Origin of the sequence: Eoetvoesiella sp. (assembly GCF_035555955.1) — a bacterium.
Lineage (GTDB): Bacteria > Pseudomonadota > Gammaproteobacteria > Burkholderiales > Burkholderiaceae_B > Eoetvoesia.
In genome coordinates, this window is sequence record NZ_DATMGA010000027.1 from 57,672 (window position 1) to 114,318 (window position 56,647).

The 56,647-nt window shown below is 62.3% G+C and carries 53 protein-coding genes (2 of these 53 only partly in view); 31 read left to right on the plus strand and 22 right to left on the minus strand.

Translation table 11 applies throughout. The features are described from left to right. The 3 genes from VNT00_RS07720 to VNT00_RS07730 form a co-directional block, all read left to right on the plus strand. Positions 1–92 carry the 3' end of a VOC family protein gene (locus VNT00_RS07720; RefSeq protein WP_325586130.1) on the plus strand. Its footprint begins 460 nt before the window's first position, so 92 of the gene's 552 nt are visible here — the last part of the coding sequence; its start codon lies beyond the left edge, outside the window; the stop codon is at positions 90–92. 156 nt (positions 93–248) lie between these two features. After that, positions 249–1,898, plus strand: coding sequence for a bifunctional 3-(3-hydroxy-phenyl)propionate/3-hydroxycinnamic acid hydroxylase (locus tag VNT00_RS07725; protein WP_325586132.1), 1,650 nt, complete (start codon positions 249–251; stop codon positions 1,896–1,898). 60 nt (positions 1,899–1,958) lie between these two features. Further along, positions 1,959–2,660, plus strand: coding sequence for a GntR family transcriptional regulator (locus VNT00_RS07730; RefSeq protein WP_325586134.1), 702 nt, complete (start codon positions 1,959–1,961; stop codon positions 2,658–2,660). Positions 2,661–2,750: 90 nt separating this feature from the next. Here VNT00_RS07730 and VNT00_RS07735 read toward each other — a convergent pair whose 3' ends face one another. Both VNT00_RS07735 and VNT00_RS07740 read right to left on the minus strand, forming a co-directional pair. Beyond that, positions 2,751–3,059, minus strand: coding sequence for a high-potential iron-sulfur protein (locus VNT00_RS07735; protein WP_325586136.1), 309 nt, complete (start codon positions 3,057–3,059; stop codon positions 2,751–2,753). Positions 3,060–3,291: 232 nt separating this feature from the next. Beyond that, positions 3,292–4,293 carry an ABC transporter substrate-binding protein gene (locus VNT00_RS07740; RefSeq protein WP_325586138.1) on the minus strand — a complete coding sequence of 334 codons (1,002 nt, stop codon included), beginning with the start codon at positions 4,291–4,293 and terminating at the stop codon, positions 3,292–3,294. Positions 4,294–4,538: 245 nt separating this feature from the next. Here VNT00_RS07740 and VNT00_RS07745 point away from each other — a divergent pair, with 245 nt between their 5' ends. From VNT00_RS07745 to VNT00_RS07760, 4 genes are all read left to right on the plus strand, one after another. Further along, complete coding sequence (locus tag VNT00_RS07745) at positions 4,539–5,264, plus strand: TetR/AcrR family transcriptional regulator (RefSeq protein ID WP_325586140.1); 726 nt, start codon at positions 4,539–4,541, stop codon at positions 5,262–5,264. A 99-nt stretch (positions 5,265–5,363) separates the two neighbouring features. Further along, a complete protein-coding gene (locus VNT00_RS07750; protein ID WP_325586142.1) occupies positions 5,364–6,368 on the plus strand; it encodes an aromatic ring-hydroxylating dioxygenase subunit alpha in 1,005 nt (334 codons plus the stop codon). A 115-nt stretch (positions 6,369–6,483) separates the two neighbouring features. Beyond that, positions 6,484–7,647, plus strand: a complete 1,164-nt coding sequence (locus VNT00_RS07755) for an FAD-dependent oxidoreductase (RefSeq protein WP_325586144.1) — start codon at positions 6,484–6,486, stop codon at positions 7,645–7,647. A 149-nt stretch (positions 7,648–7,796) separates the two neighbouring features. Beyond that, on the plus strand, positions 7,797–8,492 hold the full coding sequence (locus VNT00_RS07760) for a GntR family transcriptional regulator (protein WP_325586146.1): 696 nt from the start codon (positions 7,797–7,799) through the stop codon (positions 8,490–8,492). 54 nt (positions 8,493–8,546) lie between these two features. Here the strand turns inward: VNT00_RS07760 and VNT00_RS07765 are convergent, their stop codons facing one another. From VNT00_RS07765 to VNT00_RS07800, 8 genes are all read right to left on the minus strand, one after another. Next, positions 8,547–10,406, minus strand: coding sequence for an ABC transporter ATP-binding protein (locus VNT00_RS07765; RefSeq protein ID WP_325586147.1), 1,860 nt, complete (start codon positions 10,404–10,406; stop codon positions 8,547–8,549). Further along, on the minus strand, positions 10,403–11,311 hold the full coding sequence (locus VNT00_RS07770) for an ABC transporter permease (RefSeq protein WP_325586148.1): 909 nt from the start codon (positions 11,309–11,311) through the stop codon (positions 10,403–10,405). Before VNT00_RS07770 ends, VNT00_RS07765 begins: the two co-directional genes overlap by 4 nt. Further along, positions 11,311–12,327: an ABC transporter permease gene (locus tag VNT00_RS07775; RefSeq protein ID WP_325586150.1), complete on the minus strand. Its 1,017-nt coding sequence runs from the start codon at positions 12,325–12,327 to the stop codon at positions 11,311–11,313. Before VNT00_RS07775 ends, VNT00_RS07770 begins: the two co-directional genes overlap by 1 nt. Before the next feature lie 78 nt (positions 12,328–12,405). Next, positions 12,406–13,956: an ABC transporter substrate-binding protein gene (locus VNT00_RS07780; protein ID WP_325586152.1), complete on the minus strand. Its 1,551-nt coding sequence runs from the start codon at positions 13,954–13,956 to the stop codon at positions 12,406–12,408. A 256-nt stretch (positions 13,957–14,212) separates the two neighbouring features. Further along, positions 14,213–15,307 carry an LLM class flavin-dependent oxidoreductase gene (locus tag VNT00_RS07785; RefSeq protein WP_325586154.1) on the minus strand — a complete coding sequence of 365 codons (1,095 nt, stop codon included), beginning with the start codon at positions 15,305–15,307 and terminating at the stop codon, positions 14,213–14,215. A gap of 76 nt (positions 15,308–15,383) precedes the next feature. Then, the gene (locus VNT00_RS07790; RefSeq protein ID WP_325586156.1) at positions 15,384–16,040 is read right to left on the minus strand and encodes an EthD family reductase; all 657 of its coding nucleotides are present in this window, start codon (positions 16,038–16,040) and stop codon (positions 15,384–15,386) included. A 348-nt stretch (positions 16,041–16,388) separates the two neighbouring features. After that, positions 16,389–17,804 (minus strand): FAD-binding oxidoreductase, encoded by a 1,416-nt coding sequence (locus VNT00_RS07795; RefSeq protein ID WP_325586158.1) that lies wholly within the window; start codon positions 17,802–17,804, stop codon positions 16,389–16,391. 14 nt (positions 17,805–17,818) lie between these two features. Next, on the minus strand, positions 17,819–18,556 hold the full coding sequence (locus VNT00_RS07800) for an HpcH/HpaI aldolase family protein (RefSeq protein WP_325586160.1): 738 nt from the start codon (positions 18,554–18,556) through the stop codon (positions 17,819–17,821). 331 nt (positions 18,557–18,887) lie between these two features. Between VNT00_RS07800 and VNT00_RS07805 the strand changes: the two genes are divergently transcribed. Genes VNT00_RS07805 through VNT00_RS07815 form a run of 3 tightly spaced genes read left to right on the plus strand, consistent with a single transcriptional unit; the run spans position 18,888 to position 21,465 of the window. Next, positions 18,888–19,640, plus strand: coding sequence for a GntR family transcriptional regulator (locus VNT00_RS07805; protein WP_325586162.1), 753 nt, complete (start codon positions 18,888–18,890; stop codon positions 19,638–19,640). Next, complete coding sequence (locus VNT00_RS07810) at positions 19,637–20,680, plus strand: ketopantoate reductase family protein (RefSeq protein ID WP_325586164.1); 1,044 nt, start codon at positions 19,637–19,639, stop codon at positions 20,678–20,680. The genes VNT00_RS07805 and VNT00_RS07810 overlap by 4 nt, the downstream gene beginning before the upstream one ends. Beyond that, positions 20,677–21,465, plus strand: a complete 789-nt coding sequence (locus VNT00_RS07815) for a class II aldolase/adducin family protein (RefSeq protein WP_325586166.1) — start codon at positions 20,677–20,679, stop codon at positions 21,463–21,465. The genes VNT00_RS07810 and VNT00_RS07815 overlap by 4 nt, the downstream gene beginning before the upstream one ends. Positions 21,466–21,547: 82 nt before the next feature. Here VNT00_RS07815 and VNT00_RS07820 read toward each other — a convergent pair whose 3' ends face one another. The 4 genes from VNT00_RS07820 to VNT00_RS07835 are packed head-to-tail and all read right to left on the minus strand — an operon-like array spanning position 21,548 to position 26,192. Next, positions 21,548–22,270, minus strand: coding sequence for an ABC transporter ATP-binding protein (locus tag VNT00_RS07820; RefSeq protein ID WP_325586168.1), 723 nt, complete (start codon positions 22,268–22,270; stop codon positions 21,548–21,550). Further along, on the minus strand, positions 22,263–24,110 hold the full coding sequence (locus tag VNT00_RS07825) for a branched-chain amino acid ABC transporter ATP-binding protein/permease (RefSeq protein ID WP_325586170.1): 1,848 nt from the start codon (positions 24,108–24,110) through the stop codon (positions 22,263–22,265). The genes VNT00_RS07820 and VNT00_RS07825 overlap by 8 nt, the downstream gene beginning before the upstream one ends. Beyond that, a complete protein-coding gene (locus VNT00_RS07830) occupies positions 24,107–24,970 on the minus strand; it encodes a branched-chain amino acid ABC transporter permease (protein WP_325586172.1) in 864 nt (287 codons plus the stop codon). The genes VNT00_RS07825 and VNT00_RS07830 overlap by 4 nt, the downstream gene beginning before the upstream one ends. A gap of 13 nt (positions 24,971–24,983) precedes the next feature. Further along, positions 24,984–26,192, minus strand: a complete 1,209-nt coding sequence (locus VNT00_RS07835; RefSeq protein WP_325586174.1) for an amino acid ABC transporter substrate-binding protein — start codon at positions 26,190–26,192, stop codon at positions 24,984–24,986. 499 nt (positions 26,193–26,691) lie between these two features. Between VNT00_RS07835 and VNT00_RS07840 the strand changes: the two genes are divergently transcribed. From VNT00_RS07840 to gfa, 4 genes are all read left to right on the plus strand, one after another. Then, complete coding sequence (locus tag VNT00_RS07840; RefSeq protein WP_325586176.1) at positions 26,692–27,270, plus strand: P-loop nucleotide/nucleoside kinase family protein; 579 nt, start codon at positions 26,692–26,694, stop codon at positions 27,268–27,270. A gap of 41 nt (positions 27,271–27,311) precedes the next feature. Then, positions 27,312–27,587 carry a metal/formaldehyde-sensitive transcriptional repressor gene (locus VNT00_RS07845; RefSeq protein WP_325586178.1) on the plus strand — a complete coding sequence of 92 codons (276 nt, stop codon included), beginning with the start codon at positions 27,312–27,314 and terminating at the stop codon, positions 27,585–27,587. Positions 27,588–27,675: 88 nt separating this feature from the next. Further along, positions 27,676–28,785 (plus strand): S-(hydroxymethyl)glutathione dehydrogenase/class III alcohol dehydrogenase, encoded by a 1,110-nt coding sequence (locus VNT00_RS07850; RefSeq protein ID WP_325586180.1) that lies wholly within the window; start codon positions 27,676–27,678, stop codon positions 28,783–28,785. A 79-nt stretch (positions 28,786–28,864) separates the two neighbouring features. Next, entirely contained in the window at positions 28,865–29,440 is a 576-nt protein-coding gene (gene gfa / locus VNT00_RS07855; RefSeq protein WP_325586182.1) for an S-(hydroxymethyl)glutathione synthase, read from the plus strand. A 98-nt stretch (positions 29,441–29,538) separates the two neighbouring features. Here the strand turns inward: gfa and VNT00_RS07860 are convergent, their stop codons facing one another. Beyond that, the gene (locus tag VNT00_RS07860; protein ID WP_325586184.1) at positions 29,539–30,714 is read right to left on the minus strand and encodes an ABC transporter substrate-binding protein; all 1,176 of its coding nucleotides are present in this window, start codon (positions 30,712–30,714) and stop codon (positions 29,539–29,541) included. 319 nt (positions 30,715–31,033) lie between these two features. Further along, complete coding sequence (locus VNT00_RS07865; protein ID WP_325586186.1) at positions 31,034–31,948, minus strand: IclR family transcriptional regulator domain-containing protein; 915 nt, start codon at positions 31,946–31,948, stop codon at positions 31,034–31,036. A gap of 47 nt (positions 31,949–31,995) precedes the next feature. On the opposite strand from VNT00_RS07865, the gene VNT00_RS07870 reads away from it, so the two are divergent. Genes VNT00_RS07870 through VNT00_RS07880 form a run of 3 tightly spaced genes read left to right on the plus strand, consistent with a single transcriptional unit; the run spans position 31,996 to position 34,734 of the window. After that, the gene (locus VNT00_RS07870) at positions 31,996–33,252 is read left to right on the plus strand and encodes an aromatic ring-hydroxylating dioxygenase subunit alpha (RefSeq protein WP_325586188.1); all 1,257 of its coding nucleotides are present in this window, start codon (positions 31,996–31,998) and stop codon (positions 33,250–33,252) included. A gap of 1 nt (position 33,253) precedes the next feature. Next, entirely contained in the window at positions 33,254–33,724 is a 471-nt protein-coding gene (locus VNT00_RS07875) for an aromatic-ring-hydroxylating dioxygenase subunit beta (RefSeq protein WP_325586190.1), read from the plus strand. A gap of 35 nt (positions 33,725–33,759) precedes the next feature. Continuing rightward, a complete protein-coding gene (locus VNT00_RS07880; RefSeq protein WP_325586192.1) occupies positions 33,760–34,734 on the plus strand; it encodes a PdxA family dehydrogenase in 975 nt (324 codons plus the stop codon). A gap of 8 nt (positions 34,735–34,742) precedes the next feature. On the opposite strand, the gene VNT00_RS07885 is transcribed toward VNT00_RS07880, so the two are convergent. Both VNT00_RS07885 and VNT00_RS07890 read right to left on the minus strand, forming a co-directional pair. After that, on the minus strand, positions 34,743–36,305 hold the full coding sequence (locus VNT00_RS07885) for a DHA2 family efflux MFS transporter permease subunit (protein ID WP_414650907.1): 1,563 nt from the start codon (positions 36,303–36,305) through the stop codon (positions 34,743–34,745). A 123-nt stretch (positions 36,306–36,428) separates the two neighbouring features. Next, a complete protein-coding gene (locus tag VNT00_RS07890; protein ID WP_325586193.1) occupies positions 36,429–36,941 on the minus strand; it encodes a MarR family transcriptional regulator in 513 nt (170 codons plus the stop codon). A 178-nt stretch (positions 36,942–37,119) separates the two neighbouring features. Between VNT00_RS07890 and VNT00_RS07895 the strand changes: the two genes are divergently transcribed. The 8 genes from VNT00_RS07895 to VNT00_RS07930 all read left to right on the plus strand — a co-directional run bounded on the left by VNT00_RS07895 (position 37,120) and on the right by VNT00_RS07930 (position 45,298). Next, positions 37,120–38,124 carry an acyltransferase gene (locus tag VNT00_RS07895; RefSeq protein ID WP_325586195.1) on the plus strand — a complete coding sequence of 335 codons (1,005 nt, stop codon included), beginning with the start codon at positions 37,120–37,122 and terminating at the stop codon, positions 38,122–38,124. A 69-nt stretch (positions 38,125–38,193) separates the two neighbouring features. Next, positions 38,194–38,550 (plus strand): SpoIIAA family protein, encoded by a 357-nt coding sequence (locus VNT00_RS07900; RefSeq protein WP_325586197.1) that lies wholly within the window; start codon positions 38,194–38,196, stop codon positions 38,548–38,550. A 164-nt stretch (positions 38,551–38,714) separates the two neighbouring features. Beyond that, the gene (locus VNT00_RS07905; RefSeq protein ID WP_325586199.1) at positions 38,715–39,665 is read left to right on the plus strand and encodes a LysR family transcriptional regulator; all 951 of its coding nucleotides are present in this window, start codon (positions 38,715–38,717) and stop codon (positions 39,663–39,665) included. A 127-nt stretch (positions 39,666–39,792) separates the two neighbouring features. Further along, entirely contained in the window at positions 39,793–40,845 is a 1,053-nt protein-coding gene (locus VNT00_RS07910) for a CDP-6-deoxy-delta-3,4-glucoseen reductase (protein WP_325586201.1), read from the plus strand. A gap of 2 nt (positions 40,846–40,847) precedes the next feature. Beyond that, positions 40,848–41,345 (plus strand): VOC family protein, encoded by a 498-nt coding sequence (locus VNT00_RS07915; RefSeq protein ID WP_325586203.1) that lies wholly within the window; start codon positions 40,848–40,850, stop codon positions 41,343–41,345. 13 nt (positions 41,346–41,358) lie between these two features. After that, complete coding sequence (locus VNT00_RS07920; protein ID WP_325586205.1) at positions 41,359–42,324, plus strand: fumarylacetoacetate hydrolase family protein; 966 nt, start codon at positions 41,359–41,361, stop codon at positions 42,322–42,324. Between the two features lie 32 nt (positions 42,325–42,356). Beyond that, positions 42,357–43,640 (plus strand): MFS transporter, encoded by a 1,284-nt coding sequence (locus tag VNT00_RS07925; protein ID WP_325586207.1) that lies wholly within the window; start codon positions 42,357–42,359, stop codon positions 43,638–43,640. Between the two features lie 38 nt (positions 43,641–43,678). Beyond that, positions 43,679–45,298, plus strand: a complete 1,620-nt coding sequence (locus VNT00_RS07930; protein ID WP_325586209.1) for a CocE/NonD family hydrolase — start codon at positions 43,679–43,681, stop codon at positions 45,296–45,298. Between the two features lie 55 nt (positions 45,299–45,353). Here VNT00_RS07930 and VNT00_RS07935 read toward each other — a convergent pair whose 3' ends face one another. Then, positions 45,354–46,358: an aldo/keto reductase gene (locus tag VNT00_RS07935; protein WP_325586211.1), complete on the minus strand. Its 1,005-nt coding sequence runs from the start codon at positions 46,356–46,358 to the stop codon at positions 45,354–45,356. A gap of 292 nt (positions 46,359–46,650) precedes the next feature. Here VNT00_RS07935 and VNT00_RS07940 point away from each other — a divergent pair, with 292 nt between their 5' ends. Together VNT00_RS07940 and VNT00_RS07945 are read left to right on the plus strand one after the other, a co-directional pair. Then, a complete protein-coding gene (locus VNT00_RS07940; RefSeq protein WP_325586213.1) occupies positions 46,651–47,820 on the plus strand; it encodes an ABC transporter substrate-binding protein in 1,170 nt (389 codons plus the stop codon). Next, the gene (locus VNT00_RS07945; protein ID WP_325586215.1) at positions 47,817–48,698 is read left to right on the plus strand and encodes an alpha/beta hydrolase; all 882 of its coding nucleotides are present in this window, start codon (positions 47,817–47,819) and stop codon (positions 48,696–48,698) included. Before VNT00_RS07940 ends, VNT00_RS07945 begins: the two co-directional genes overlap by 4 nt. Before the next feature lie 46 nt (positions 48,699–48,744). Here VNT00_RS07945 and VNT00_RS07950 read toward each other — a convergent pair whose 3' ends face one another. After that, a complete protein-coding gene (locus tag VNT00_RS07950) occupies positions 48,745–50,466 on the minus strand; it encodes a tannase/feruloyl esterase family alpha/beta hydrolase (protein WP_325586217.1) in 1,722 nt (573 codons plus the stop codon). A 356-nt stretch (positions 50,467–50,822) separates the two neighbouring features. Next, a complete protein-coding gene (locus VNT00_RS07955) occupies positions 50,823–51,602 on the minus strand; it encodes an AraC family transcriptional regulator (protein WP_325586219.1) in 780 nt (259 codons plus the stop codon). A gap of 126 nt (positions 51,603–51,728) precedes the next feature. On the opposite strand from VNT00_RS07955, the gene VNT00_RS07960 reads away from it, so the two are divergent. Both VNT00_RS07960 and VNT00_RS07965 read left to right on the plus strand, forming a co-directional pair. Beyond that, positions 51,729–52,955, plus strand: coding sequence for an MFS transporter (locus tag VNT00_RS07960; protein WP_325586221.1), 1,227 nt, complete (start codon positions 51,729–51,731; stop codon positions 52,953–52,955). Positions 52,956–53,015: 60 nt separating this feature from the next. Then, positions 53,016–54,329, plus strand: a complete 1,314-nt coding sequence (locus VNT00_RS07965; protein ID WP_325586223.1) for a malonyl-CoA decarboxylase domain-containing protein — start codon at positions 53,016–53,018, stop codon at positions 54,327–54,329. Positions 54,330–54,331: 2 nt separating this feature from the next. Here VNT00_RS07965 and VNT00_RS07970 read toward each other — a convergent pair whose 3' ends face one another. Further along, positions 54,332–54,931 (minus strand): NUDIX hydrolase, encoded by a 600-nt coding sequence (locus VNT00_RS07970; RefSeq protein WP_325586225.1) that lies wholly within the window; start codon positions 54,929–54,931, stop codon positions 54,332–54,334. A gap of 230 nt (positions 54,932–55,161) precedes the next feature. Between VNT00_RS07970 and VNT00_RS07975 the strand changes: the two genes are divergently transcribed. Together VNT00_RS07975 and VNT00_RS07980 are read left to right on the plus strand one after the other, a co-directional pair. Continuing rightward, positions 55,162–56,397: a helix-turn-helix domain-containing protein gene (locus tag VNT00_RS07975; protein ID WP_325586227.1), complete on the plus strand. Its 1,236-nt coding sequence runs from the start codon at positions 55,162–55,164 to the stop codon at positions 56,395–56,397. A 90-nt stretch (positions 56,398–56,487) separates the two neighbouring features. Then, positions 56,488–56,647, plus strand: the 5' portion of a protein-coding gene (locus tag VNT00_RS07980) for a Vgb family protein (protein WP_325586229.1). Its footprint extends 473 nt past the window's final position; only the first 160 of its 633 coding nucleotides appear in the window; its start codon is at positions 56,488–56,490; its stop codon lies off the right edge, out of view.

A 56,647-nucleotide genomic window follows, 5' to 3' on the forward strand; every position in this document is an offset into this window, starting at 1 on the left:
CCAAGGCCATGTGCCAGCGCCGCCCCGACTTCATGACTCGCGACGAATGGATGCGGGCCACCCGCGAACGCATCGAGCGCCTGCGCGCCTGAACGCACACAAGACGTAAGACGTCGGTGCGCACACATCTGGCGGGCATTGGCAGCCGGAACTGCCGGCACGGCCGCCATTGAGCATTCAACAAGCGGGGCTTGGGCTGGAACCGCCAATGGAAGGGGTTGCCCTCCCAGACTTTGGGACGAATTTTTATGGATTTCGATCTGGTCATTGTAGGCTTGGGGCCCGTGGGCGCCGTCGCCGCCAACCTGGCGGGCCAGCGCGGCCTGAAGGTCCTGGCGCTGGACAAGCAAACGGAAATCTACGACAAGCCACGCGCGTTCGGCCTGGATCACGAAATCATGCGGATCCTGGGCAATATCGGCGTGGCCGGCGACATTGCCCGGCACGTCATGCCTTATCGAACCAGCGAATACCACACAAGCGGCTCGCGCGTGCTCAAGCGCATCGTGGCGGCCAGCCCGCCGTTGCCGCTGGGCTGGGAAGCCAACTATGTATTCTCCCAGCCCGCCCTGGAAGCCGCGCTGCGCAAGAAAGCGCTGTCGCTGCCCAGCGTGCGGATCGAGCTTGGCACGCAAGCCGTCGCCACCAGCCCCATCCCGGACGGCCAGCAGCTCACGCTGCGCAATGCCCAGGGCGCCGAGCGCCGCGTCTCCGCCCGCTACGTCCTGGCCTGCGATGGTGGGTCCAGCACCCTGCGTTCAATGCTGGGCCTCGACATGGAAGACCTGCTGTTCGACGAACCTTGGCTGGTGGTCGACATCATGGTCGAGCCGCATGCGCTGGATAGCCTGCCCCAGACCAACATCCAGTATTGCGAAACGGCCAGGCCATGCACCTACATCGTCGGGCCGGGCCGCCACAGGCGCTGGGAATTCATGATCAACGAAGGCGAAGCACCCGAAGCCCTGGCCCAGCCCGGCGCCGTCGAAAAGCTGCTGGCCCGCTGGCTCGCGCCGCAGGACTACCGATTCTGGCGCTCCGCCGCCTACCGTTTCCACGCGCTGGTACTGCGGCAATGGCGCCGCGACCAGGTTTTCTTCCTGGGCGATGCCGCCCACATGACGCCGCCCTTCATGGCCCAGGGCATGTGCCAGGGCGTGCGCGACGCCGCCAATCTTGTGTGGAAGCTGGATATGCTCATCAAGGGCCTTGCCGCCCCCGAACTGCTCGATTCCTACCAGGAAGAACGGCTGCCCCACGTGCGCCACACCACGCTGGTCACCAAAGAACTGGGCCGGGTCATCTGCGAACGCGACCCCGCCAAGGCCGCCGAGCGCGACGAACGCATGCTGGCCGATATGAAGGCGCACCCCGAGCCCACCGTACGGCAATCCCTGATTCCCGGGCTTTCGGGCGGCTTCATCGCCGCGCCGGACCTGGCTTGCGCCCAAGGCGAGTTGTTCCCGCAACCCTTCGTCCATGACGCCCAGGGCAAAGCGGGCTTGCTGGACGAATTCACCGGCGCCTCGTTCCGCCTGGCCGTCGCCCACGACATCGATCTTTCCGCGCTGCGACCCGCCGTCGAGGACTGGCGGCAGGCTACCTCGCTGCCGCTGGCCCTGGTAAGACTCGTCAATGGCATGCAGTCCGAATCGCCGTGCGAAGCCTGCGATTTCCAGGAAAGAGACGGCGTATTGCAGCGCTGGATGGCCGGCCACGGCTGCAGGATCGCGCTGGTGCGGCCCGACCATTATGTATTCGGCGCCTGCGTCGCCAGCGAACAGGCCGTGGCGCTGCTGGACGATTTGCGGCATAGACTGGCGTCGGGCTCGTCGCACCCGCAGCCTGGCGAACCCACGGCGCAGGCGCGGAAACAAGCCGAAATTCCGCCCGAATAATTTGCAGTAAGTCACGTTTTACGCATAAAATCGCTTCATCTTCCCTTCAGGACTTCAGCGATGGATAACTTCCTGGCCGAACCGGCGTCAGGTGCGCCCTTGATCGAAGTCGCCCTCACCCGCATGAAACGCGCCATTATCTGCGGCGAACTCGAACCGGGCGCCAAGCTCAAGGTGGAAACCCTGTCCAAATCCTACGGACTCAGCAGCTCGCCCATACGCGAAGCGCTGAACCGGCTGGCCCAGGACGGCATCGTCACGGCCAGCGACAACAAAGGCTTCCGGGTCGCTCCCATCTCCGTCGAAGACTTCCAGGAGATTTCGCGCCTGCGCATCCTGCTTGAATGCGAAGCGCTGTCCGACGCCATGACCTATGGCGACGACACCTGGGAAGGCGACATACTGGCGTCCTTCCATCGGCTCAGCGCCGCCGAAAAACGCCTTGAAACCGGTCCCGTGGCGCTGGACGACGATTGGTCCAGCCGGCACAAGGCCTTCCATTTTGCCTTGTTCTCGGCCTGTCCTTCACCCTTGCTGCTGGGCTTCATCAATTCGCTGTTCGACCGGGCCGAACGCTACCGCCGGTTCTCCGCGCAGCACCGGCAGGTTGCCCGCAATAAAAACAACGAACATCAACTGCTGATGAAGGCCGTGCTAAGCGGCGACAAGGCCAAGGCCACGGCCATGCTGCGCCAGCATATCGAGCAGACCCAGGGCAATGTTCGCCAGGCGCTCGAACGCCAGGCCGCAACCCTGCAGTAGCCGGCTCCGGCGCCCGGCCTCTCGGCCGCCGCGGGCTCCGGCCCGCAAGCCTGCCGGTTCACGCCGATCGTCCAGGCCGGCCGCAAGGCCCTAGGCCTTCTTCACATAGCCGTTGCACCAGCCATGTATCGAGACCTCTTTGCCCGCGAACAGCGGACAGGGGCCCCAATCGGCCGTACCGCCCTGGTAGAACTGGCAATTGCCGCAGTGCTCGCCCGCCGCGTATTTTGTGTATTTGGCCTTGTCGACCGTCGTGGCATCGTGGGTATAGCCCAGTGCCTTGGCCGCGGGATCGTTCTCATCGAGCTTGGCCGCTTGCGCAAAGCCCTGCCGCGCAAGAGCAAGCGAAGAAGCAGCGCCCAGGCTGGTTAACAAGAACGTGCGTCGAGACGATTTCATGATGACTCCTTAACGTAATGCCGGCTTCACGCCGGACAAACCAGGACTGCCCAATGCAGTCCTCGATATGGCGGTCGAAGCCAGGTACACGTAAGGAAAATAGCGCAGATGGCGCCAACCGTCGTTTTCAGGGGCAGCTTTGCCCTGCCGGAGACTGCCGCCCCGGCCAGGCTAGGACCCGCCTAGAAAAACATGGTACTGCACATTGCGGCATAAAGCAGGCCGGCACAGCCTATTGCACGAACTCGTTGGTGAATACGTCGCTGGCCTTGAGCTTGTTGCGGATGATGTTGTTATGCAGGTAGAAGTCCTGCAGGGCGTTGACCCTGTCGGCGTTGAATTCGCCCAGCACCTTCTGGCCCGGATACACGTTTTTCGCGTAGTACTCCATGACCTGCTTGACGAGCGCTTCGCGCCCTTTGTAGGAGGGCACCGCCTTGATATATTCGGCCGCGGCTTCGTCGGGGTTTGCCTGCACCTGGGCCAGCGACTTGAGCGTGGCGCTCACGAATTTGCGGATCACCTCGGGGTGGCTCTTGATGTAGTCGTCGGAAGCCATGATGGCCTGCGCCATGCCGGGGAAGAAGTCGCCGGTGGATTCCCACTTGAGCTTGGCGCCAGCCTCTTCGGCAAAGGCCCCCATTTCAGGCGCACCCACCAGGCCGTCGGCCTTGCCCAGCGCGACCTGCTGCCAGATGCCGGTGGGGCCGGCGGCCTGGACATGCACGTCGTTCTGAGTAAGGCCGCCCTTGGCCAGAATGGCCAGCGTGGCATAGAAGGATGTGTCCTGGTACGCCATGACGGTAAGCGTTTTGCCCTTCAGGTCGGCAGGTTTGTCGATATGGCGGTCTTCGCGGGTCATGAGCTGGTGCAGGGCATGGCCGCCAAGCAGCGCGACGCCTTTGACGGGGATGCCGTTCTGGCGAAGGATGATGGGGGTATCGCCCAAGGCGCCGCCCAACTGCCCATTGCCCGCGCCCAGTTGCTTGCCCACGTCGGCGCCGCCCTTGACGGTTACGAACCTAACCGAAAGCCCTTCCTTTTCGTACAGATGCTTGCTTTGCGCCAGCATGAAGGGCGCGAATGCAATGGCCTGCGCCGGCGCTGGCAGCAGATACGTAATTTCGGTAAGCGGCTTGTCCTGCGCATTGGCCGCGCCTGCCGGCAACGCCATGGCCAGGCCCAGCGCCGCGGCGCCCGCCCCCTTTTGAACTGCCTTGATTGCGTCGAACATGAAAGTCTTCCTCTCGATAGTTATAGAAAAATGCCGACCGCCTGCCACAGGAAAACCCGGGACAGTCGGGTGTGCATCCATACCGGGTGAACTCTCACCCATAATTCACTTGAAAGCGAATTATAAATGTATAAAATCGTAAAGGTCTATCAGTAGTAATCAGTAGTAGCTCCAGCGCGCCGCGCAAACGGCATGCCGGCCTGGCCACCCCCGGATCCTGCCCCACACAAGCTTATGAACGCATCATGAACGCCACCGCCAAGAAAACCAGGCCGCGAGCCAAGGGCCGCCCTGATGCCGTGGATGGTGTCGGCCGGGAAGCCCTGCTGCAAGCCACCATAGAAGAACTTCGCAGCACCTCGCCCGAAGCCCTGACGCTTGCCGGAGTTGCAGCGCGCGCCGGCGTGCATCCCGCCCTTATTCGCTATTATTTCGGCGACAAGAACGGCCTTCTGCAAAACGCGGTGCAGGTGCTGGTGGAACAAGGCCAGGAGGCGGCCCGCTCCAAGATAGAAAGCAACGCCCCTCTGGCCGAAAAACTGACTGACAGGCTAAGCAGCATGATCGCCCTCATCCAGGCCAATCCGCACTTCCACCGCCTGGTTCTGGACAAGGTCTATGGCCAGACGGGCGTGGCCGCCAAAGAGCAACTGCTAAGCCGTATCACCAGCCGGGGCATGCGGCTTACCATCGCCATGCTGCACGACAGTTCCGGCGCGCCCGCGCGCCCCGTGGATCCGCGCTTCCTGCACGTCGCCATCATCGGCCTGACCGAATTCTTCGTGCCCGCCAAGCCCCTGCTGCAGGAGCTGTTCGGGGCGGATGCCGACATGGAAGACCTGAAGGCCCGCTACATACATTTTCTCAGCGACCTGCTTCTGCACGGCCTGCTCGAAACCCCTGCCCCCGCTCCCACCGCACGCAAGCCCGCGGCACGCAAGGAAAAACGCGGCGAGCCTCCGCAAGACTGATCCTGCGCGTCGCCATGCATTGACATCCGGCTCTCGAATCGGCAATAATTCATTCTATCGTGAATTAATTTTAGCCATCCGGCCGGGACACTGAACATCATGCTGAAGAACTATTGGTATGCCGCCTGTACCAGCGAAATGCTGGCTGCCCAGCCGCTGGGGCGCATCATCTGCAACGAGCCGGTCGTCATATTCCGGCAACAAGATGGAACGGCCTCGATCCTGCGCAATGTGTGTCCGCACCGGCAGGCGCCGCTTTCCATGGGAAGCGTGCACGGCGGCGTGCTGCGCTGCGCCTACCACGGCATGGAGTTCGACGCGGGCGGGCATTGCGTGCATATTCCTTCGCAAGACGTCATTCCCCCCAAAGCCCACATCAAGAGCTATCCCACATGCGAACGCTACGGCTTCGTATGGATATGGCCCGGCGATCCCGAGCTGGCTCTGGATGCCGAACCGCCCGCCATGCCGTGGCGCGAAGACAAAGGCTGGAACACCGAAATCATCCAGTATTTCCACGTCAAGGGCTCTCATCTGCTCATGAACGACAACCTGCTGGATCTTTCGCATGTGGCGTTCCTGCATGCCAACTCCATCGGCTTCGACTCCAAGCGCCTGGACAACGACCCGCTGGAGGTCACAGTGCAGGACAACTACGTCAGCACGCGGCGCGTGTTCAAGAACACCATCCAGGCGCCCGCCCACAAAGCCTGGCGCGAACTGGCCGAGCCCATCGACCGCACGCAGCTGGCCGAATGGCACCCGCCATGCACCATCAACATCCTGGCTCGCAACGAAAACGCCCACGACCAGGTGGACTTGCGCGCCGACCACCTCATCACCCCCGAAACCGGCACCACACACCACTATTACGTGGCCATGTCGCGCAATTTCCGCATCGACGACGCAGAGCTTACAAGCAAGCTGGACGCCGATGCGCGCCGCGTCCATAACGAAGACCTGGAAATCGCCGAAGCGCAGCAAAACATGAAACAATGGACCAACGGCGCGCCCGACATGGCCCTGAAGGCCGACAAGGCCGTCAACGCTTCGCACCGCATCCTGGAGCGCCTTGAAAAAGCCGAGGCGCAGCGCACCGCCTGATACCCGCCCGCCAGGCCGCCTTTCCAGCGCTTACCGGAAAAACGGCCCGGCCGAGGCAAAAGCCGCTCCGCCGCAACGCCCGCAAGCCATCGACCACCAACGCCAAACAGCCACCATGTCTCAAATCCGTTCCGTCCTGATCGTCGGCGCCGGCATCGCCGGATGCTCCACCGCCATAACCCTGGCCAACCTGGGCATCAACGTAACCCTGATCGAAAAACAGGAAGAATGGCGCTTCCAGAGTTCGGGCATCTTCGTCTACAGCAACGGCCTGGCGGCCCTGCGCGACGTGGGCGTGCTGGAGCAGATACTGGAGTCGGGCTTTGCCGTCAAGGACGGCAAGAACGAATACTTCGACCATAAAGGCGAGCCCATCGTCGACGTCTACTACCCATCGATCAGCGCGGGCGTGCCGCCCATCGTGGGCATCAAGCGCGCCGAGATGCATCGCATCCTGGCCGGACGCCTGCAGCAACAGCAGGTTGCCATACGCCTCGGCACGACGCTGGCCAGCCTGGATCCGGGATCGCAAACCGCGGCCGCCCGTGCTGTGCTTTCCGACGGCACGGCCGGCGAGTACGACCTGATCCTGGGCGCCGACGGCGTGCGCTCGCAGGTGCGCGGCTTCATCTATCCCGGCATTGCGCCGCGCAAGACCGGCTTCGGAATCTGGCGCAGCGTGCACGACCGGCCGCAAGACCTGGACGTGAAGATCATGATGATGGGCACGCGCAAGCGCCTGGGCATCATGCCGATCAGCCACGACAAGCTGTACATCTTCGGCACCATTGCCGAACCCGAGGACGCCTGGTATCCGCCGGAACAATGGCCCGAGCTCATGCGAGCCAAGTTCGCCGAGTTCGGCGCGCCCGTGCGTCAGTTCCTGGACCAGCTTTCGCACGACTCCGAGATCCTGTACACCGCGGTCGACGAAGTCGCCGCGCCGCTGCCTTGGCATAAAGAACGGGTCCTGCTGATCGGCGATTCGGCGCACGCCTCCACCCCTTTCATGGGCCAGGGCGGCGCCATGGCCATCGAGGACGCCGTCGTCCTGGCCCGCATGCTTTCCGCGCCGGGCAAGCTGCACGACACCCTGCGCCAGTTCGGCGAACGCCGCATGCCCATGTGCCGGTTCGTGCAGGACGCATCGCGGCAGGTGGGCGAGGCGGGCGCCCGCGAGCACCCCGATGGCGCGGCGGCCCGCAACCAGGCCATGCGCGAGAACTCGCAAAAACACGTCGACGACTTCTACCGCAAGCTGGAGAGCCTGCGCGGCTGAATGCATGGGCCGGCGGGCTGACGCCCATGGACGGAGGAACGGGGATATCTGCCACAGCGAATCGGGGCTCATGCGACTCATCGCATATTCCAGTCAGTTAAACTGGTTGCTGTCCAGTTAACTATTTGTACTGCGTCCATCGTCCCGCAATGAAGCGAAACCCTTCTTCCAAGCAGCCGCGCCGCACCCCGCTGAAAGCCTACACGCTCAGCGAGACCATCTTCCACGAAGTGCGCAACCGGCTGCAGCGCGGCGAAATCGGCGCCGACGACCGGATACTGGATTACGAGATCGCGCAGGAATACAACTGCACCCGCATGCCCGTGCGGCAAGCCCTGCTTCGCCTGGCCAGCGAAGGCTATCTGCTGGGCACGACGCGCGGCTTCGTCCTGCCCACGCTGACCACCGAAGACATCTACGAAGTCTTCGAAATGCGGCGGCTGCTGGAGCCCCACGCGGCGTCCAGCGTCATCGGCCTGCTCGACAACGACCAGCACATGGCGCTGACCCTTGCCTATCACCAGGCGCGGCGCGCCGCCGAAAAGCACGACTCGCAAATGATGACGGACGCCAACATCGCCTTCCGCTCCATATGGATCGGCGCCGTGCAGAACAAGCGCCTGCGGGAAACCATCCAGCGCTTCGCCGATCACGCGCAGCTGGTGCGCTCGGCCACGCTGTTCGATCCGGCCACGCAGACCCTGGTCGTAGAAGGCCTGAAACGCATTCTGGACGGCTTCGTGGAAAGAAACGGCGACAGCGTGCACAGCGCCATGCTGGCATTCGTGCAGCACGCCCAGCAGCAATACATACTGCTGGCGCAGGCGGCCGCGCGGGCCACCTGAGAACACGGCGCGCATCGAGAAAGTCACGCCACCATCAATATGTATCGACAGCCCCTAAACGGCCACGGGCCACGGCTTGCCGGGATCCCCGCTGGGCACCGCGGCAAGCAGGCGGCGCGTATACTCGTGCCGCGGCCGCAGGAACACCTCGTCCACCGGGCCTTGCTCGACCGCCCGGCCTTCGTACATGACCACCACCCGCTGGCATAAATACCGCACCACAGCCAGGTCGTGCGAAATAAGCACCACCGCAATGCCGTATCGGGCGGCCAATTCCTTGAGCAGATTGAGTATCTGGGCCTGCACCGACATGTCCAGGCCGGAAACGATTTCGTCGGCCACCAGCAGTTTGGGCGCCAGAAACACCCCTCGGCCGATATTGACGCGCTGCTTCTGCCCGCCCGACATTTCAGAGGGATAGCGCCCCAGCATGCTTGGCGGCAGGCGGATGTCGCCCATCAGCTCCGCTACCTTGCCTTCCAGTTGCGCGGCCATTTCGTGGCGGGCCCTGGGGGGCAGCGCCTCGAAGCCTTGCGTAAGCAGCCGGAATACCGACCGCCTGGGATTGAGCGCGGAATGCGGATCCTGGAAGATGATTTGCACCGTCCGGCGCAATTGCTCGAGCGCTTCGCCCCGGGCACCGATGACGGAAATGCCGTCCACGTCGATGGCGCCCTCGCACTCGCCGTGCATGCCGACAATCGACCGCGCGATGGAGCTCTTGCCGCTGCCGCTCTCTCCCACGATGCCCACGCATTCGCCCCGGTACACCTCGAACGAGACATCGTCCAGCGCCTTGTTGGCGCGGCTTCCCCAGGAGAAGAGGCCGCCGCTGGATCGATAAGTCAAGGACAGGTTACGCACGCGAAGCAACGGGGAGTCATCGGCCTGGCCGGCGCGCTGTTCACCATGGCCCTGCGTGTCGGCGGCAACGGACCCCGCCGCATCGCCGAGCGGCACGCCGACCTTCAGGCAGCGCACGGCGCGGCCCCCATCCATTTGCTGCAGCTCGATGCGCCTCTGGCCGCAACGCGCATCACCGATGCCGCAGCGTTCCTGGAAGCGGCACCCGGCAATGACGGCCAGGTCGCCCAGCCCCGGCATGAATCCTTCCAAGGTCGGCAGGCGTTTGGCTTCTCCGGCCAGCTTGGGCGTGGAGCCGCTTAACGATTGCGTATACGGATGCAGGGGCTGGGCCAGTATCGTGCGGGCATCGCCGCTTTCCACGACCTCGCCGGCGTACAGCACCACCATCTCGTCGCACACGTGCGACGCCATGACCAGGTCGTGGGTAATCAGGATGATCGAGGTGCCGTTGGCCTTCTGCCGGCGCGCCAATATGCGCATCACATTGGCCTGGGTCACGACGTCCAGCGCCGTCGTGGGTTCGTCGGCCACGATCAGGGCGGGCTCGGCGGCAAACGCCATCGCAATCAACACCCGCTGGCACTGGCCCCCCGACAACTGATGCGGATAGCGCTGGAGGATTTCGGCAGGCTGGGGCAACTCCATTTCCTCCAGACGGCGCAGCATTTCGGCATGCCGGCGGGGCCTGGCCATGCCGATGATTTCCAGCTGTTCGGCAAAGGACTCGCCGATGGTCATCAGCGGATTCAAGGCGGTCAGGGGCTCCTGGGGAATGAACACCAGCTTTCTGCCCAGCAAGGCGGCGCGCTGGGCGGGCGGCATGCCGGTGAGCTCGGTATCGCCCAAGAAAATATGCCCTTGCGTAATGCGGAACCCTTCGGGCAGCAGGCCGGCGATAAGGCGGCCCACCATGCTTTTGCCCGCGCCCGACTCGCCGACCAGGCCGAGGATCCTGCCTTGCGGAACCGTAAACGAAATATCGCGCAGCAAATCGACCTGGCCGGAGGCCCGCCGCGCCGACAACGAGACGTGTTCGAAACGGATCATCCTTGTTCCTTCTCGCGTTCACGCAATGCCGGGTCCAGCGACTCGCGCAGGCCGTCGCCCAATGCGTTGCAGCCCAGCACCAGCAGGAATATGCAGAACACCGGCGTCAGCATGCCCCACGGCGCCTCGTGCAGGTAGTCCCTGGAGTCGGCGATCATCACCCCCCAGGCCACCGTTCCGGCCGACACGGATAAACCCACAAAGCTCAGGATGGCCTCGACGATCACGGCCACGCCCATTTCCAGCGTGAACAGCGTGATGATCAGCGGCCCCACCGCCGGCAGGATTTCCCGCCACATGGTCTTCCAGTGTCCGAAGCCCAGAAGGCGTGCGGCCGCCACGTACTGGCGTCTCCGGACCACGATGACGTCCGAGCGCACCACGCGGCAAAAGCGCGTCCAATCGACCAGCACGATGGCCAGAATGACATTGACGACCCCGGTGCCGAGGCCCACCATCAGCACCAGGGACAGCACCACGGGCGGGAACGACATCCACAAATCGACCACATAGCCGATGATGCGATCCACCCAGCCGCCGAAATACCCGGCCAGCATCGCCATGACGACACCCAGCAGCATGGCGCCGGTGGCGGCCGACACCGCCACCACGATGGCGACCCGAGTGCCATAGATGGCCCGCGACAAAATGCACTGCCCAAGGCCGTCGGTGCCCAACGGGAAGTCGAGATTGCCGTTGGCGCTCCACATGGGCGGCAGCAGCATGTTCAGAAGGTCTTGCGCATCGGGCTTGTGCGGCGCCAGCCAGGGAGCGGCGCACGCCACGAACACGGCGAACAGCACGAGGCACAGGCCCACCCAGGCTTTGGGCGACAGGCTCTGCAATGCCCGCAACACGGCGTTCTTTCTGGGAAGGCCCTGCGGCCCGGCGACACCCTGCTCCATCAATGGTCCCTCAATAGCGGATTCAGCACGACATACAAGGTGTCCACCACGGCGTTGATCAGCACCATCAGCACCCCGAACACAATGGTGACGCCCTGGATGAGCGGCAGATCGTTGCTTTTGACGGCGCTGACCATCAGGCTGCCTATGCCTGGAAACGAAAATATGATTTCGATCAGCAGCGCCGAGCCGAACAAGAAGCCGAACTGCACGCCTATCATGGTAATGGTGGGCAGCAGCGCGTTTTTCTGGATATACCGCAGCAGGATCCTCCTGGCAGGAACGCCGCGCAGCCTGGCCACCATGACATAGGGCTCCCGGGAGGCTTCGATCAGGCAAGAGCGCAGCACCCGCACCACCAAAGGGCAAAAACCCAGGGCCAGGGCACAGGCCGGCAGCACCATGTGCGCCAGCGCATCCCGGAACGCCGGGCCGTTGTGCAGCAACAGAGTGTCCAGCAACATGAAGCCGGTTATCGTGGGCAAATGGTAGTCGGGACCGATTTGCCCGCTGAACGGCAGAACAGGAAAGAACACGCCGAACAAGGCAATGAACAGCAGCCCCCATAGAAAGGCCGGAATGGATTGCATGACGACCACGATCGTATCGGGCACCACCCCCCAGCGCTTGCCGTACAGGGAATACGCAAACAGCGCCAACGGAAAACTGATGACCAGCGCGATGCACAGCGCCACCAGCACCAGTTCCAGCGTTACCGGCAGGGCTTTGGCAATCAGCAGCACCACCGATTGTTGATACAGGAAGGAATGCCCAAGGTCGCCGCCAAGGGCTTTTTCGAGCCAGATGTAGAACTGCACGTACAGCGGCTTGTCGAGCCCAAGCGCCGCGCTTAGAGCCTGGGCTTCCGCCCTTGTGGCCGAGGGCGGAAGCATCATGCCCAACGGGTCGGAGGGCAAGGCCCGCAATACGACGAAGACCACCAGCGACAGCAATACAAGAATGGGAATTCCCGCCAGCAGGCGCTGCAGCAATACGGTCAGTGGCGTTCGAAGCATGCCTTGGCACCCGTCAGAACTTGCGAGGAAAATCGGGGCGGCGCCGGTGCTCGACACACCGGCGGGAAAGCCGCTGGACTACTTCTTCCATGAATACAGCCTGGGAGAAATATAGCCATTGCCCTGCAAAGGCACGTTGCAGCGCGAATCATGGGCCAGGGTGTCCACCCCTTGCAGCAGCGGGATGACCCAGGACTTCTCGGATGCCTCTTTGAGCAGTTCGCGATAGCCGGCGATACGCTTGGCCTCGTCCACCTCGCTGAAAAGGTGGTCGATGCGCGGCCCCAGCGAAGCATCGCGCCACATCGAAAAGCGCAGACGCGGATCCAAAATGCGCCCGGCGCCATTGTCGGGATCGCCGGTGGCATTGGCCCAGTTGTACAGCATGAGGCCCGTCATTTTTTGATTGTGGCTTTGCTCCATGGCCTTGGCCGCCGTGGTGACCTCGACCGCGGCGTCGATGCCCACCTTCTTCCACATGGAAGCCAGCACGCGCGCCATGTCGTAGTCGTTGGGGAAGGTGCCGTTGGTGGTGAACAGGGTGATCTTCACCGGGTTCTTGAGGCTGTACCCTTCTTTTTCCAGCAACTGCATGGCCAATTTCTGGTTGTACGGGAAAACATAGTCGTCGACGTGGGCGGGCGAATTCTTGATGGCGACCACGGACAGCGGCACCGCCTTGCCGGCGTACAGCGCCCTGGACAATGCGCTTTTATCGATGGCCAGGTGCAGGGCCTTGCGCACATTGTCGTTCTCGAACGGCTTGACGTAACTGGGCACCTTGACCATGTACATGGTGGAGATGGGGTAGATTTCGCTGGTGATGCCGGGCGTCTTGCCCAGCCTTTGCGCTTCGCGTATGGGCAGGCCGGTGGCCAGCGTGGCGCGCTTGGACTCGACCAGGGCAACCCGCGACGACGCTTCGGGGGTAAACAAAAAGACCACGTTCTTGATGGCGGGCTTTTTTCCCCAATAGCCGTCGTAGGCCTCGAGCACCAGGCGCGAGCCGCGCTGGTACTGGACGATGCGGTACGGCCCGGCGCCTATAGGCTTGGCCAGAAAGCCGTCCATGCCCACCTTTTTGATGTACTGGCTGGGCAGGATGAACGCGGCCAGAAAGCCCAGGAAGATCGGCGCGGTGGGCGTGGGCTTGCTGTACACCAGCACCGCCTGGGTGGGCGAGCTGATCTCGACGTCCTTCAGGGTGGGAAACATGCCGCGGATGGCCAGCTTGGCGTCCTGGGCCGGATGCTCGAGCAGGCTCCACTTGACATCGTCCATGGTCAGTTTGCTGCCATCGTGGAACGTGATGCCCTCGTGCAGGGTAATGGCCAGGCGCTGCTTGGTGCTGTCCTGCCATTCCCATTTGGAGATCTGCATGGGCTCGAGCTTGAGATCCGGCGAATAGCGCAGCGGCGTGTCGAACACGGTGGCGTAGATGGACTGGGCGCTGGGCAGGGTAAGCGCAGTGGGATCCCAGGAAGGCACGTCGTTGGGATACGAAATGATCAGTGTGTCCTGATCCGCGCCCTGGGCCAGCAGTTCGCGCATCGGCAGCATGGAGGCGGCCAACGCGGCGGCCCCTCCGGCCAGGAAAGACCGGCGGCCGGCCTTGATTTTGTCTTGCATACAACCCTCCATGACTCAATGGTGTTTCCCGGACGGAGCGAGGCATCGCCCTGTTTGGAAAGCGGTTGGGAAGAACAATCTTTTTTCAACTACTTTATAGAACGAAAACCACCCTGTCGATATACCAAAGAATTTTGCCTTGGGGCGGCCCGGCGGCAAAAGATGCCCCCACGCTGCGCAGGCAGTTGCCTGCTTGCTGCCCCCCAAGGGGGCGTTTTTTGCCTTGGGGCGGCCCGGCGGCAAAAAAATCCCCTCCTCAGGCCGGTACGCCGGCGCGTATGCCGGCCTGCTCCAGCAAGGGCAGCACGCGTTCGCAAAAGAAGGGCAGTTCCTGGCTGTAGTTCACGAACGTCAGGGCGCTGCCCTCGAACCCCGCCTGGCGCATGCGCACCAGTTCTCCGGCGATCTGCTCGGGCGTGCCCACCAAGGGGTAAGTGCCCGTGCCCGCGGCAAAGCGCTGCCGGTACTTGCGGTAGGCGATTTCGTCGTGGCTGCGGCTGAAGGCCTGCTTCTGGCGCATCATGTAGTCGACGGCGCCGGTATCCTCTTGCTCGACCGAATAGTATTGGTAGTAGTCCCGCGCTTCCTTCTCGGTTTCGCGGCACACCACGTGGGCCACGGTATAAACCCCCATTTCGCGCCCCGCAAGCGTTGCCCGCTGCTGCATGTCGGCGATCTGGGCCTTGCCCGCCTCGATGTCGGTGAACGTCGTGAACAGGAAATCGCAATGGCGCGCGGCGAAGTCGCGGCCCGGGGGGCCGAACGCCGCATTCATGGTCACCGGCCTGGGCCGCTGCACCGACGAGGGGCTGGTCACGGCATGGTGCAGGGTGTAGTACTGGCCTTCGAAATCCAGCGGGGCGTCGGCGTTGTACAGCTTGAACAAGATATCGGCCCACTCGGCGGCCTGGTCGTAAGGGCGCTCGACCAGCTTGCCGCCGAACATGGCGAACTCGTCCGGGTTCCAGCCGCACACAATATTCAGCCCCGCCCGGCCATGGCTGATGTGATCCACGGTGGCCAGGGCCTTGGCCGCGTACAGCGGGTGCACCAGCGGCACGTGCACGGTCATGAACAAGGCGATCCGGCTGGTGGCGGCGGCCAGGCCCGCCGCGAACGTGAAGGTTTCGAAAGAATGCTCGCGCGCCTTGGTCTCGCCCCCGAACCCCTTCCAGCGCGCAATCGGAAGAACGAAGTCAATCCCGGCCCGATCCGCGATCTGCGCGGCGTCCAGAATATCGTCCCAGCCCGCCTTCCAGCGTTCGGGCACCTTGGTCAGCGCCGACCCTCCGTCGGCGTTGGACGAAAAGATTCCCAGCTTGAAGGTATCTGGTTTCAACATTGGATTCATGGAACTCATCGCCGCATCCTCGAATTGAAAAACATCGTATCCAGCCGCACAAGACAAATACCGTGCTCGGCCAGTTTCAGCCAGGCTTGCCCGCAAGCGGGCCGGCGCCGCCGAACACGCAATCGGTGCGCATGGCCTCGTGGGTATTGGTCTGGCCGATTTGCGGCAGGGAAAGGTAGTCGGCCCGCATCTCGGCGCGTATGGGAGACTGCAGCGCCGCCTGCAGGTCGGCCACGCTGTCGAACACGACCTTGTTGCGCTGGATGGCGGCCCCCTTGGGCAGATCCAGCCCGCTAAGCCAGTCCAGCCGCGTGTAGATCTCGACCTGGCGCACGCCGGGCATGCGGCCCATAAGGGGAACATGCCCGGCCATGTATTCGGACAGCCACTGGTCATGATCCTGCCCCGATCCGTAATAGGCGACCAGATACGTGCAAACCGCCGAGTCCGCCCCGCCCCCGGCAGCCGGCGCCTGGCCGGCAACGGGCACGGCGCGGACCACCATGGCCTGCTGGCTTTTGGCCTGCACGGGGCCCAATGAAGCCTCCAGGCCCGCCAGCAAGCCGGACAGTCCGGCCTGCCGCGCGCACGCTGCCTCCAGGCTGAACAGGCCGTCGAAGTAGAACTGCAGCACGTACTCGGCCGGCGGCTCCGGCTCGTGGCTCAGGAAGGGATCGTCGACCCGCCCGGGTTGATGCAGCAGGACTTTGCGCAGGCCTTGGACTTGCGGCAAGCTCCGGCCCCAGTCGGGCGGCAGCGCCAAAAAGCCATCGAGACGGCTCTTCAACCTATACGTTATGAACAGCGAAATCACGTCTTCCCCTTGTCGGCGCCGGGCCGACGATGCAAGGCATAAACTGCTTTCATTTACTGAATTCAGTTTATGTTTCACTTATTGATGCGTCAATCCAGATGTTTTCCCATGCAGCAGCAAAAACCAGATTCTCTTTGTTTATCAAAATACTGCTTCCATCCTGCCGTTTACCCTAGGGCCTGTTAACACTTATTAAGGAGCCGCGAAGGGTTGGGTCTTGAACCGGCCCTAATGGCTTCATTCAGGAATCCGCCAAAAAAACAGAATTCAGTAAAAAGAGGTTCCAATGACTTCATCCGGGAATAGTTTGCCCCGGTTCAGGATATTGCGCGGATCCAGGGCCTGCTTGATGGCGCCCATGGCGTCCAGGTCGGCACGGCTGCGCGTGCGCCCCAGCTCCTGCCGTTTCTTCAGGCCTATGCCGTGCTCGGCTGAAACCGAGCCGCCGTACTCGCCGACCAGCCCGTAAACCATTGCCTCGACCTGGGCCGCGACGGCATCCGTTGCGCCCGGCACGTCGACGATAAGGTGCAGGTTGCCATCACCTAGATGCCCGTACACCAGCGCCGTACTGGCCGGCCAGTTGGCGCGCAGGCGGTCGGCGCAAGTCTGGGCCGCAACGCCTATGTCGCGGATCGAAAAGCTGACGTCGAAGGCGATCAGCCCGGGCATCAAGCGCGGAAACTCGGCCGGCGCATCGCGCACGCCCCAGAACGCCAGCGCATCGCGGGCCGTTGCCGCCACGGCGGCATCCTCAATAATGCCCTGCGCCAGGCAGTCCTCCAGCAATTGCTCGAAATCTTCCTGGTGCCGGCGCCCGCCCCCCGTGCTTTCCAGCAGCACGTAATAACGGTGGGGGCCGGCCAGCGGCGGCTTGACGCTAGGCACCTTGGCCATCACGTAGTCGTAGTAGCCCGGCCACATGACTTCGAACGCCGACACCCCGCCGGGCAGGCATTGCTGGGCGCGCCGCAACAGCGCAGTAACCGAGTCGTAGCCGGCCAGGCCGCAGAAGGCGGTCGCCGCCGCGCCGGGCAGGGCGCGCAGGCGCAACACCGCGCGGGTGATCACCCCCAGCGTTCCCTCGCTGCCGATGAGCAGGTTTTTCAGATCGAGCCCGGTGTTGTTCTTGACCATCTTGCGCAAGCCGCCGACGACGCGGCCGTCGGCCAGCACCGCTTCCAGATCCAGAACCTGTTCGCGCGCCATGCCGTACTTGATGACGCGATTGCCGCCGGCGTTGGTGCCCAGATTGCCGCCTATGGTGCAAGACCCTCGCGCTCCGAGATCCAGCGCGAACATCAGGCCCAGGTCCTGGGCCCGTTCCTGAACCGCCTGCAGCGTCACGCCGGCCTGAACCGTCATGGTTCCGGAGGCCTCATCGACCTCTTCGATGGCGTTCATTCTTTCCAGGCTCAGGGCGACATCGCCCTCTTGCGTGCAGGCCCCGCCGGCAAGACCGCTGAGGCCGCCCTGCACCACCACCGGCTGGCGGTAGCGATGGCAGACAGCCAGTGCCTGCGACACCTGTTGAGTGCTGCGGGGACGCAGCAACGCCAGAGGCGCCGCCGCGGGCAGGCCGCTCCAGTCCGCATGGCGGCGCTGCGCAAGATCGTCGCCGGCCAACACGCCATCCGCCCCCAGGACGTCCCGAAGGCTTTGCAATACGGCTTCGTTCGGCATGAGCGGCTGCGGCCTCATGCGCGGACTCCCTGTGTCGCCTGCATGAAACCGGCCTTGGCTACGTCGGCGTCGCTGGCGCAAACCGCCAGCTTATAGCCCTTGCCGAAGGCGTCCCGCGCCGCTCCCATCGTGCCGGTGTAGATTCCGCAGGGCATGCCCCGCTGTTGCGCTGCCTCGAAAACGCGCCGGCAATCGCGCTCGAGCACCTCCGGGTCGTTCGTGCCGCGCGACAGGGCCAGATCGCCTGTTCCGATGAACAAATAATCGATTCCGGGCACCGCCGCAATGGCTTCGATATTCTCCACGCCTTGCACTGTCTCGATCATGACACCCACCGCCACGTGTCCCCCCGCTTCCAGCATGGCCTCGATGCCTGCCAGCAAAGGGCGCACCCCGCCCGCCGAGCGAACCCCCGCCGGCGGATAGCGGCCGGCCATCACGGCGCGGAGCGCCTCGTCGGCGGTCTCGACCAAGGGGACAAGCACGGACGAGGCGCCGGAATCCAGCGCCTGGCCTATATGGTGCGGCGTATTGGCGGCACAGCGCGCAATGACGGGCACATGCCGCCCCGCCATTCCCACCGCGGCTTCCAGGCTATGACGGTCCCACAAGCCATGCTGAAGGTCGAGCACAATTGCGCCGGGGCGGGCATGGGCGGCAAATTCGGCCAGTGCCGCGCTGCCCAGCGCCAGCCAGATCAGATCGACCGGATCCCCGCCCGCGAGCAAAGGTTTAAATGGGATGAAGAGCATCTGCTTTCCGTACTGTTGACCCGGGAACAAGATTGGCAAGAACCACCCCGCCCCTGGCCGAATGCCGCACGCGCCGGGCCGTGGCGCTCGCATGCCGCGGTGCTTTCCAAAAAACTGAATTCAGAATAATGCTATTGCCACAAAAACTGGCTGTCAATCCATAAAATCCTGGAAAATATCAATTTCCGCGTATGAAATACTGGTATTTACCCTTATCTTCATCTTAAATAGCAATAAACGGCAGAGCCATTACTTGCTATTCATCAAAAATAATATATTGTATATTTCAAGAATACTGTCTTGGCCTCGCTTTTCCAGCGTTCATTTATTCATGTCCCCCATCAACAACCGCCCCATCCGAACTCAAAGCCTGCGGCTCCAGGTCTACGACGCCCTGCGCGAACGCCTGCAGAGGGGCGACATCAAGCCGGCCGACCGGCTGCTGGATCTGGAAATCGCTGCGGACCTGGGCATCTCGCGCATGCCCGTGCGCGAGGCCCTGCTGCAATTGACGCACGAAGGCTATCTAGTAGGTACGACGCGCGGCTTCATGCTGCCCACCCTTACCTTCGAGGACATGAACGAGATCTTCGACATCCGCAAGCTGCTCGAGCCGCGCGCCGCCGCCATGGCCGCCCGCGACATCCAGGACGAGCAACTGGAACAACTGGCCGCTGCCGTCAGTCTGGCCGAAACGTCCCACCACGAAGGCAATGCCGAGCAGTTCATCGTGGCCAATTCCGATTTCCGGCTGGGCTGGCTCCAGGCCGTCGCCAACAGGCGACTGGCCGCCATCATCAAGCGCTTCGCCGACCACGTCCAGACCGTGCGCTTCGACACACTGCAAGTGGCTGCCACCCGCCAGATCGCCCTGAACGGGCTGACCGAACTGCTGCCTTTGTTCCAGCGCCGCGACGTGCTCGGAACCCAGGAGCGCATGGAGCGCTTCATCATCAGTTCGCAAGAGGCCTTCATTGCCGCCCGGTACTCGGCGCCTTCCGACCCCAAGCCCGCGCAAACACCGCCAAACGCCCACTCCGATCACGAACAACGCCCACGGCCGGGCGTCACCGCAACCGCATGAAGAACACCACAGCAACCCCGCAACACGACTCCACCACGTCCCTGCGCATCGGCGTTGCGGGGGCGGGCGCCATAGGCTGTACGCTGGCGGCCACATTGGCTCATGCGGGCGAAACCGTGCATCTGCTGGCACGCGGCGCCACCTTGCAGGCAGTGCAGAACCGCGGCATACAGCTTGCGCGGGCCGAAGACACCATCCACGCCCCCGTCCACGCCGCGGCCGACGGCCGCGAGCTGGGCGAGCAGGACGTCCTGTTCCTGTGCACCAAGGCCCACGACCTGGCGCAAATACTGCCCGCCATCAAACCCATGGTAGGCCCCCATACCTGCATCGTCCCGCTCATCAACGGCGTGCCCTGGTGGTATTTCCAGGGAGTGCCCGGGCGCCTGGCCGGACGCGCCATCGAATCGGTGGATCCCGAAGGCGCGCTGCTGCGGGCCATTCCTTCGGAGCAGGTCATCGGCGCCGTCGTCTTCATTGCCGCCGAACGCTCGGCACCGGGCGCGGTGGTGTCGCGCAACCCCATGCTGCTGATCCTGGGCGAGCTGGACCACACCGAGACGCCCAGGCTGCAGCGCATTGCCGCCATGCTCAATGCCGCCGGCCTGCCGGCCCGCATCAGCCCGCGCATACGCGACCCGCTTTGGACCAAAATCATCGCCAATCTGGTTTCCAACCCGCTGTCGGTGCTTTCGGGGGCCACCCTGGAGGCGCTGTTCAGCGACCCTTGCCTGCTGCCCATCGTGCGCAAGCAACTGAATGAAGCCATGGCGCTTTCCGCCGCCTACGGCGCTCGAATGGAGTTCGACCCGGCTGCCATCATCGAACAGGCCGCCGGCATGGGGCCCATACGCACCTCCATGCTGCAGGACGCCACCCTTGGGCATCCCCTGGAGCTCGCCGCCATTGGCGACGCGGTGCTCGAACTGGCCCGCCTGCAGGAAATCCCCATGCCAGTCACGCAAGACATTCTTGCGCTGGTCCACTATCGCGACAAGACAGCACGTGCCGCACAACCACCACACGGAGCAGACAAATGAACGCATTAGCCACCCCAGAAGCCGTACGCACCCCCGTACTTCGCCCCTCGCACTGCAGCGAGGAAGAATGGGCGCTGCGCTGCGAGCTGGCCGAGTGTTATCACCTTATTGATTACTTCGGCTGGACGGAAGGCATTTTCAACCATATTTCGGCGCGCCTGCCGGGACCGACCCACCAGTACTTGGTCAACCCATTCGGCCTGCACTACACCGAAGTCACGCCCGCCAACCTGCTCAAGGTGGACCTGGAAGGCAACAAGGTGGAGCCCTCGCCCTATGAAGGCAACCCGGCCGGCTTCGCCCTGCACGGCGCTCTGCACGAAGCTCGCGACGACATCCGCTGCATCATCCACACCCACACCACGCCCATCTCGGCCGTGGCCATGAAGCAGGACGGCTTCGACTACAACAATTTCTATGGCGCCCAGTTGTTCGGCCGGGTGGGCTACCACACCTTCGAAGGCATTACGCTGTACGACGACGAAAAGCCGCGCATGGTGGCCAGCCTTGGCGACAAGCATATTCTGGTGCTGCGCAACCACGGCATTGCCGTTGCCGAAGGCAGCATCGCCAAAGCCATTTTCCTGCTCTGGACGGTGCAAAGGGCGGCCGAGGTGCAATGCGCCGCGGCGGCGGTGCCGGGCGCCAACACGCCGCTGCCCGATGCGGTCAAGCAAAAGTGCACCGAGCAAACCACCATGCTGATCCGCGACAGCTCGTTCGCCGACAGGTTCTTTGCGGGCCTGGTGCGCAAGATGCACGCGGAGCGCGGCCCAAGCTGGTAAGCGGCAAAGGCGGCACGCTGCATTGCGGCGCGCCGGATGCGGACCACGAACGGATCCGCCCAGGAGCAAGGCGCCACCAGGCTTACGCCTCTGCCTCCGCGTCCAGGCCCAGGTAGGCCCGCCTTAAATGAGGCTGGGCCAGAAGTTCGTCGGGGGTTCCGGTGGCCACGATGCGGCCTTCCTCGAGCACGGCGGCGTTCTGCGCCACCTGCAGCGCCATGGTCACGTTTTGCTCTACCAGCAATACGGCCATGCCACCGGCGTGGATATCGCTGATTACCTTGAACATATCCAGCACGATGCTGGGCGCCAGCCCCAATGAGGGTTCGTCCAGCAGCAGCAGGCGCGGCTGGGCCATGAGCGCGCGGCCGATGGCCACCATTTGCTGCTGGCCGCCTGACAGCGAGCCGGCCGGATTCTCGAGCTTGGGCACCAGCGCCGGGAACAAGGCGCAGACTTTTTCCAGAGACTGCGTCCTGGACGCCTTGGCCTTGGCCGTGTAGCTGCCCAGTTCCAGATTCTCGCGCACGCTCATGCCGGTGAACAGGCGGCGCCCTTCGGGCACCAGGGCAATGCCCCGGTCGCAAAAACGATGCGGGGCCAGCTTGGTGATGTCTTCGCCGTCGAAAAACAGTTTGCCGGCGCTGACCCGGTTCAGGCCGGCAATGGCGTTGATAAGAGTGGTCTTGCCGGCACTGTTGGGGCCCACCACGCACAGCAGCTCGCCCGCGCCGACGTTGAGCGATACGTCCCACAAGGCCGTGGCGGCGCCGTAGGCGACGCGAATAGTCTGTATTTCAAGCATAAGCGCGGGCTCCGGCAGGCTCTGGCGGTTGCGGCGGCGATTCGGCGGGCTTGCCCAGATACGTCGCCACGACGTCGGGACGGGCCATGACCTCGGCGGGCAGGCCCTGGGCCAGCACCTCGCCCTGGTTGAACACCACGATGCGGTCGCACAGAGCCATGACCGCCCGCATGACATGTTCGACGAACAGGATGGTGGTGCCCTGCGCGCGGATGCGCTGGATAAGCGCGACGGCTTCGTCGATTTCGGACGGCGTGAGCCCCGACAGCACCTCGTCCAGCATCAGCAACTGGGGATGCGCCGCCAGGGCCCGCGCAAACTCCAGGAACTTGCGCTGGTGCAGGTTGAGGTCTTCGGGCACGGCAAAGGCGCGGTCGGCAAGCCCGGTAAACTCCAGCCAATGCCAGGCCTCGAACTCGGCGCGGCGGCGTTCAAGCTGATGGGCGCCGAACATGGCGGGCAAGGCCACGTTTTCCAGCACGGTAAGGTGGGCAAACGGGCGCGGTATTTGATAAGTACGGGCAATGCCGCAACCCGCAATGCGATGCGCGCCGATGCCGGATATTTTCTTGCCGTCAAAGGTCATGCTGCCCGATGTAAGCGGGAAATGGCCGCTGACGACGTTGATGAAGGTGGACTTGCCCGAACCATTGGGCCCCAGCAGGCCCAGGATTTCACCGCGCTGCACGTCAAGATCGACCCCGCGCAACGCCTGCACGCCCTGGAACGACTTGCTTACGCCGCGGGCCGACAGCAGGATGCCGCCGTCATGCCCCTGCGTGCCGGCCTTGCCGGATGGGCCGCCTTGTGCCTGCCCCGCGGCGGATGGCGAAGGCGTAGCGCCCCCGGCCGACGAAGCCTGGCCGAACCGCGCCGCGTCGGCGGCGGAAGGCCCGGCGGCCGGCTTGCGGGCGAAGCGCTTCAACAAGCCGCCCAGTATGCCTTCGGGCATGAACAATATGACGACGATCAGGATGACACCCATGGCCACCTTGCCCAGCACGGCGCTGTCGCCGGAGGTAAAGCTGTACAGCAGGATGGTGATGGCGGTTGCGCCAACGGCGGGACCGGCCCAGTGGCGGGTGCCGCCCAGCACGCTCATGAGAATGACGGTCAAGGGCAGCAGTACGGTGAAGATGTCGCCCGTGGTGACGTACGACACGAACAGCGCGTGAACGCCGCCCACGCCGCCCGCCAGCGCGCACGACAGGGCGAATGCCGCCACCTTGTAGGCAAAGGTGGGCACGCCCATGACTTCGGCCACGTCTTCGTCGTCGTGTATGGCGAACAGCCCCGTGCCGAAACGCGCGTAGTAGATGAGCAAGGCAATGACCACGGTCAGGAAAGCCGCGCCCAGCGCCAGGTAGTAGAACGTAGCCGAGGGAGATGGCCCGATGCTGGGCACGGGCACGGCGCTAAGGTAGACGCCGGGGCCGCCGTCGATGGGCGTGTTCAGCACAATGGTCGCCACCACGAAGGTGGCGGCCAGCGTCAGCAGCGCGAACAACTCGCCGCGCACCGCCTTGACGCGAAACGAGATGACGCCCAGCACCACGCCGAAAAGCGCCGCCATGGCGGCCGCAATCGGCAGCGTCCATAGAAAGGGAACGTCGAACTGGCTGGTGAGCACCGCCGTCGTGTAGATGCCGATGCCGAAGAAAGCGCCATGGCCGAAAGAAAAATAGCCCGAATAGCCAGACAGCAGGTTCCATGACGTGGCCAGCGCTATCCAGTGGAACACCATGTACAGCAGCGACTGGTAAAAAGCGGGAAGACCAAGGTAAGGAATGACGCCTAGCCCCAGCGTCAGGACGACGACCAACAACAAGGATTTCTTCATGCCTGGATTCTCTCGGGTCGGGCAAGCAGAACGATGATGAGCAGCGAGAATGAAACCAGCGGCGCCCACGAGGGCGAAGCGACCGCCATGGTGATGGCTTCGCTGATGCCGATGACGAAGCCCGCCACGATGGGCCCCATGGGCCGGCCAAGGCCGCCCAGCATGACGCAGGCAAACACCACCCCTATCCAGCTGTAGATCTGGGAGGGCGCAAGCGTATAGCTCAAGGCGATGCAGACGCCGGCAATTCCCGCCAGCGAGGCGTTGATCCCCGAAAGCAGCAGGCCCAGGGCCTGCTGGTTGATGCCGAAGGCCGCGGCGATGGGCGCGTCTTCGGCGGCGGCGCGGATGGCCTTGCCGATGTCCGAGCGGCGCAACACCTGCCAGGCTATCAAGGAAATGCCCAGGCCCAGGCCCAGGGTGATGAGCTCGGGAACGGGCAGGTAGACCGTGGCGATTTGAAGCTTGTGCTCGGCATAGGTGGATTCGAGGCGCCTGTAATCGGCGGTCCAGATCCATTGCAGCACGGCCTCGATGATGATGGTCAGGCCAAACGTTACCAGCAGGGAATTGAACGGGGTGATCTTGAAGCGCGTCAGCACCCAATGCACGGCCAGGCCCACGACGAAGAACGCGGGAATGATCATGAGCAGCGTCAACAGGGGGTCGACGCCCCCCGAGGTCGAGAACTGATAGGTGAGATACGCGCCCAGGAAGGCCAGGGCGAAGTGCGCCAGGTTGATTTGGCGCAGCATACCCCAGGACAAACTCAAGCCAAGCCCCAACAACCCGTACAACGCCCCCGTGAATATGCCTGCCAGAATGGACTGCGCCAGCAGTGTAGAGCTTGGAAGATTCATTGAGTCACGCCGTTCAGGAAACCCGTATCTTTGCACCCGGCGCGGCCCAGTCGGTGGGCCATACGACCAGCCATTTGCCATCCTGGACCTGCTTGACGCGGCTGAGATCGTCGCCGAAATTGCCGGGCCCATTGAAACGCAGTTTGCCCTGGATGGTGTCGACCTTGTTGGCCCTTAGCCAGTCGGCCAGCTTTTTATCGTCCAGCGATTTGTTGGCGGTAACGGCGGCTTCAATGATTTGCCAGGCCGAGAACGACGCCGCCGCCTGGGTATCGACGGCCGTATCGGGCAGGTTGGCCTTGGCCGCGCGCTCGGCAAAGGTCTTGACGAACTTGGCGGCGATGGGATTGTCGGTGAACGGCGGATGCGATTCGAAAATGGTGACCGACAGGGCATTGTTGGCTTCGGGAGCCCGAAGCATGGGGCCCGGCGCCGGGTAGTGATAAAACTGATTGCGCGGCGCGTAATCGATTTTTTTCATGGCGTCGATAAGCTGGTTGCCCTCGAGGCCCAGCGCGCCTACCCACAGAAAGTCGGGCTTGGCTTCTTTGATACGGCCGGCAATGGGGCCGAAATCGCGGTTGCCGAAATCCCACTCCAGGAACAGGACTTCCTTGATGCCCCGTTTCTTGAAGACCTCGCGCGCGCCCACCGAAACGAAATGCACCGACGGGAACTTGCTGGTGACGATGGCCACGGTTTTTGGCAAGTGCGGCGTCGAAGCCAGGGCGTCGATGACGAGGTTGGGGGTGGAGACTTCAGGCGTGGGGCCGAAAGACCATGACGAGAACTGCCGGTCGTACTTGGCCAGCTTGGGAATGCCGAACGTGTGGTGCACCAGCATTTTGCCGTAGCGCTGAGCAACGCCCATGGCCGAAAGAATATTGCCGGTGGCGTAGGGGCCGATGAGCAGGTCGACTTTGTCGGAGGTAATGAGCTGCTCGTACAGGGTGCGGGCGACATCGGGCTTGGACTGGTCGTCTTTCAGGACCCATTCGACCGGCCGGCCCAGCAGGCCGCCGCGCTTGTTGAGGTCTTCAAGATAGATCTCGCCCGTAAGCTTGTGAACCAGCGCCGTGGCCGCCAGAGGGCCGGTAAGGGCCAGCGTGCCGCCTATGCGGATGGGCTCGCCTTTTGGTTGAGCAAACGCGGCGCGCTGTGCCAACGCCCCCGCCCCCGCCGCGCCCATCGCGGCCAGAAATACCCGTCGATCGATTGTCATGGAATGTTCCTTGGCTTTTTTTTGAGTTTGAATCGGAGAATAAGGCGACAGAACCCACCACCGCATACCGCCGCCAGAACCACACCGGGACGCGCGAAGCGCCCAGGCAAAACCCGCAACAGCTAGAACCGAAGCTGCTGCCGTACTCGAAATCGAACAGTGAACGCCAACCAGAAAATACCCGTGTCCCCCAATTCAAGGCTCCTGCCGGGCAAGCAATGCGGCGCGCGCGTGCAGCCAGGCGAGGGCTGAAAATATTATTTATTCTGTAACCGGAACGGCCGGGACGAGCGACTGCCCGCGTGTTGAATTGCCGGGCGGCCCCTACGTGCCGTGTGCTGAATGTCCTTGGTTTCGGTTGATTATATATATTCGACCCAAAAATAGAATCAGGGTTTCTACGCGGAACAATCGGCCAGCCGAACGCCTGGCATACACTAGTGAATTTCAACTGGGCAATCCGCCAAAACGCAATCAAGCCGGGCCTTTCCAGCAAACCATGAACACCGCCGACGCTTTCTTTATTCTGGGCCATGCCGGTACCGGCAAGTCATTCATAACCAGCCGTTTTATCGAACGGCAGAAGCGGCAGGGGCGCGCCTGGTGCCTGCTGGACAAGGACGTGGTCGGCGAAAACTGGTCGGGGCCGCTGCTGCAGGCCATGGGCCAGGACCCCAACGACCGGGACAGCCCGTTTTTCAAGGAAAACGTGCGGGATCTGCAATATGCAAGCACGCTGCGCATTGCCGTGGATCAACTGGCGCTCGGGCTGGATACCGTGCTGCCCGGCCCATGGAGCCGGGAGCTGGCCTCGGGCGCCCTGTTCTCGGCGCGCGCCCTGGGCCTGCCCGAGGGAACCCGGCTGCGCCATGTCTGGCTCGACCTGCCGCTGGACATTCGAAAAGAGCGCATCGTCCAGCGGGCGGACCCCCGCGACCAATGGAAGCTGGACAATTGGGAAGCCTACGCCGCCGCCCTGAAACGACCCGCCGCGGTGGTCAGCGGCCAGGTGCCCGTTCTGGACGCCAGCCTTTCCATCGCCGAGCAACTGGCCATACTGGACGCACTGATCGTTTAACTCTTATACTGTACCCCAGTATATTATTGGGATCGATTGCCATGCCGCATTCACCTCAGGAAAAAAAACGGGTCCTGGCTCGCGTGCGCCGCATCAGCGGCCAGTGCGGCGCACTGGAACGCGCGCTGGAAGCCGGCGCCGACTGCGCGCCGGTGCTGCAGCAAATCGCCGCCATCCGCGGCGCGGTCAACGGCCTCATGTCAGAGGTCATGGAAGCCCACATCCGCGAAGAGTTCGGCCCCGCCACCATTTCCGACACCCAACGCGCCGAGCGTGTCAGCGAACTGGCCGGCCTCGTGCGCTCGTACCTTAAATAAAGAACGAAGCGGCCGCCAAAACCGCCGCTTCCCGCCCCCGAAACTCCGGATCAACCATACGAAACTCGAACCATCACAGGAGAACATCATGAAATCACGCGCCGCCGTTGCCTTCGAGCCGGGCAAGCCCCTGCAAATCGTCGAAATCGACGTCGAACCGCCCCGCAAGGGCGAAGTGCTGGTCAAGATCACACACACCGCGCTATGCCACACCGACGCCTACACCCTTTCGGGCGTCGACCCCGAAGGCGTGTTCCCGGCCGTGCTGGGCCATGAAGGCGGCGGCATCGTCGTCGAAGTCGGCGAAGGCGTCACCAGCGTCAAGCCCGGCGACCACGTCATCCCGCTGTACACCGCCGAATGCGGCGTGTGCAAGTTCTGCAAATCCGGCAAGACCAATCTCTGCTCGTCGGTGCGCGCCACCCAGGGCAAGGGCCTGATGCCCGACGGCACCACCCGCTTCAGCTACAACGGCAAGCCCATCTACCATTACATGGGCACCAGCACCTTCAGCGAATACACTGTAGTGGCCGAGGTCTCGCTGGCCAAGATCAACCCCCAGGCCCCTCTTGAAAAAGTCTGCCTTCTGGGCTGCGGCGTCACCACCGGCATCGGCGCCGTGCACAACACCGCCAAGGTTCAGCCGGGCGACACCGTCGCCGTGTTCGGCCTGGGCGCCATCGGCCTGGCCGTCATCCAGGGCGCCGTGCAGGCCAAGGCCGGCCGCATCATCGCCGTCGACACCAACCCCGACAAATTCAAGCTGGCCAAGGTCATGGGCGCCACCGACTTCGTCAACCCCAAAGACTACGACAAGCCCATCCAGGAGGTCATCGTCGACATGACCGACGGCGGCGTCGAATTCAGCTTCGAGTGCATCGGCAACGTCGACGTCATGCGCTCGGCGCTGGAATGCTGCCACAAGGGCTGGGGCGAAAGCGTGATCATCGGCGTGGCCGGCGCCGGCCAGGAAATCCGCACTCGGCCGTTCCAGTTGGTTACCGGCCGGGTCTGGCGCGGCAGCGCCTTCGGCGGCGTCAAGGGCCGCACCCAATTGCCCGGCATGGTCGAACAAGCCATGGCCGGCGAAATCAACCTCGACCCGTACATCACCCACACACTGCCGCTGGATCGCATCAACGAAGCCTTCGACCTGATGCACGAAGGCAAGTCCATACGGGCAGTCATCAACTACTGATCAAAAAGCTTCCACAAGGAAGGACGGCGGCGCGGATCCCTGCGCCGCCGTCTCAACAGCCAATCAATCGGAGACTATCATGAGTGCAGTGTCGATTCATCCGTCGGTGGACAACGGCATCAAGCCGGCCGCCGCCAACTTCGCCGGCGGCACGCTGCAGTGCCATTGCGCGACGAACAAAGTCGAAGTGAAAGTGGCGGCGCAAACCGCCCACAACCACGCATGCGGCTGCAGCAAGTGCTGGAAACCCAAGGGCGCCATTTTCTCGGTCGTTGCCGTAGTTGCACGCGACAAGGTCAGCGTCGCCGCAAATGCCGACAAGCTCAAGATCGTCGACGAAAGCGCCACGATCCAGCGCCATGCCTGCAAGGACTGCGGCGTGCACCTGTTCGGCCGCATCGAAAACAAAGACCACCCCTTCTACGGACTGGACTTCGTCCACACCGAACTGTCACCCCAGGACGGCTGGTCGGCGCCCACCTTCGCCGCCTTCGTGTCCTCCATCATCGAAAGCGGCACGCCGCCTTCGCAAATGGACGGCATTCGCGCCCGCCTGCGTGAAATCTCGCTCGAGCCCTACGACTGCCTCTCGCCCCCGCTGATGGACGCCATCTCCACCCACGTTGCCAAGGCCAAGGGCACACTGCGCGCCTGACCACGCTCCTAGGCCGTGCCTCGCCGCTCCAGGGCCTGCCGCAAACGTCAAAAGCTCCACCCGGTGGCAACCGGGCGGAGCTTTTTATTCGGCGCCGCTTATTGCTTGCCGGGATCCTTGACGTTATCGAAGTGGGTCAATTCGACGACCGAGTTCTTGCCGTCCTTGCGCTGGATGGAGCCAATGTAGATCCGCTGCACGATGTCGCGGGTTTCCGGGTCGATGCTGATCGGGCCGCGCGGGCTTTCCAGCTTCAGCCCTTTCAGGGCGGCCATTACCTTGTCGCCGTTCATGTCGCCATGCAGTTTCTTGGCCACCGCGTAGATGGCCGCCATGCCGTCATAGCCCGCCACCGAATAGGGCGCCGGCAATTCCTTGTCCTGCGAAACCTGCTCGTAGGCCTTCAGGAATTTCTCGTTCTCGGGGGAGGCCCGGCCTTCCATGTACTGGGTCGAGATAAAGATATTGGTGGCCGAATCGCCCAGCGCCTGCAGCACTTCGTTGGGCAGTTCGCTGACCAGCAGCACCTTGACGCCGGCCTTGCCCAGGCCGCGCTCCTTGAAGGCCTTCATGAAGCCGGTGATCTGGTCGCCGCCCGGCACGAACACGAACACCGCATCGGGCTTGGCGTCCTGGATGCGATGCACGAACGGCGCAAGGTCGGGGCTGTTGAGCGGAACCTGCACGCTACCGACGATCTTCCCGCCATTTTCCTTGAAGGTTTTTTCGAAGCCGGCCTTGGCATCCAGGCCGGGTGCATAGTCCGACACAATGGTAAACACGTTCTTGAAGCCGTGCTTGGCCGCCCAGATGCCCATGGGCGCGGCAATCTGCTGCAGCGTGAACGACACCCGCGCCACGTACGGCGAGCGGGTGGTAATACTGGACGCCGCCGCGTTCATGATGATCAAGGGCGTCTTGGCCCGGGTCGCCAAAGGAGCCGCCGCCAGCGCCTCGGGGGTAAAGCCGAAGCCGGCCAGCACGTTCACCTTGTCGCGCGTCAGCAGCTCCTGGGCCAGGCGCTTGGAGATTTCCGGGACCGGGCCGGTCGTATCGCGCACGATGATCTCTACCTTCTTGCCCGCCACCGTATCGCCATGCACCTTGATATAGGCGTTCATGCCATTGAGAATGCGCCGGCCGTAATCGGCCATGGCGCCGGTGAACGGCGCGATCATGCCGATCTTGATCGTATCCTGGGCGTGAGAGGGCGAGCCCGCCAGGCCCATTGCCATACAGGCGGCAGTCATTGCCAGGGTTTTGCGAAAATCCATTCTTGTCTCCAGTGTGTTTGTCCATAGCTATGCAAACAGCTGCGCGAGGGCGCGGCCGGACGGCCCGCCGGGGCGCACGTCCAAACGCCGCCGTCGAAGGCGCCTGGGCGCAAGCCCCGCCGACAACATGAAACGAGTGTAGGAGCCGCCCGTTTTGACTGTCAACGAAAGCGGCCATTAAGTGCGCATTGCGAACAAACGTAATGGAAATCCACGACCCTTACGGCACACTGAAGCCGTCCGCCAAAGACGTGTGCATACCCATGCATTCGCGTTCAAATGCGCGGCCCAACCGAACAGCGCGCCCGGCGCCAGGCCGCTAAAGAATGGATGCCAGCATCCTGCGCGCGCGCTCGAGCTCGGGCAGCAGCTGCTCGATCATATTGTCCAGGCTGCGGCGCGAAGTGGCGCTGACTATGCTCAGCGCCCCCAGCACGCGCCCGCCGCCGTCCCGGATGGGAACCGCCAACGAACGCACGCCAAGCTCCAGCTCCTGGTCGCACACGGCATAGCCCCGTTTCCGCACCTCGTCGAGCAGGGAAACCAGCCCCGGGACATCCACCTGGGTGTGCGGCGTAAGCTGTATGCGCGCCATGCGCTTGAGGCGCAGCAGCGCCTCTTTCCTGGGCAGGTCGGCCAGCAGCACGCGGCCTGTCGCGGCACCGTGGGCGGGCAGGCGGGACCCCAGCCCCAAGCCGTTGGACAGGCTGCGCCGCGTAGAGGCGCGAGCCACGAACACCACGTCGGTGCCGTCCAGCACCGCGAATGAACTGGATTCGCGCGTGCGTTCGCTGATTGCCTCCAGGGTAGGCTGCATGGTTCTGGCCAGGGAGTTGGACGCCAGGTAGGCATGGCCCAGGCGCAGGACGCGGGGCGCCAGGCGAAACAGCTTGCCGTCCCATTCCACATAGCCAAGACGCTGGAGGGTAAGCAGCGAACGCCGCGCGGAAGCGCGGGAATGCCCGGTTATGTCGGCGGCTTCGGTAAGGGTCAAAGCCTTGTTCGCAAGGCCGAAGGCTTCGATGATGGACAAGCCTTTTTCCAGGCCGGCAACGTACTCTTTTTCTTCTTTGCTGCGCTCGGGCGCGGCCGCCTGCCGCATCGAGCCGGCGGCCGATGCCCTTGCGTCGCTGTCGTTTTTTCTTGCGGTTGCCATGCGGGCATTATAAGCAGGAGAAAGCGCATCCGTATAGTTCGCTATGCGCACATTATGGCCGATTTCTTTGACTGCCATGCAAGGCCTGCCTAAACTTGTTTCGTACATTTCAAGCAGGACTCGACATGACCACAGACACCGTGCACGATACAAGCGCCACGTCCATTCCCGCATGGGAAGGCGACATCACCCAGATTCCATACTGGGTTTACCGCAACGAAGACGTTCGAAAACTGGAGCAGGAAAAAATCTACCAGGGACCGACCTGGAACTATCTTTGCCTGGAAGCCGAGATTCCCAAGGCCGGCGACTACCGCAGCACCTTCGTGGGCGAAATGCCGGTCGTCGTCACGCGCAACACCGACGGCGGCATCCACGCCTTCGAAAACCGCTGCGCCCACCGGGGCGCGCTCATTGCGCTGGAAGACGGCGGCAACGTCAGGAACTTCTCCTGTGTTTACCACGCCTGGAACTACGACCTGGCCGGCACGCTGCAGGGCGTGGCGTTTCAGCGGGGGGTAAAGGGCAAGGGCGGCATGCCCGACACCTTTTCCAAGACGGCGCTGGGCCCGCGCAAGCTGCACATCGCCACCTTTTGCGGCCTGGTCTTCGGCAGCCTGGACGGCAACGCCCCTCCTATCGACGAATACCTGGGCGACGAAATCGCCTCCCGCATCAAGCGCGTGCTGCACAAACCGGTAAAAGTCATCGGCCGCTTCAAGCAGATTCTTCCCAACAACTGGAAGCTGTACTTCGAGAACGTCAAGGACAGCTACCATGCCAGCCTCCTGCATGTGTTCTTCACCACCTTCCGCCTGAACCGGCTGTCGCAGAAAGGCGGGGTCATCGTCAGCGAAACCGGCGCGCATCACGTCAGCTATTCGGCCATCGATACGCAAGAGGCTTCCAGCGCCGAGTACGAAAGCGAAAAGCTGCGCACCGACAAGGAAAACTACCTGCTGGCCGACCCCAGCCTGCTCGACGGCGTGGATGAATTCGGCGACGGAGTCACCCTGCAGATACTTTCCGTGTTTCCCGGCTTCGTGCTGCAACAGATCCGCAACAGCCTGGCAGTGCGCCAGGTTCTTCCCACCGGCCAGGAAAGCACCGAACTCAACTGGACCTACCTGGGCTTCGAGGACGACACGCCCGAAATGGACACCATGCGTCTCAAGCAAGCCAACCTCATCGGCCCCTCGGGATTCGTCTCGATGGAGGACGGGGCGGTGGGCAGCTTCGTGCAGCGAGGCATACGCTGCGCCGATGCCGAATACAGCGTCGTGCAGATGGGGGGAAGCGGCATCGGCAGCGTCGACTACCGGGCAACGGAAACATCGGTTCGCGGCTTCTGGAAAGCCTACCGCGACCACATGGGGTTTTGAAATGACAGCGATAAACTACGAACAACTGAATGCCTTCAACGCCGCCTACGCTTCCTGTATCGACGAGGACAAACTGGAGTCCTGGCCCGCGTTCTTCACCGGCCACTGCCTGTACAAGATCACCACGGCCGAGAACCACGAAGCAGGCCTGCCGGCGGGGCTCATCTACGCCGACAGCAAAGGCATGCTGACCGACCGGGTCAGCGCCCTGCGCGAAGCCAATGTATACGAGCGCCAGCGCTATCGCCACATCATCGGCACGCCGCACATTACCAGCACCGCGCCCGACGCGCTGCAAGCCGAAACCCCTTTCCTCGTAACCCGCATCATGCGCGGCGGTAAAATGGATTTGTTCGCCACGGGGAAATATGTGGATCGCTTCGTACACGACGGCGCAGAGCTGAAACTGGCGCAACGCATCGTGGTTTGCGACAGCACGAGCTTCGACACGCTGTTGGCCATTCCCCTGTAGGCCCGTGTAGCGACCGGCCAGGCAAGATTGCTTCCATGACTGATCAAAAAAGAATTGCCGTCGCCCTGGGCGACCCCAACGGCATCGGCCCTGAAATCGCCGTCAAGGCCGCCGCCCATTTTGCCGGCGGCCCATTGCAGCCGGTGCTCGTCGGCGACGTCCATATCATCCAGGAATACGCCCGGCGCCACGCGCCGGATCTGCCCCTGATCGCACTGGAGCGGGCCGAGCCTGGCGGGCGGGCTCTGGTTTACGTGGACGTGCCGGCCCTTGCAGAGTCAAGCTTCAAACCCGGCCAGGTGCTGCCGGAGGCGGGCCGGGCAACGGTGGCCTATGTGAAACGTGCCGTGGAGCTCGCGCAATCGGGGCAGGCGGCGGCCGTGGTCGGCTGCCCGCATTCGGAGACCGCCATCAACCAGGCGGGCATTGCCTTTTCGGGATACCCCGGACTTATCGCCCAGCTTACCGGCACGCCTTCGGAAAAGGTGTTCCTGATGCTGGTGGCGGCCGGCCTGCGCATTGCGCACGTCACACTGCATGAAAGCGTCAAGACCGCCCTGCGGCGGATCACTCCAGACCTCGTCGTCGAGGCCGCGCTGGCGGCCGTGGCGGCCGAGAGGAAGCTGGGCAATCCAAACCCCACCATAGGCGTGTTCGGCATCAACCCCCATGCCGGCGAGAACGGCCTGTTCGGCGACGACGACCTGCACATCACCGAACCCGCCGTCGCGCGCCTGCGCGAAAAAGGCCTGCGCGTGGACGGCCCCACGGGCGCGGACCTTCTGCTTGGGCAGCGCCGGCACGATATCTACATTGCCATGTTCCACGACCAGGGCCATATCCCAGTCAAATTGCTCAGCCCGCTGCGCTCCAGCGCGCTGACCATCGGCACGCCCATCCTGTTTTCCAGCGTCGGCCACGGCAGCGCCTTCGACATTGCCGGCCAGGGCATCGCCGACCCCGTATCGGTGGTCGAAACGCTTTCGCTGCTGGACCAGGCAGAGCCCTAGACTCCGGCTCACTCCGCCATCAACACGGCTTCTGGTTCGCCGTCCTCGGCATCGCCCGGATTCTCCGTCTTCCTGGTTCGCATCAGCCACAGGAAAGGCATGGACAGCACCGTTACCCACAGCATCAGCCGGAAGTCGTCCAGGTAGGCAATGAACGAGGCCTGCCTGGTCAGAAGCCCGTTCAACGCCGCCAGGCCCGCCGTGGTGTTCAGGTCGAACGCGCGCGTCAACGCACCCGGATGCAACGCCACCGCGCCGGCCGTTATATAGGCCGCCAGCGAACTGTGCGCAATGGCCGTGTTGCGCGTCAGCAGCGTCTGCATGGCCGAAATGCCGATGCTGCTGCCGATGTTGCGCAGCAAGCTGAAAATGGCCGTGCCTTCGGAACGCAGGTGGCGAGCCAGCGTGGAGAAAGTCATGGTGGTCAGCGGCACGTAGCAAAAACCCAGGCCCATGCCCTGCAAGAAGCCCGGCCACACGATATCCCACTCTCGAAGCTGCGGCGTATAACAGGCCATGGCCCACAACGACAAGGCGGTCAGCCCAAAGCCGCCGGCAACGATCAGGCGGCTGTCGATGCGGCCCACCAGCCGCCCCGCGAACAACATGGCGAACATCGTGCCGATACCGGTAGGCGCGGTTACCAGGCCGGTCGTCATCACCGGATACCCCAGCAGGTTTTCCAGCATGGGGGGCAACAGCGCGCGCGTCGCGTAAAGCAGCAACCCAAGCAAAAAATAGAATGCCAGCCCGGTAATGAAATTCCTGTCGTGCATGAGCTTGACGTTAAGAAACGATTTTTCGCCGGAGCTTATCGTGTGCAGCACAAAAAAAGTAAACGCGACGACGGTGCAGATCGCCTCGATGCGAATTTCGATGGAGCCGAACCAGTCCAGCTGCTCGCCCCTGTCCAAAAAGAGCTGAAACATGCCGATGGCGATGGCCAGCATGGTAAAGCCGAACCAGTCGAACTTCTGGATAAGCTTGGACGTCAGTTCGTGCACATAGCGGTACACGCCAAGAAACGACAACACCCCCACCGGAAGGTTGATCAAAAACACCCAGCGCCAGCTCACGTTGTCGGTCAGGTATCCGCCCAGGGTCGGCCCCAGGATCGGCCCCAGCATGACGCCCATGCCCCATACCGCCATGGCCCGCGCATGGCGCTCGGGCGGATTGATGTCCAGCATCACCGCCTGCGATAGCGGCACCAGCGCCGCCCCGAACACCCCTTGCAAAAGGCGGGCCAGCACAATCTCGGCCAGGTTCCCGGAGATCCCGCACAACAGCGAGCTGATGGTGAAGCCCGCAATGGAGACCATGAATATCGTCTTGCGCCCGTAGCGGCCAGAAAGCCAGCCCGTTACCGGCGTGGCAATGGCGGCCGCCACGATGTACGAGGTCAGCACCCACATGATCTGGTCCTGCGACGCCGAGAGGCTGCCCGCCATATGGGGCAACGCCACATTGGCGATGGTGCTGTCCAGCGTCTGCATGATGGTCGCCAGCATGATGGACAAGGTCACCATGAAACGATTCAGTTCGGGGGGAGACTCGCTTTTTTCAACCACAGTATTTCCAGTCCCGCAAAATATAATAACGCCAGTTACTATCTGGGCGAACACCACCCGTCAAGAAAACAAAGAGGCTCTTGGCACTTGCCGAGCAATCTCCTCGACAAGGGTTAACAGGCCCTAATCCAGCTTGTCCAGCAGTTTTCTCAACAAACGCTCGAGCTCGTCCACCTCTTGCGCGTTGAACTCCTGCAAAGCCTGCTTGACGTACGTTCCGCGTGAAGGCATAAGCGTTTCCACGAATTTCGCGCCTTTGGGCGTCATCTTCAACAACACCTGGCGCCGGTCGTTGCTGTCGGCCGACCGCCGCACAAAGCCGTGCCGCTGCAGCTCGCGCGCCACCCTCGTGCTGTTGGTGCGCGACGAATTCATGAATACGCTCAGTTCCGACGGCTTCAGGCAGCGATCGGGACTGGCATAGATGACCACCAGCGACGTCCACAGCGTAGCGTTCAGGCCATGCTCTTTGAACGGCGCATCCATATAGTCGTTAAGCCGCAATGCCACATGCTGGAACAGACGAAGGATCACCGACTCGCGCATCAGGCTGCGCGAGGAAAGCCGCTGCGACAGGCTTTGCATGGCTTGTTCGAACGATTGGAAGGAAGAAGGCTTGTCCATATAGTAACGCATGTTACTACTTATGCCCGCCTGCGGGAAATCCACGCGGCGGGCATATCGTTTACCCCCCGCAACAGACTGAAATACCTGCTAGCACCCTATGCCGGCATGCATGTTACTAAGAAAGAAACCATAGCCAGTTCGAGAATCGCAACCGATGCCCACACCCAGAAGCCGCTTCAGCACAGCCATGGATACCGCCAGAGTGGCGGCCTGCTTCATGGTGGTCATGCTGCACACGGCGGCAACGCGCTTTGGCTCCTTCGACGAGCAGTGGTGGGCCAGCAACTTCTACGATTCGCTGGTGCGCAGCTGCGTGCCGCTGTTCCTGATGATCACCGGGGTGCTGCTGTTGGGCAAGCGGGAATCCCTGCCCGCCTTCCTCTCAAAGCGCTTTGCACGAGTTCTGCCGCCGCTGGTATTCTGGTCGCTGTTCTACATGGCCTGGAACACTTGGCGCGGCGAGCGCTATGGCCCCTGGTACGGCTGGCTCGAAGCCATCATCCACGGACCTGTTGTCTTCCACCTTTGGTATTTGTACGCCATTGTCGGCATCTACTTGTTCGTGCCCTTCCTGCGCAGCATATGGAACGCCGCCCGGCCCGGCGAAAAAATCTGCTATCTCGCCCTTTGGGCGGGCGCATCCGCCTGGCCGACCCTGGGAACCGCGCTGGGCCTGGAAACCCGCCTGCTGCAGACCTACGGGCTGGACACCTTCGTCGGACTGGCCGGCTACCTTTTCCTGGGCGCCTATGTACACGAAGCCTGGCTCCGCCAGGAAAACAAGCGCCGCTACTGGTGCGCTTCCTTGGGATTGTTCATGGTGTTCGGCGCCCTGACCATGTTTGCCACCTATGCCTACTCGGAACATATCGGCAAGCCCAGCACTCTGTTCTACGAATACCTCTCCCCCCTGGTCATGGCCTCCGCCGTCTGCGCCTTCAACGTCGTGTACGGCATCGGCGCCAAGGCCCACACCTATGCCGGGCCGCTGCAGGCCCTGTCGGCATGCACACTGGGCATCTACTGCCTGCATGTTTTCGTCTTGCGGGAGGTCGATGACACCTTGCAAACCCTGAACCCGGCCGCATCGCCCTGGTGGTCCATCCCCGCCACCGCCGCGGGCGTGTTCGGCCTTTCGCTGGGCGCGATCATGCTGCTGCGGCGAATCAAGGCGTTCGAGCTGGTGACTTGAGCGGAGGGGCCGAGCACCAGTCTCATTCGCACCTGAACGTGTAACATCTCCTTAGCTAGAGGTTTTCCCATGATCCTGTATCACACCGCCCCCGATTCACCAGTTATTGAAATATCCGTTGAAGGCAAAATCACCGACCACGAGCTGCGCGAAGTCATCGAACGCATGCGAAATGACCTTGAACTGAACGGCAAGACCCGTGTGCTGGAACACATTGAGCATTTCAGCGGCATCGAGCCAAAAGCGCTGTGGACCGACATGACGCTCGGCGTCTCCGTCGCCCGTAAAGTCACGCACGCCGCCATAGTAGCCGACGCGGGCTGGATTCGCGCCTCAATACACCTGGCGCGGTTCTTCACAAAGGCTGAAATCAGAACGTTCCACACCAACGAATTAGGGCAGGCGCGAGCCTGGATCAATACGTGAGTGTCATCCAAGCGGCCAAGACCTCCGAAAGGCCGATGCTGCGAATCTTGCCATCGCGCACCAGGTGAGCCTGGCCCAGGAAATCAAGGCCTTGCAATAGTTCGGCGATCATGGAAAATGAGTGATAAATTACGTCCGTTGCCACGACAGCAGGCTCATCGACTATGAATATAAGAACGGTTGACCTGAATCTATTTCTTGTTTTTCGCGCCATTTACATGACACGCAATGTCACCAAGGCGGGACATTCCGTCAGCATGACGCAATCGGCGGTCAGCAATGCATTGAAGCGTTTGCGCGAACGGTTCAACGACCCGCTGTTTGTCCGCACCCCCGATGGCATGGAGCCAACGGCACTGGCCGATGAGTTGATCGGCCTGGTGGAAGAGGGCTTGGGCAAACTGACCCAAGCCATAGAAAAGGCACAGTGGTTCAATGCCTCGACGTCCGACAGGCTTTTCCGGATCGCCATCAACGATATTGGACAGCTGGTTCTGCTGCCAGGCTTTTTGAAGCCCGCCCGCGAAGCGGCGCCGTTTGCCCGCTTCGAAACCGTAGGGGCGTCCAACGCCGAGGAAGCTCGAACCCTGCTGCTGGAAGGCAAAGTCGATATTGCCATAGGCAGTTGGCTACCCATGGGGCCTGGATTCCACGAGCAGGTGTTGTGCAAAGAAACCTTCGTCGCCCTGGTAGGCAGACAACACGGCATCGAATCGGACGCCTTCACTTATGAAGAATATCTGGGCTCCCAGCATGTTACCTATCGACCCAGCGGCGCCAGCGACGCAGCATTGCAAGACACTCTGTTTCAGAAGGGAATTCATGCCGAGCGCGACGTCGTGCTGACTATGGCGCACGCGCTTGGAGCAGCCGACGTCGCGGCGGCCTCCAATCTGGTGCTGTCCCTGCCGGCCCGGCTGGCGGGGACAATACTGTCCTCGCGCCGGGATCTGCGCATGGTGCGCCTGCCATTCCAGGTCGGGCCATTTCCAGTCTGGCAGCAATGGCACGAGCGCTTCAATGAGGACGCCGCCAATCGATGGCTGCGCGAACTCGCATACGAGGCATTTCTGAAGGCCCCCATGCCGGACGGACTGACCATACTCGGCAACTGATCCGCACGGCCGGATCCACGGCCTATTCATAAAACTGATAATCCGTATCACCACAATTTGTTGGCGCGAATTGCCGCGTCTCCGTATTCTTCGACGATAAGACCAGAACATCGGGGACAGTGGAGACATGAGTTATACGGTGACCTTGCTGCCTAGCGGGCGGCGATTCGATTGCGCGCCCCAGCAGACCATTTTGAACGCGGGCCTGAATGTGGGCGCCGGCCTGCCTTTCAGCTGCCGGTCGGGAGTATGCCGCAGTTGTCGAGGAAGGGTGGTCATGGGCCAGGTAAACCCCGGCAATGTGCATCCCGCCTACCTCAACGAACAAGAACGCGCCCAAGGTTACGCCCACCTATGCCAGGCCAAACCCCTCGGCGACTGTACGATAGAGGTCGATGAATACGACACATCGCTCAGCCATCCTGTGCAGAACTTGCCCGCGCGTGTCATGTCGATCACCCGCGCGGCGCCAGATGTGATTATCGTGACCCTTGGCCTGCCGCCGAACGAGCCGCTGCGCTTCCACGCGGGGCAGTATCTGGACATTGTGTTCGATCACACCTTGCGAAGATCCTATTCCATCGCCAATGCGCCAGCCGCGGACGGCGTACGCCAGGTACAGCTGCACTTGCGGCACATGCCGGGCGGAATATTTACCGACAGGGCATTTTCGACGCTCAAGCCGCGCGAAATGCTGCGAATCGAAGCCCCGCTGGGCCAGTTCTTTCTAGACGGGAAATCCGACAAGCCAGTGATTCTCCTGGCATCGGGAACCGGCTTTGCCCCCATCAAGGCAATGGTGGAACAAAGCATCGCCCAGAATTCCAGCCGGCCCATGCATATCTATTGGGGAGGGCGAAAACGCGCCGACCTGTACCTGAACGAACTCGCCGGACAATGGGCGCGCGACCATGCGCATATCCGGTATACGCCGGTGCTTAGCAACGCCACCGCCGAATGTGACTGGCAGGGGCGCCATGGCTTTGTGCATCGGGCCGTCATGCAGGACTACCCAAGCCTGGAGAACCACCAGGTTTATGCCTGCGGAGCGCCCGTCATGACCGATGCGGCACGCCGCGACTTCATCGCCGACCGCCGGCTTCCCGAACGCGAATTCCACGCCGACGCCTTTGTCAGCGAGGCCGACAAGGCGATTCCGCCAGCAAACACCAAGGACTGAACATGACGACCTCGACCAATCCCATGCCAGAATCCTGCCGCATAGATCCGGCAGAGCGGAATTCCGTGCTCAGGCCATACGTGCTTGGACACGGCACCCTCGAATGCTTCGACCTGAAAGCATCCCGCAGATTCTATGAAGAATTCCTGGGGCTGGAGTGCGTGCATCATGCGATCAGCGCATTGGCGGTCCGCCTGGGCATGGCTTTCCACATCGTCTGCGTCGAGGTGGGCGACCAGATTCATCCCTGCAATGTACTGAACCATTGGGGGCTGGATGTGACGAGCCGCGAGGAAGTGGACCAAGCCCACGCCAAGGCGCTGGAATACAAAGACAAATACGCCATCAGGCAGGTACTGGATGTCATGGACATGCATGGCGTGTATTCCTTTTACATGGAAGACCTCGACCACAACTGGTGGGAAATCCAGTACTACGAGAACGGCTTCCAGCACGAAGATTACTTCGACTTCGGCGACCGTTTTTTCACATCGCAATAGGCAGCATGGCATCATGAAACTCGTCACCATCGATAGCGGATCCAAAGGCGCGCCAGGCGCCATCCTGGCTTCCGGCGAGGTGCTGCATCTGCAACGGGCCGCGTTACCGGGCACCATCGAAGCCTGGCTGCCGGATAATATCCGCGACATGCTGGATGCCGGAGATGAAGGGCTGGATATCGCCCGGCGGATCGTACGGCGGGTGGAAGCCTTGTCGTCGCCAGGCGATATCGCGGCATTGCGCGCCAGCGGCGTCTTGGCCTCCGCCTCGACGCGGCTGCTCTCTCCGGTGACAAACCCCCGGCTGGTGGTTGCCGCCGGCCTGGCCTATCGTTCACACCTGGCGGAAATGGCCGGCACCCCGACGCCGCCACACCCCACCGCCTTCATGAAAAGCGTCAACTCCATAACAGGCACGGGCGCAGACATCCCCATTCCGCCACATGCGGCCAGGCATATGGACTACGAGGGAGAACTTGCCGTGGTGTTCGGCCGGGAATGCCACAGTGTGGATGCCGGCCAGGCCATGGACTGCGTGGCGGGCTATACCGTGGCCAACGACGTGTCGGCACGCGACTGGGTTGAAGACGTCTGGCAGGCCGCAAGCCCCTGGGACGCCCGGCGCACCTGGGAAGTGAACATCATGGGCAAGCAGTTTCCAGGTTTCACTCCTCTTGGCCCGGCTTTATTGACCGCCGATGAAGTGCCGAATGTAAATGTCCTGCAATTGACAACGCGCCTGAACGGCAACGTCATGCAGTCGTCGCCGATTGGTGACCTGATATTCAGCATTCCCGACACCATCGCCTATTTCTCAAAGTGGTATGTATTCAAGCCGGGCGATGTACTGCTGACGGGTACTCCATCCGGAGTCGGGGTCGGGCGCAAGCCGCCGGTGTACATGAAGGAAGGAGACATCATCGAGGTCGAAGTCACCGGCATCGGAACATTACGCAATACGGTAGGAGTTCAGCGGTAAAGATAATTCAATCAAAAAGGCGGGAGACACACATGAATAGCCACACAACAGGAAGCGAACTGCTCATTGATTCATCGGGCAAACTATATCAAGGGTGGGTAACCACGCTGGCCAGCACGATAGGACTGTCGTTAGGGCCCAGTGTGCTGCTGGTATTTTGCTTTGGTACCTTCATTACTCCGCTGCATAAAGAATTCGGCTGGAGCATTGCCTCGATTTCCGCCGGAGCCATGGTGATTTCAGTCATGATCATGCTGACATCGATTGTCCAGGGCCGGCTGGTCGACCGCTTCGGCGGCAGGCCCATGGTGTTGTGCTCGGTGCCGTTGCTGGGGCTAAGCTTCGCAAGCTTGTACTTTCTGCCGAACAATATCTGGGTGTTCTACGCCGCCTGGATAGTTATAGCGTGGTGCGGGCTGGGGGCCTGGCCGATCGCCTACCTGAAATTGACTGGCATATGGTTCGAACGCCGACTCGGCCTTGCATTCGGCGTCGCCAACGCGGGGATCGGCATCGGCGCAGCCATACTGCCGCCATTTGCGGTCTATGTCATTACTCATTATGGCTGGCGCAATGCCTACGTTGCCCTGGGCCTGGTGGCCATTGCAGTGACGTGGCCTGTCGCATTCTTTTTTTTGAGGGATCGCAAAGACTCGGCTCCGCAAAAAGCACAGGCAACGGCCGTCCTGCGCGGCATGGATTTGAAAGCCACCTGGAAAACACGCGAGATGAAGACGATCGTGGTGGCGTTTTCCCTGCTGGGTGCGGTAACCACTTCGGCCATCGTCCACCAGAGCCGGGTTTTGATCGATCTGGGCATGACGCCCCAGGCTGCCGGCGGGCTGCAGGCAACTCTTGGAATAGCACTGATCTTCGGACGCCTGTGCACTGGCTGGCTGCTGGATCGCATTCACGCATCGAAAATCATGGCGGTACTGTGCACCATTGCCGCTCTGGCCTTATTCGGACTGGGCTCGGGCGCCCCCTTCGATTCCGCGATTCTGTGCGCCGCCGCGGTCGGCTTCGTCGTGGGGGCCGAGTTCGACGTCCTGAGCTACATCATTCCACGCTATTTCGGCATCAAGTCGTTCGGCGCCATCTACGGCGTCATCTTTGCCGCTTTCCAGCTTTTTGCCGCCCTGGGCATCGTCGCCGTCGGCATCTGCCGCAGTACTTTCGGCGGCTACAGCCAGGCGCTTTTTGCGCTGGCATTCCTGCTTATCGTTTGCGCCTTGTGCTTCAAGACTCTTGGCGCCTACCGGTTTGCAAGCCATGAGCCCGAGCCGGCCATTGCCGAGCCCGCGGTAGCCGGTTGAGCGAATACAAAACAGCCAAACATAAAAGGATAGCGGTAATGGTCAATGTCAGCGTACAACCCTTTGAAATCGAACTAACGACTCGGGCGGGGGTGATCTTGCGTGCCGATGTCTACTTGCCTGCGACCGGACAAAGCCCTTGCCCGGTGCTGCTGGCGGCATCGCCATACCAAAAATCCTTGCGCCGGCTACCCGCCCACTGGGTATTTCCCTTCATCGAATACGGCCCCATGCAAATGTATCTTGATGAAGGCTACGCCTATGTGATCGTGGACGTGCCCGGCAGCGGCCGATCCGGAGGAATCTGGGACCCGGTATCGCGAGCGGAGGGCGAAGCCATCCACGACGCCATCGAGCATGTCGCGGCACAACCCTGGTGCGACGGCAACATTGGCATGATCGGCCAATCGTATTTTAGTTTCAGCCAATGGAATGCCGCGCGCACCCGCCCTCCACATTTAAAGACCATCGTGCCTTACGATGGCTCGAACGATATGTACCGAGATTGGCTTTATCACGGCGGCATTCCCCAGCACGGCCTGCTGGGGCCCTGGCTGCTGGCCTCGGTAATGATGCAACATCAGGCCGAAGGCCATGACGTGCGCGGCGGCCAGCGGCACGAATTGCTGCCCAACATCATGTCCAATCCCCTGGACAATGAATGGCATCGCAGACGTTCGCCATTCTGGGAACTGGATAAGGTTGATATTCCGGTGTTCTCCATTGGAGCCTGGAGCAAGGCAGGCCTGCATTTACGGGGCAACGTCATGGGATTCAACCGCGTAAGCGGGCCACGGCAATTGCTGCTGGTCGAATCCTATACGTTTTCCGATGCACAAAGGATATTCGATGACGAGGACTTCCACCGCCGCGAGATCCTGCCCTGGTACGAACATCACTTGAAAGGCCGCGACACCAAGGTTATGGATCGCCCCGCCGTGCGGGCTTTCGTCAATGGCGAAGGAAAATACCGATCCTCCGATAGCTGGCCTCCGCCCGAAATGCGGCCGGACACTTTCTATTTATCGCCCAGCAAAAGCGGGGTGGTGCGTTCCTTGAATGACGGATCATTGACTCGCCGCCCTGTGGAACAAGCGGAAGACACCACATCATGGAGCTACCCCGACCCGGAATGGATGCTGGGCGTCACCACCATCATCGACGGCATCCCCGACCATACGGCCCGGGTCATCACCTACACCAGCCAGGAGTTCGACGAGGAGTGCGAATTTACCGGACACGGGGTACTGGTGTTGCACGGATCCAGCGACCAGACCGACATGGACGTGATCGTCAAGGTACAGGTACTGACACCATCGGCGCAGGGCTTCAAGGCGCGCAAGGTGACCCAGGGCTGGCTGAGGGCCTCGCATCGCGCCGAAGATCCCAATCTGACACAAGACATGCTGCCCTTTCACACCCACGACAAGATCGACCCATTGACTCCAGGCAAGGTCTACGAACTGCGCGTCGAATTGCTGCCGATGTCGTTCCTCGTAAGGGAGGGCGAGCGGTTGCGGCTGGAGATCAGCAATTTCGATTCGCTCATTGCGGACGCGCCGATGACGCATTGGTATGGGCAGAAGGTAGGAACGGATACTTACCATCACGACGCCGCACATCCTTCTCGCCTGGTATTGCCGCACTGCCCCCGGTAAATAAACAGCACGGCCCTTCGACCAGCCAAAGGGGGACGGGCGCCCCCGCCCCCACTCAAAACCTCTCCGTATCCACCTCGCTTTCGCTTTGCTCGGTATACCGGCCGCCGGCGACGGTATTCTGGTTGATCAGGGTGTCGAGGCGGGCCATGGTTTCAGCGCTGAGCTTGACCTCGGCGGCGCCGGCGTCGTCTTTCAGGTGTGCTTCGCTGGTGGTGCCGGGAATGGGGATGATGTCGCCGCCGCGGTGCAGCAGCCAGGCCAGGGCCAGTTGGGCGGGCGAACAGCCTGCGTCGCGGGCGATTTCCATGTAAGGCGGCAGCAACTTCAGGTTGGCGGCGTAGTTGTCCGGCGCGAAGCGCGGCATGCTGCGGCGAATGTCCTTGGCGTAGAGTTCGTCCACGACAATGGGTTCGCCGCACAGGAATCCGCGGGCCACGGGGCTGAACGCCACGAAGGTCACGCCCAGATCGCGGCATGCCTGGAGCACAGCGATTTCGGGGTTGCGCGTCCATAGCGAGTATTCCGTCTGCAAGGCGGCAATGGGGTGCACGGCGTGGGCGCGGCGCAAGGTGGCGGCCGAGACTTCCGAAAGGCCGATGCTGCGGATCTTGCCTTCGCGCACCAGGTCGGCCAGCGCGCCCACACTGTCCTCGATGGGCACTTGCTTGTCCCAGCGATGCAGATAATACAGGTCGATGACGTCGGTTTGCAGGCGCTTCAGGCTGGCTTCGCAACTGGCTTTCAGGGTTTCGGGCCGGCCGTCGATGACGCGCACCAGCTTGCCGTCGCCCGCCACATCGACGCCCTGCATGCCGCATTTGCTGGCCAATGTATAGCGGCTGCGGTGCGAGCCGAGGATCTTGCCCACCAGGGTTTCGCTGGCACCGAAGCCGTATAGCGTTGCCGTGTCGAACAGCGTGATGCCGGCGTCCAGGGCCGAGAGCAGCACACGCTCGGCCTGCTCAAACGAAACCGGCGCGCCGTAGGCATGGCAGAAATTCATGCAGCCCAGGCCGATGGCGGAAACGGAAAATGAACCCAGTTGGCGTCGCTGCATTGTCGAGATTCCTTGAAGCCGTTCAATGCCAACCATTATAAGAGCGGGGTTGGCGCCGCTGACACGGCCTGCCGGTCTTGTCGTTTTTTATAAAAAGAAATAAACTTTCGAAAATTAAGAAGCAAGCCGGAAGACGCGGGAAGGGCATTCGCTTCAGCTTTTTTACGGAACAGGCCTGCGTCTCCCAGAGGCTCTGGCGCTGAATCTTCGTAAAAATCCATACATTTCAATCAATTGGATTCAATAGTCCATGCCGCCCCAAACCGGCTCGGGCTCGAATCAAGGAGACAATATGCTTCGAAAGCTAGCTTTGGGTTACGTTGCCGCAGCCATCCTGGGCGCCGGCAGCGCCTGCGCGGCACAGGCCCCCGTGAAAATCGGCTTCATCACCACCTTGTCCACGCCCGCCGGCTATATCGGCGAAGATGCGCGCGACGCCTTCAACCTGGCCATCAAGGACGGCAAGCTGGGCGGCGTGCCGGTTGACGTGGTGGTCGAAGACGACGGCCTGAAACCCGGCTCGGGCAAGCAGTCGGCCGACAAGATGCTGCAGGAAGGCATAAAGCTGTTCACCGGCATCAATTTTTCCAATGTGCTGACGGCGGTCGCCCCGACCGTGCTGCAGCACGGCGCGTTCTACGTCAGCACCAATCCCGGACCTTCGCCCTTTGCCGGCGCCAAATGCAACAAGAACTACTTTGTCGCTTCGTTCGAGAACACGCAAATGCACGCGGCGGCGGGCGTGGCGGTAGACCAGTTGGGCTACAAGAACGTGGCGCTGGTGGCGCCCAACTACCAGGCCGGCCGCGAAGCGCTGCAGGGTTTCAAGCGCACCTACACAGGCAAGGTCGATGCCGAAATCTACACCAAGCTGGACCAGTCCGATTTCTCGGTGGAGCTGGCCCGGCTGCGCGAACTGGCGCCGGCCGCCATCTATGAATTCGAGCCGGGCGGCGCGGGCATCAATTTCGCCAAGCAGTATGCCAACTCCGGGCTTAGCAAAAACATACCGATGGTGCTGCCGGTCTTTTCCATGGACTTGCGCATGATCAAGGCCACGGGCTCCGCGGCCAATGGGCTGTACACCGTGGCCCTGTGGTCGCCCGAGCTGGACAACCCGCAAAACCACGAATTCGTCAAAGCCTTCGAGAAGGCCTACGGACGGGTGCCCACCCACTATGCCGCGCTGGCCTACGACACGGCCAACCTGATCGCTTCCGCGCTGCATGCCGTGAACGGCGACCTGTCGCGCGCCGACGATTTCCGCGCCGCGCTGTACAAGGCCGATTTCAAGTCGGTAAGGGGCAACTTCAGCTTCAACACCAACCACCACCCCATCCAGGACTACTACCTCATGCAGATCAAGCCGGATGCGCAAGGCAATCTCATGCCCTTCGTCGTGCGCAAGGTGCTCAGCGAAGCCAAGGACACCTTTGCCGGCCAATGCCCGCTCAAGCCATGACACAGCACGGACACGAACTGGTCTTCGCCAGCCAGCAGGAACGGGCCACGCAATACAACGCGCGCGCCTCGGTGGCCGACTTCGACGCCTGCGTGCGCGAGTACACCCGGCTGGCCGACATCGCCAAACGCGAATGCGCGGGTATCTACGACCTGCATTACGGCCAGGGCGCCGCCGAACGGCTGGACATCTTTCCGGCGATGCATCACCAGCAGCCCGCGCCGCTTTTCGTGTTCATCCACGGCGGCTACTGGCACTCGCAGGCCAAGGATGACGCGCCCATCATGGCCAAGGCATTCACCAATGCCGGCATCGCCGTCTGCACGCTGGAATACACCCTGCTGCCCGAAGCCACCCTGGCGGAAACCGTCCGCGAAGTGCGCAGCGCCGTGTCCTGGCTGTACCACAACGCCGCCGCCTACGGCGTGGACCGCAACCGCATCCACGTGGGCGGCAGCTCGGCCGGCGGCCATCTGGCGGCCATGCTGGGCGCGGCCGGCTGGCAAGGGCAATACCAGCTTCCCGACGATGCGGTCAAAGGCGTGCTCAGCCTCAGCGGCCTGTACGACCTTCGCCCGCTATGCGATATCTACGTCAACGAATGGCTGCAACTGCATCCGGAACAGGCGCAGCGGCTGAGCCCGCTGTTTCAGTTGCCGGCCCAGGATGTACCCGTCGTACTGGCGGTGGGCGGCCTGGAAACCGACGGCTTCAAGAACCAGACCTACTCCTACGAAGCGGCCTGCCGTGAAAAAGGCCTGAACGTGCGACGCGTTGAAACCCCGCATTGCAACCACTTCGACCTGCTGTGCGAGCTGTGCGATCCCGACAGCGATCTTTCCCAGGCGACGTTCGACATGGTGCTACAGCGGGGCTAACGGCAAGCCGCCTCAAACGGGATGAGGCGGCCGGCCACCTGCTTATCTAAGAAGCAACACAACTGAAGCTGGACGCCACTTTGGGATCGCCGCCATTGTATTTGGCATATTGCGGGTAAGGGCACAATGGGCGGCTTTCCACATCGGTCAGCGTGCTGGCGGGTGGTGCCTTGCCAATGATCTGCTCAGGCGCCGTACCCTTTTCCACCCAGTTGACCAAAGCGCTGAGCATGTCGAACTGGCTGGTGGCGGGGCCGCCACTGCAATGGTTCATGCCTGGCACAGTGAACAAGCGGGCAAAATCCTTGGCGTTGGCGTTGGCCTGACTCAGATTTTTGTACCATTGAATGGTGTCATGCACCGAAAACACCGGATCGCTGTTGCCGTGGTAGACAATCATTTTCCCGCCCTTGTCCTTGAACTTGCTGAAGTTCAGATCGGGAGGGGTCATGAACCCCATTGACGACTCGGAATAAACGCCCGTCGTACGATAAATGCCAGGGGCGTCAGTGTCGAAGCTGTAGCCCAGCAAATAATCGATAATCCCGTGCCCGGCGCCGGAAATCTGCACAGGGGGCGTCATGAAGACGTAGGGCAACGATGCGCCTCCCATGGTGGCAATAATGGAATTCGGGATGGTGGGATCGGGGTTCGGATAAGGCATCGCCAGTTTCCAGACGCGCCAGCCCATGTCTCCGACACCCGCATCCCAAGGCCAATCGGCGTATAGCGCCTTGCCTTGAGAGTTGCTGGGACCGCTGAAAACCTTGATGAGGGCCGCAACTTTTTGCGTGTCGCCCAGGCAGTCAGTACCGACAGTGGTATGGCTGCCTGTGCAGGCCAACTCCTGAACCGGATCGAAGGCCGCCTGGCAAGCCGCGGAGTTCTGAATCAGACCATCGGTCAAACCGTCCAGCGCATCGCATTTGGCCAATACTTTTCCGGCTACCAGCTTCATGTCTTGCACGGTAAAAGATTGCTCGATGATGGGCCGGCCGTTACTGGGGTCTTTGGGTGCAACGCTGGCAAACTGCTGGTTGTCCCAGGCGTGCTCGAGCGCGGCCTTCGGCAAATTGAAGCCTGGGTTGCCCGCGATGACGCCGTCGTATTTGTCGGCAAAACGCGAGGCTGCCACCATGGCCTGCCGGCCTCCGTTGGAGCATCCGACAAAGTAAGAATGATCAGCCGGCTTATCGTAATGACGCTCGATGATGGTTTGCGCAACGTCGGTCACTACGCCCACGGCATTGTAGCCATAGTCGATTCGCGCCTGCGGGTCTACACCGAACAAAGCCCCTCCTACCGGAGTGCCGTCGTCGACGCTTTCATGCCCGCCATCGGTGCTCGCCACGGCGTAGCCTTCGCTTAGCGCGTTGGTGGTCTGGCCATCGCCTGGCAGGGAACCCACGGCAGGATTGACCGCGCCATCCGTGCCGCCGCCGCCCTGGAAGAAGAAGCGGCCGTTCCAATCGTTGGGCAGACGAAGCTCAAAGCCGATGGCGTACTGCTGGTTGTCGACATCGCTTTTGCGCTTGTTCAGAAAGCCATCGACCTGGCAATGAGCAGGCATGGCCGCCTGCGAAGAATCGGCCGCCGTGGCACCGTTGGCTGTGGCGCTGGTAATGACCAGCCCGGGGATGGCCAACGCATCCGTGGTGATATCGGCGCAACTAAGCTGAGGCGAGGCAGGGGGTGAATCGCTGCCGTTGCATCCATACAGTAATGTGGCCAATGCCGCCAGGGTGGCCAGGGTAAGAGGCTTCTTCATGCTGTGTCTCCGGCTGTTATTAGTAATGATTTGTGGTTCAGCTTCTGCAAGCAATGAGCGCTTTGATGCGCTTCTGGAATATCTACCTCCTTCGTGCAGGCGAAGTAAGTATTATTTATGAGCGCAATATCAGGTAAGCTGATATTGCGCTCATACTATATTGGCAACTTATTTGATGTCAAGACTATGCAATGCTCTGGAAAACCCGTAATCCACGCGGGGCGGACGGTGGCAGGCACGGATAAAAGCGCGAGGATTCCCGCGCTTGGACGGACAGATAGGCACGAAGGGAAAGCCGTGGCGATGGCCGGCGGCAAGGAGTATGAACCGTTAGCCGTGGCCTGGCGCCACCCTGCTCATTCCTGGCTATGGATATACAGATTCGGCGGCCGTCCCGTCGTTTTCCGGAACATGGTCGAGAACGACGACGGGCTTTCATAGCCCATGTCCAGGGCCACGCTGGTCACGCTGTCGCCCAGCGACAGCCGCGCCATGGCGGCGAACACGCAAGCCTGCTGGCGCCAATTGACGAAGGTGATGCCGGTGCCCGCCACAAAGCGGCGATAGAAGGTGCGCTCGCTGACGTGCAACTGCCTGGCCCAGTCGGCCGGTCTGGAGGCCTGGGTCGGCGCCTTGAAGAAGGCCTGGCACAGCCGGGCCAACTGCTCGTCTCGGGGCATGGGCAAGTGCAGCGGCACCACCGGCTGCATCACCGCCTCCTGCAGCAGCAGCTTCATCAGTTGCCCGTCGCGGGCGTCCTGGTCGTAAAGCGGGGGCACGGCAACAGCCGCGCCTATCAACTCCTTCAGCAAGGGCGAAACCTCGATCACCTGGCATTTCTCAAGAGGCTTGGCAACGGTTTTCTTCCTGAAATAAAGATTATGGGTGGTGGCGTTGAGCATGCGCAATTGATGCAGAACGTCGTGTGGAATCCATACCGCGAAGCCGGGGGGCACCACCCATGCGCCGAACCGGGTTTCCAATTGCAACGTGCCCGTCTTGACGTACAGCAGCTGTATGCGCCGGTGCGAATGGATCTCTACCATCTGGTCGCCGGGGTAGTTGGCCAAGAAGGCGACGACGTCGCGATCGGTGTTTTCTATCCGGTCCAGATGCTGATGGGGAGGCATGGGCATGGCGTTATTCCGTGGGGCCGATGGGATGGCTGAAATTCAATGATGATTGTCTTATATTCTAAAGACAGACACCAGCCGCTTGCGTATATTTCCACCATACCGTCCTTGCCACAATGAGTATTCATCATGACCGAAGCCGCCATTCCGGCCCCTCACTCATCCCCCTCCCAAGATAAAACTTCCGGCGTCGCCTACCGCGTGCTGACGGCGATCAGCGTCACGCACCTGCTCAACGACATGATGCAGTCGGTGCTGGTTGCGCTATACCCCGTGCTCAAGGGCAATTTCGACCTGAGCTTCACGCAGATCGGCTTCATTACCCTGGCGTTCCAGTTCTCGGCGTCACTGCTCCAGCCGCTGGTAGGGCATTTCACCGACAAGCGGCCCAAGCCCTACTCCCTGCCCATAGGCATGGGCTTTACCTTCTGCGGCCTGATCCTGCTGTCGCAGGCCTGGAACTTTTCCAGTGTCGTCGTCGCCGCAGCGCTGATAGGCATGGGCTCTTCCGTCTTCCACCCTGAATCGTCCCGGGTGGCGCGCATGGCTTCCGCAGGCCAGCACGGCCTGGCGCAATCCATCTTCCAGGTGGGCGGCAACCTGGGCTCGTCCATCGGACCACTTCTGGCCGCACTGATCATCGTGCCCCGGGGCCAGGGCAGCGTGGCCTGGTTTTCCCTGGGCGCCCTGCTGGCCATCGTCATACTCAGCCAGGTCAGCCGCTGGTATGCCCGCCACCTGACCAGCAGCCGCGGCCGTGCCAGCCTGGGCAAGGTCGAAACGGGGCTGGCGCGGCCGCAAGTCATGAAGGCCCTGAGCGTGCTGCTGGTCCTGGTGTTCTCCAAATACTTCTACCTGGCCAGCCTGACCAGCTACCTCACGTTCTACCTCATCCACCGCTTCGGCGTTTCGATCCAGAACGCCCAGTACTGCCTGTTCGTCTTCCTGTTCGCCGTGGCCCTGGGCACGGTCGTAGGCGGGCCGGTTGGCGACCGCATCGGGCGCAAGCGCGTCATCTGGGGCTCCATCCTGGGCGCCGCGCCCTTCGCGCTGCTGCTGCCCTACGTCAACCTGACCTGGACCATCATTCTGGTCTTCATCATCGGCACCATCATCGCCTCGGCCTTCTCGGCCATCCTGGTCTATGCGCAGGAACTGGTGCCCGGCAAAACCGGCACCATCTCGGGGCTGTTCTTCGGCCTGGCCTTCGGCATGGCCGGCATCGGCGCCGCGGCGCTGGGCAGTCTGGCCGATGCAACCAGCATCGAGTTCGTCTATCATGTATGTGCCTTCCTGCCTCTGTTGGGCGTCACAGCATTCTTGCTGCCGAACGAAGGACGGCGCTTCAGGTCGTAGCCGCGCATCAGCCGGAACGACTCCGCAAACAGCGCCGTTTGACCGCTTAGGAGTAGTTCCATGACTGAGCTGCACACGCTTGCACGCGCAAGCAACACCCCCCCGGGTCGCGCCGACGACGACACCGATCGGCCCGCCTCCAAGACGCAAGAATCTTCCGGGCTGATCACCCGGCTTGGGCGCTGGTGGGAACGCGAACGCAGGCTCACCCCGGCGGAACTCAAGCCCTTGTATACGGCCAGGCTGACCGACGTCGGCGCCAACCGCGCGGCCAAGCAATGGTGCCTGCAATACGGCGCCGCGGACGGCAAAGACCGGCGCGCGATGCTGACCCAACTGGTCGAGACCGGCGCCACGCTCGACCCGCGGGCCGACCAGGGCCTGCTCTTGCTGCGCCGGCTCAATATGCAGGCGGCCGGGCTGCAATTCATGGTCGAGCTGCGCGCCGACATGCTGCGCTGGCGCAACCAGGTGGCGGGCCTTACGGTCCTTGAACGCGAACTCGAAACCCTGCTGTCGAACTGGTTCGACGTGGGCATGCTCGAGCTCAAGCCCATTACCTGGGACTCGCCCGCCTCGCTGCTGGAAAAACTCATCCAGTACGAAGCCGTGCACGAAATCCGTTCGTGGGACGAACTCAAGCACAGGGTGGCCGACAACCGGCGCTGCTATGCCTTCTTTCATCCGCGCATGAGCGACGTGCCGCTAATCTTCGTGGAAGTGGCGTTCGCCCACCAAATGGCGGACAACGTGCAGGTGCTGCTCGACCCGCAAACCCCGGCCGAAAGCCTGAACAAGGCGCGCTGGGCCATCTTCTATTCCATTTCGAACACCCAGCCCGGACTGCGCGGCATCAGCTTCGGCAACTTCCTGCTCAAGCGCGTCGTGGACGAACTGCTGCGCGAAATGCCCCGCCTGAAATCCTTTGCCACGCTTTCGCCCATACCCGGGTTCACCGACTGGCTCAAGAAACAGGACAACCAAACCCTGCAGGCGCTGCTGCACAATCGCACCGAAACCGAAACGCGCACCGACAACCAGGCCGGGGCGCGGTGGGTGGCAAAGCTGCGAAAGGCGGCCGTGGGCGCCGCCCCCGAGCTGGTGCAGAACGCCGGCCTAAGGCTGGCCGCGCACTACCTGACCACCATGAAGAACGGGCGGCCCATCGACCCCGTGGCCCGCTTCCACCTGGAAAACGGCGCCCGCATGGAACGCGTCAACTGGGCCGCAGACCGCTCGGCCAAGGGCCTGGAACAGTCCTGCGCCCTCATGGTCAACTATCTGTACGACCTGGACGAACTGGACCAGAACCTGGTGCAACTGACCGCGGGCAAACCCAGCCTGGGACGCAACCTGAAGCGGCTGCTGCCCTAGCCTTACTCTACAACACCGCCTTCGGCATCCCGCCAATCCAGTTGCCATGCGCCTGAACGCCAGTTCTGCAGCCACAGGGCGCACGTCAGCGTCTTCGCATCGGTAATGCCGCCGCTGCGGCAGGCCTCGAAAACCTCGTCCACCGAGGCCGTGCGCACCTCCAGGAACTCGTCCTGATCCAGATTTTGCTGGCCCTGCACCAGGCCGCGCGCGAAAAAGATGTGGATGACTTCGGTGGAATAGGCCATGGCCAGATGCATGTCACCCGCCTTCGCCCACTGGCCGGCGGCAAAGCCGGTTTCCTCCAGCAGCTCGCGCCTGGCGCACTCCAGGGGATCTTCGCCCGGGTTGAGCTTGCCTGCCGGAAACTCCGTCATGACGCGGCCCACCGGGTAGCGGAACTGGCGCTCCAGCAGTACGGTATCGTCGTCCAGCAGAGGGATGATGACGACCGCCCCCGGATGCACGATGTATTCCCGGCTGGACTCGCCCCCATCGGGCAGGCGAACCCTGTCGCGGCGTGCCTTGAGGAAACTGCCGTCGCACAAGGACTGGCTTTCGATCAGGGTTTCAACAAGGTGGGCGTCGGCGGAGTCGGTCATGGCGAAGGACATCGAATGGTTGGGAGCCGTTCAGCTTACCACCACAGGATTCGTTTCACTTGAGCAAAGACGAACAACCAGATCCAAGGGGAAGCGTGCGGCAACAGCGGCGCAACAACAGCAAAGCCGCCCGCACATCCTCAGCCGGGCAATAGCATACTAGGCTTGGCGCTCGGCGCCGCGCGATACGTCGATGCCTATCGTCGGGGTAGAAAAATGGCGGAATACTTATGGACTTGCTGATCTCCCGGGCCGCGCATGCCTTGACGGCGGGCGACGCGCTTGGTGCGCTTAACCTGGTCGCCCTGCGCGACGACGCGCCCGCGCTTGCGCTGCGCGGCATCGCCGTTGCGCAACTTGGCGATCTCGAGCTTGCCAATACACTGCTGCGCAAGGCGATACGCGCCTTCGGCCCCAGGCAGCCGCTGGCCCGCGCCAGATGCGTCGTCGCCCAGGCCGAGATCGCACTGGCTTCGCGCGACCTGGCCTGGTCGGCCAAGGCGCTGCATAGCGCGCAAGCCGTCCTGGACACGCATGGCGACCAGGTAAACGCCGCCCATGCGCGGCACCTCGAGGCGCGGCGACTGCTACTTTCAGGCCGGCTCGACGAAGCAGAACACATCATCGGCTCTCTCCCTCTCGAATCCCTGTCGCCGGCGTCCAAAGCCGTCCACCATTTGATCGTTGCGGGAATCTCGATGCGCCGCTTGCGCATAAAAGCGGCGCATGCCGCATTGACCCAGGCCCGGCAAGCCGCGCTTCGCTCACAAATTCCCGGCTTGATGGCGGAAGCCGAACACGCGCTGCGCACCCTGAAACGTCCCGCCGCGCGCCTGCTTGCGCATGGCCAGGACAAACCCCTGCTGCTCGAGGAGGTGGAAGAATTATCGGCCACGACCACGCTCATCGTGAATGCCTGCCGCAATACGGTCGGCAATAAAGAAACCGTGATTCCGCTGGCAAGCCGCCCGGTACTGTTCTCGCTGGCACGGCTGTTGGCGCAAGCCTGGCCTGCCGATGCCTCGAGAGAAGCGCTTATTGCCGGCGCATTTCGAACCAAGACTCCCGATGAAACACACCGCGCGCGCCTGCGCGTTGAAATCGGCCGCCTGAGAAAAGCGCTCCGCCCCCTGGCCGGCATCGATGCCACGCGGCGGGGTTTTACCCTGATTCCGCACGGTTCGAACAAGGTTGCCGTGCTGGCGAGCCTCGTGGAAGACCGGCACGCCGCCGTGCTGGCCCTGCTGGCCGATGGCGAATCGTGGTCCAGCTCGTCCCTGGCGCTTGCCCTGGGCGCCAGCCAGCGTACCGTACAGCGGGCGCTCGACGCCCTGGCTGCGGGCGGCAAGGTGCAGTCGTTCGGCCACGGACGCGCTCGACGCTGGCTGATTCCGCCCCTGCCCGGATTCGCGACGACACTGTTGCTCCCTGTTCCGCCGGTTGCCGCTGTCGAGGCCACACCTTGACCGCGGCTCGCGACAACATTGTTACTCCCCGTCCCGCCGCCGGACGATTAGGATGAAGTTGTTCTTTCCACCAACGACGAGGACGACATCATGAAAACCTCCACCGCAAAAATCCTACGTGAATACGGCCCTTTCGAGGGCGTCGACGCCGTGCATGGGCTGACCTTCGACGGCCGGCATGTCTGGTTCGCGACAGGCGGCGCATTGAAGGCGCTGGATACCGATAGCGGAAGCGCGGCACAATCCATAG

Bases quoted from the DNA above. Each gene is read 5' to 3' on its own strand.
- VNT00_RS07945 (WP_325586215.1), top strand. From the start codon at position 47,817: ATGACACAGCACGGACACGAACTGGTCTTCGCCAGCCAGCAGGAACGG.
- VNT00_RS07735 (WP_325586136.1), bottom strand. From the start codon at position 3,059: ATGAAATCGTCTCGACGCACGTTCTTGTTAACCAGCCTGGGCGCTGCT.
- VNT00_RS07825 (WP_325586170.1), bottom strand. From the start codon at position 24,110: ATGAAGAAATCCTTGTTGTTGGTCGTCGTCCTGACGCTGGGGCTAGGC.
- VNT00_RS07975 (WP_325586227.1), top strand. From the start codon at position 55,162: ATGGACTTGCTGATCTCCCGGGCCGCGCATGCCTTGACGGCGGGCGAC.
- VNT00_RS07915 (WP_325586203.1), top strand. From the start codon at position 40,848: ATGACGACCTCGACCAATCCCATGCCAGAATCCTGCCGCATAGATCCG.
- VNT00_RS07935 (WP_325586211.1), bottom strand. From the start codon at position 46,358: ATGCAGCGACGCCAACTGGGTTCATTTTCCGTTTCCGCCATCGGCCTG.
- gfa (WP_325586182.1), top strand. From the start codon at position 28,865: ATGAGTGCAGTGTCGATTCATCCGTCGGTGGACAACGGCATCAAGCCG.
- VNT00_RS07905 (WP_325586199.1), top strand. From the start codon at position 38,715: ATGAATATAAGAACGGTTGACCTGAATCTATTTCTTGTTTTTCGCGCC.
- VNT00_RS07780 (WP_325586152.1), bottom strand. From the start codon at position 13,956: ATGCAAGACAAAATCAAGGCCGGCCGCCGGTCTTTCCTGGCCGGAGGG.
- VNT00_RS07950 (WP_325586217.1), bottom strand. From the start codon at position 50,466: ATGAAGAAGCCTCTTACCCTGGCCACCCTGGCGGCATTGGCCACATTA.
- VNT00_RS07940 (WP_325586213.1), top strand. From the start codon at position 46,651: ATGCTTCGAAAGCTAGCTTTGGGTTACGTTGCCGCAGCCATCCTGGGC.
- VNT00_RS07875 (WP_325586190.1), top strand. From the start codon at position 33,254: ATGACAGCGATAAACTACGAACAACTGAATGCCTTCAACGCCGCCTAC.
- VNT00_RS07765 (WP_325586147.1), bottom strand. From the start codon at position 10,406: ATGATCCGTTTCGAACACGTCTCGTTGTCGGCGCGGCGGGCCTCCGGC.
- VNT00_RS07770 (WP_325586148.1), bottom strand. From the start codon at position 11,311: ATGGAGCAGGGTGTCGCCGGGCCGCAGGGCCTTCCCAGAAAGAACGCC.
- VNT00_RS07815 (WP_325586166.1), top strand. From the start codon at position 20,677: ATGAACGCATTAGCCACCCCAGAAGCCGTACGCACCCCCGTACTTCGC.
- VNT00_RS07965 (WP_325586223.1), top strand. From the start codon at position 53,016: ATGACTGAGCTGCACACGCTTGCACGCGCAAGCAACACCCCCCCGGGT.
- VNT00_RS07730 (WP_325586134.1), top strand. From the start codon at position 1,959: ATGGATAACTTCCTGGCCGAACCGGCGTCAGGTGCGCCCTTGATCGAA.
- VNT00_RS07925 (WP_325586207.1), top strand. From the start codon at position 42,357: ATGAATAGCCACACAACAGGAAGCGAACTGCTCATTGATTCATCGGGC.
- VNT00_RS07810 (WP_325586164.1), top strand. From the start codon at position 19,637: ATGAAGAACACCACAGCAACCCCGCAACACGACTCCACCACGTCCCTG.
- VNT00_RS07890 (WP_325586193.1), bottom strand. From the start codon at position 36,941: ATGCGTTACTATATGGACAAGCCTTCTTCCTTCCAATCGTTCGAACAA.
- VNT00_RS07725 (WP_325586132.1), top strand. From the start codon at position 249: ATGGATTTCGATCTGGTCATTGTAGGCTTGGGGCCCGTGGGCGCCGTC.
- VNT00_RS07900 (WP_325586197.1), top strand. From the start codon at position 38,194: ATGATCCTGTATCACACCGCCCCCGATTCACCAGTTATTGAAATATCC.
- VNT00_RS07930 (WP_325586209.1), top strand. From the start codon at position 43,679: ATGGTCAATGTCAGCGTACAACCCTTTGAAATCGAACTAACGACTCGG.
- VNT00_RS07880 (WP_325586192.1), top strand. From the start codon at position 33,760: ATGACTGATCAAAAAAGAATTGCCGTCGCCCTGGGCGACCCCAACGGC.
- VNT00_RS07775 (WP_325586150.1), bottom strand. From the start codon at position 12,327: ATGCTTCGAACGCCACTGACCGTATTGCTGCAGCGCCTGCTGGCGGGA.
- VNT00_RS07795 (WP_325586158.1), bottom strand. From the start codon at position 17,804: ATGCCGAACGAAGCCGTATTGCAAAGCCTTCGGGACGTCCTGGGGGCG.
- VNT00_RS07870 (WP_325586188.1), top strand. From the start codon at position 31,996: ATGACCACAGACACCGTGCACGATACAAGCGCCACGTCCATTCCCGCA.
- VNT00_RS07830 (WP_325586172.1), bottom strand. From the start codon at position 24,970: ATGAATCTTCCAAGCTCTACACTGCTGGCGCAGTCCATTCTGGCAGGC.
- VNT00_RS07955 (WP_325586219.1), bottom strand. From the start codon at position 51,602: ATGCCCATGCCTCCCCATCAGCATCTGGACCGGATAGAAAACACCGAT.
- VNT00_RS07895 (WP_325586195.1), top strand. From the start codon at position 37,120: ATGGATACCGCCAGAGTGGCGGCCTGCTTCATGGTGGTCATGCTGCAC.
- VNT00_RS07785 (WP_325586154.1), bottom strand. From the start codon at position 15,307: ATGAATCCAATGTTGAAACCAGATACCTTCAAGCTGGGAATCTTTTCG.
- VNT00_RS07805 (WP_325586162.1), top strand. From the start codon at position 18,888: ATGTCCCCCATCAACAACCGCCCCATCCGAACTCAAAGCCTGCGGCTC.
- VNT00_RS07860 (WP_325586184.1), bottom strand. From the start codon at position 30,714: ATGGATTTTCGCAAAACCCTGGCAATGACTGCCGCCTGTATGGCAATG.
- VNT00_RS07910 (WP_325586201.1), top strand. From the start codon at position 39,793: ATGAGTTATACGGTGACCTTGCTGCCTAGCGGGCGGCGATTCGATTGC.
- VNT00_RS07820 (WP_325586168.1), bottom strand. From the start codon at position 22,270: ATGCTTGAAATACAGACTATTCGCGTCGCCTACGGCGCCGCCACGGCC.
- VNT00_RS07850 (WP_325586180.1), top strand. From the start codon at position 27,676: ATGAAATCACGCGCCGCCGTTGCCTTCGAGCCGGGCAAGCCCCTGCAA.
- VNT00_RS07865 (WP_325586186.1), bottom strand. From the start codon at position 31,948: ATGGCAGTCAAAGAAATCGGCCATAATGTGCGCATAGCGAACTATACG.
- VNT00_RS07740 (WP_325586138.1), bottom strand. From the start codon at position 4,293: ATGTTCGACGCAATCAAGGCAGTTCAAAAGGGGGCGGGCGCCGCGGCG.
- VNT00_RS07970 (WP_325586225.1), bottom strand. From the start codon at position 54,931: ATGACCGACTCCGCCGACGCCCACCTTGTTGAAACCCTGATCGAAAGC.
- VNT00_RS07835 (WP_325586174.1), bottom strand. From the start codon at position 26,192: ATGACAATCGATCGACGGGTATTTCTGGCCGCGATGGGCGCGGCGGGG.
- VNT00_RS07750 (WP_325586142.1), top strand. From the start codon at position 5,364: ATGCTGAAGAACTATTGGTATGCCGCCTGTACCAGCGAAATGCTGGCT.
- VNT00_RS07840 (WP_325586176.1), top strand. From the start codon at position 26,692: ATGAACACCGCCGACGCTTTCTTTATTCTGGGCCATGCCGGTACCGGC.
- VNT00_RS07920 (WP_325586205.1), top strand. From the start codon at position 41,359: ATGAAACTCGTCACCATCGATAGCGGATCCAAAGGCGCGCCAGGCGCC.
- VNT00_RS07845 (WP_325586178.1), top strand. From the start codon at position 27,312: ATGCCGCATTCACCTCAGGAAAAAAAACGGGTCCTGGCTCGCGTGCGC.
- VNT00_RS07760 (WP_325586146.1), top strand. From the start codon at position 7,797: ATGAAGCGAAACCCTTCTTCCAAGCAGCCGCGCCGCACCCCGCTGAAA.
- VNT00_RS07960 (WP_325586221.1), top strand. From the start codon at position 51,729: ATGACCGAAGCCGCCATTCCGGCCCCTCACTCATCCCCCTCCCAAGAT.
- VNT00_RS07745 (WP_325586140.1), top strand. From the start codon at position 4,539: ATGAACGCCACCGCCAAGAAAACCAGGCCGCGAGCCAAGGGCCGCCCT.
- VNT00_RS07755 (WP_325586144.1), top strand. From the start codon at position 6,484: ATGTCTCAAATCCGTTCCGTCCTGATCGTCGGCGCCGGCATCGCCGGA.
- VNT00_RS07800 (WP_325586160.1), bottom strand. From the start codon at position 18,556: ATGCTCTTCATCCCATTTAAACCTTTGCTCGCGGGCGGGGATCCGGTC.